The following is a 57263-nucleotide window of genomic DNA, read 5'->3' on the forward strand; positions in this document are numbered from 1 at the left end:
GGCGAACACCGCCGAAAGCGCCAGGATGGCGCCGGCCATGTAGGCGCGGATGAGCGCGTCGCGGGTGGCCATGTAGATCTTGGATTCGCCGGCGTCCACCATCTTGGTGACGAATTCGGCAGGGACAATGTAGGACATGATGGCTTCCTGTTTCTGGAGGGAGGGGCAATTGCGGGGCAAGGCAGGGGCGTCAGCGGATTTCCACCGCGTCGGCGTTGAGCCGCGCGCGCCATGCGCGCAGCCGCTGGTCGGGGTACTGCACGCAGCTTCCGTCCGCCAGGCGGAAGTGCTGCTTGTAGAGCGGCGAGGCAACCACGAGTTCGCCGCCCAGGTGGCCGACGATGCCGCGGCCGATGACGTTGGCGCCGGACCGGGGGTCGCGGTTCTCGATGGCGTACACGCCGCCGTCCTCGGCCTGCGGCACGTAGAACAGCGCGATCTGCACGCCCTCGACCAGCGCGACCACGCCGGAATGGGGCACCAGGTCCTGGCGGCGGCAGACGGGCCGCCAGGCTTGCGGTTCATGGGCTGGGACGTCCATCAGGAGATCTCCTCGGCTATGGGAATGACGCGGGCGGGGGCGGGCCGGGGCTGGCCGCGCTCCTGCACGAACTGGATATCGGGGTCCGGGCGGCTGTCGTTCACGAAGGTGCGGAAGCGCTTGAGCTTTTCCGGATCGTTCAGGGCGTTGGCCCATTCGCATTCGTAGCGGTCCACCACTAGCTGCATCTGGGCCTCGAGTTCGGCGCACAGGCCCAGGCTGTCTTCCAGCACCACCTGCTTCAGGTAGTCCAGGCCGCCTTCCAGCGATTCGCGCCACACGGAGGTGCGCTGCAGCTTGTCCGCGGTGCGGATGTAGAACATCAGCACGCGGTCGATGACGCGGATGAGCATGGCGTCGTCCAGGTCGGTGGCGAAGAGTTCGGCGTGGCGCGGGCGCATGCCGCCGTTGCCGCAGACGTAGAGGTTCCAGCCGTTCTCGGTGGCGATCACGCCGATGTCCTTGCTCTGCGCTTCGGCGCATTCGCGCGTGCAGCCCGAGACGGCGAACTTCAGCTTGTGCGGCGAGCGCAGGCCCTTGTAGCGGTGTTCGATGTCCAGCGCCATCCGCACGCTGTCCTGCACGCCGTAGCGGCACCAGGTGCTGCCCACGCAGGACTTCACGGTGCGGGTGGACTTGCCGTAGGCGTGGCCGGTCTCGAATCCCGCGGCGATCAGCTCGCTCCAGATGTCGGGCAGTTCGTGCAGTTGCGCGCCGAACAGGTCGATGCGCTGGCCGCCGGTGATCTTGGTGTACAGCCCGTACTTCTTCGCGACGGCGCCGATGGCGATCAGCCCGTCGGGCGTGATCTCGCCGGCCGGAATGCGCGGCACCACCGAATAGGTGCCGTTCTTCTGCATGTTGGCCATGAAGGTGTCGTTGGTGTCTTGCAGCGGCACCAGGCGGGGGTCCTGGATGGGGCGGTTCCAGCAGGACGCGAGGATGGAGCCGACGGCGGGCTTGCAGATGTCGCAGCCCAGTTGGCCGCGCCCATGGCTGGCCAGCAATTGTTCGAAGGTTTCGATGCCGCCCACGCGCACGATCGCGTAGAGTTCCTGGCGGGTGTAGGCGAAGTGTTCGCACAGGCTCTTGTCCACGGCGACGCCGCGCGCCGCCAGTTCATGCTCCACCACCTGCTTGAGCAGGCCGGCGCAGCCGCCGCAGCCCGTGGCGGCCTTGGTGCAGCCTTTGATGGCGGCCAGGTCCGCGCAGCCGCCGTCGATGGCGTCGCAGATGGCGCCCTTGCTTACGTTGTGGCAGGAACAGACGGTGGCCGAGGCGGGCAGCGCGTCCACGCCGAGCAGCGGGGCGGCCTGCCCCTGGGGCAGGATCAGGCCGGCCGGGTCGGCGGGCGGCGCGATGCCGTTCTGCACGTATTGCAGCAGCGTGTCGTAATAGCTGTTGTCGCCGACCAGGACGGCGCCCAGCACGCGCTTGCCGTCGGCCGACACCACCAGGCGGCGGTAGCCGGCGCCGGCTTCGTCGATGTAGCGGTAGCTGCGCGCGCCGGGCGTCGCGCCATGGGCGTCGCCGATCGAGCCCACGTCCACGCCCAGCAGCTTGAGCTTGGTGGACATGTCGGCGCCGGCGAAGGGCTGCGCGGTTTCGCCGCAAAGCGCGGCTGCCACGGTGCGCGCCATCTGGTAGCCGGGCGCCACCAGGCCGAACACGCTGCCGTTCCAGGCCGCGCATTCGCCGATGGCGTAGATGTGTTCGTCGCTGCTGCGGCAGAAATCGTCGATGGCCACGCCGCCGCGTTCGGCCAGCGTCAGCCCGGCCTTGCGCGCCAGCGCCACCTGCGGACGGATGCCGGCCGAGAACACGATCAGGTCGGTTTCCAGCGGCGCGCCTTCGGCGAAGCGCATGCGGTAGCGGTATTGCGTGCCGGGCCGGATGTCCTGGGTGGCGCGCGAGAGGTGCACGCCCACGCCCAGCGATTCGATGCGCGCCCGCAGCGCGGCGCCGCCTTGTTCGTCCAGTTGCACCGGCATCAGGCGCGGCGCGAATTCCACCACGTGCGCCTCCAGGTCCAGCGACTTCAGCGCGTTGGCCGCCTCCAGCCCCAGCAGTCCGCCGCCCACGACCACGCCGCGCCGCGCGCCGTGGGCGGCCTCGCGGATCAGGTCCAGGTCGTCGAGCGTGCGGTACACCAGGCGCGACGCGCCTTCGGCGCCCGCGATCGGCGGCACGAAAGGATAGGAGCCCGTGGCCAGGACCAGCTTGTCGTAGGCCTGGCGGCCCTGCGCGGTGACGATCTCGCGATGGCGCCGGTCGATTTCCAGGACGGCCGTGCCCAGGTGCAGGATCACGCCTTCGGTCTCGTAGAGCGCCGCGTCGCCCAGCGCCATCGAGTCGGCGTCGCGTCCGTTCAGGTATTCGGACAGGTGCACGCGGTCATAGGCGCGGCGGCTTTCTTCGCCGAAGACGTGGATGCGGTAGCGCGCCAGCGCGCCGCGGGCGATCAACTGCTCGACGCAATGGTGGCCCACCATGCCGTTGCCGATGACAACGAGGGTCTGCAGGGAATCGGATGTGGCCGATACGTTCATGGGATATCCCCGGGCTTGGATATTCAGGTTTCGGAAGACGAAAGGCGCCCTGGACCTTGCGGTCGGGGCGCCTTTGCCGGTGTTGCTCAAGTTGTCTTGCCGGCCTTGCGGCCCGCATGCCAGACATCAAGCAAAGTCCGTGCCAGGAATTCCGCATGCGGCCGCCAGGGGCCGGAATGCCGGGACATGCCAGGGAGCGGGGGAGGGAACGGCCGCGCGGGCGGGCCGCGAGGCGGGCGGGGCCGCAAAGGCCGCTGCGTCAAGCCGGTGCATAGTCCTGTGCGCGCTGCACCCGTTTGGCGCGGCGCAGCAAACCCGCGCGGCGCGGGCTGCTAGCCGAACGCCGCCCGCACGGCGGAGAAGGCCGCGGCCACCAGCGGGTCGTCCCGCCGGGAGGCCTGGGTAATGAAGGAAAGTTCCGCCTGGATCGACAGCTCTTTCACCAGCAGCAGGCCGCTGGCCTGGGATTCGCGCAGGGCGATGGAGTCGCGCGCGAGCGACAGGCCGACGCCGGAACGCACCAGGTCCAGCATCGACGATTCCTGGTCCACCTCCGCCACCGCGTTGGGCGCGATGCCCAGGGCGTCGAAGCGGGCCGACAGCAGCCGGTGGTGCACGGAATCCGGCGGCGTCCAGATCCAGGGCAGCGCCGCGATCTCGGCCCAGCCCCGGCCGGCCACTTGCGCGCCCCAGCCCTTGGGGGCCACGACGCAATACGCGAACGAGGCCAGCGGCAGCGCCTCCAGCCCGGCCGGGCCGCCGGTGTCGCCCTGCGGCCCCAGGAAGAAACCCACGTCCAGTTCGCCCGAGCGTATCTGCCGGCCGACCGATCCCGACATGCCGTGGCGCAGGGTGGGGCGGATCTTCGGATAGTGCTCCACCATGTATTGCAGGGTGGCGCCCAGGCGCAGGAACTCCGGGTCGAGGATGGTGCCGATGCGCAGCTCGCCCTGGACGGTATCGCGCAGGGCGCCGATGGCGCGCTGGAAATCGTCCAGCGCGTCCAGGATCCGCTGCGCCGACGGCAGCAGCGCCCGGCCGTCGGCATTGGGCGCCAGGCCCTGGGCGGTGCGCGAGAACAGCGTCAGGTCCAGCGATTCCTGGAAGCTCTTCAGTTGCAGGCTCAGCGCGGGCTGGGTCAGGTGGAGATGCTCGGCCGCGCGCGTCAGGTTGCCTTCGCGGGCCACGGCGGCAAAGGTGCGGATGTGCTTCAGGTCCATGGGCGGGTCCGGGAATCGATCGACTCAATACCGCAAAGCCTATCAGGGCGCGGCGGAAATTCTTCACGCGGGCCTTGCGTGTTTCTTTTTTGTCCCGTAGAGTGGGACCGAATCTCGAAATTCGGGATTAATAAAAAAAGATGGGTGGCCATCGCGGCGCGGGACAACTACGTGCCCGGATGGTTCTCAATCTGCACATCAGGAGACAAATGATGTATCGAAGCATCTTTACGCTCGTTGTGTCGTCAGTGATGGCCGGCGCCGGTATGGCGTATGCCGGCAATGCCTCGGCCGCGGGCTATCCCGACAAACCCATCAAGATCGTCATTCCCTATTCCGCGGGCGGGGGCACCGACCAGTTCATGCGCATCGTGTCCGAGCGCGCGTCCCGGCTTTTCGGCCAGCCCATCACTATCCTCAACAAGCCGGGCGGCAGCACGGTGATCGGCGTCAACGCGGTCATCGGCGCCGCGCCCGACGGCTACACGCTGCTGGTGTCCACCAACACCAGCTACACCCTGATCCCCTACGTCATGTCGCCGCAGCCCTATGCGCCGGAGAAGTCGCTGGACTATGTGGCCACGCTGGGGCAGACGGCCATGGTGCTGACCGCGAACAAGGCCATGCCGTCCGATCTCAAGACGGTGCTGGACGAGGCCAGGAAGAGCCCTGGCCGCTACACCTACGCCACCTATGGCATGGGGTCGTCCACCCACCTGGCCGGCGAAGTGTTCATGAACGACACCGGCGTGGAGTTCCGCCACATTCCGTACAAGGGCGTGGAGGCGGTCACCGCGCTGGCGGGCAATCAGGTGGATTTGATGATCGACGGCGTCAATGCCGCGGGCACCATGCTCGACGCCGGCAAGACCAAGGCGCTGGTCGTCCTGCAGCGGCAGCGTTCGCAGTTCCTGCCCGATACGCCGACCCTGGCCGAGGCCGGCTATCCGCAGGCGGCGGAGAACATCATTTCCTATGTCATGGCCGCGCCCAAGGGCACGCCGGCGCCCATTATCGACAAATTGCAGCGGGGCTTCGCCGAAGCCCTGCGCGACCCCGCCGTGCTGGAGCAGATCAAGGCCATGCGCACGGAGGCGGCATTCAAGGGACCGGAGGAAACGCGCGAGTTCGTGGCCGGACAGTCGGCGATGTTCAAGGACATCGTGGAAAAAAAGCACATCAAGTTCTGAGCGGATGAACGCAATGAGTTATCACGAAGATGAAGTGCGGGTGCCGGGCGCGACCTGGTGGGATGTCATTGCGGGGCATGCGCGCCAGCATCCGGCCCGCGTCGCGCTGGCGCACGGCGATGCATCGATCACCTACGGGGAACTGACGGGCCGGGTCGAACGCTGCGCCGCGGGCCTGAGCGCGCGGGGCGTCGTTGCGGGCGATTGCGTGGCGATGCTGGCCCCGCCCACGCCAGAAGCGATGGTGTCGTTCCTGGCCGCGGCCCGGCTGGGCGCCTTGTGGGTGGGCCTGAACCCGCGCTACCAGCCGCGCGAAGTGGCGTATGTGATCGGGCATGCCCGCCCCAGACTGGTGATCTCGATCGCTTCGTTCGAGGAACGGCGCTACGCCGACGATTTGCGCGATGCGCTCGACAGCCTGGAGCCCGGCGCGGCGCGCCCGGCGCTGGTGTTCTACCAGGGCGATACGCCGGGCGACGGCAGCCTGGAGCGCGCCCTGGCAGGCGCCGAAGGCGTCCCGCCGGCATGCCCGGCGCCGTATGGCGACCCGGCCCAGCCCAGCATGCTGGTCTACACCTCGGGCACCACGGGCAAGCCCAAAGGGGTCTTGCTCAGCCAGACGGCGCTGATCTACCGTTCGACCGTGCAGGCGCGCACCTTCGCCACCGCCAGCCATCCCGTGGTCATCAACTTCGCGCCCATCAACCATATCGGCGGCATGCATTTCCGCGGCCTGTCGCAAATCCTGGCCGGCGGCACCATCGTCTACCAGGAACGCTATCGTCCGGCCGACGTCATGGGCCTGATCGAAAAGCACCGCGTCAATATGCTGATGCTGGGCTCGACCATGCTGCAGATGCTGATCCGCGAACCTTCGTTCGACATGGCCATCATGCGCCGGATGGAGTGGTTCATTTTCTCGGGCGCGGCCATTCCCATGCCCATTCTGCGGCGCGTCCAGGAACACTGCCCGCGGATAGGCTCGACCTACGGCCTGACCGAATCCTGCGGATCGGTCAGCTATATCGTGGCCAGCGACACCCTGGAGGCGGCCGCCTACACCATCGGGCGCGCCATCCCCGATGGCCAACTGCGCGTGGTCGACGAGCACGGCGAGCCGGGCCCGGCGGGCGAGCAGGGCGAACTACAGGTGCGCCGGCGCTACAGCATGAACGGCTACCTGCGCGACGAGGCCGCCACCGCCGAAGCCTTCACGGCCGATGGCTGGCTCAAGACCGGCGACATGGCGGTATGCGACGAGACCGGCAACTTCCGCCTGGTCGGCCGCATCAAGGAAATGTACAAATCCGGCGGCTACAACGTGTACCCGCGCGAAATCGAAGTCGTGCTCGAACAGCATCCCCACGTGTTGATGTCGGCCGTGATCGCGGTCGACGACGAGCTCTACCAGCAAGTGGGCCACGCCCATCTGATCCTCAAGCCCGAGGGCGCCGTGTCCGAGTCCGAGCTGGCGCATTGGTGCCGCGAGCGCATGGCCAACTACAAAGTGCCCAAGCGCTTTTTCATCCGCAGCGCCCTGCCGATGCTCTCCATAGGCAAGGTCGACAAAATCGCCTTGCGACAACAGCCCTGACAGCACCCGCCATGTCGAATCCCCTGAACCGATACCATCGCATCCTGCACGCCGTCTCCGGCCATTCCCTTGGCCTGTCGCTGGCCGACCTGGCCGCGGCTACCGGCCTGCCGCGCAGCACCACCCACCGGCTGGCCACTTCGCTGCGCGAAATCGACTACCTCGGCGTGGACGACGCCACCGGCAATTTCGTGCTGGGCGACGGCCTGGTCCGCCTGATGCGCGCGAGCCTGACGCAGGACAGCAAGCTGGCCCTGTTCAACCCGGCGTTGAACTTCGTGGTGGGGCGGTTGGAGGAAACCGCATTCTGCGCGCGGCTGCTGAACGACGAGGTGGACCTGGTGCAGGCCGTCACGCCCACCCGCAAGGACCAGCTCTATATCTATCCCGGCGTGGGCAGCCGGCCGCTGGACAAGTGTTCGTCGAGCAAGGCCATCCTGGCCTATCTGGATCCGCCGCGCATCCAGGCGCTGCTGGAGCCGCTGGCGCGCAGCACGCCCAGCTTGCGGGTCGCCGATTTGATGGACGAACTCGACCAGGTGCATCGACAGGGGTTCGCCGTCTGCGACGGCGAAATCGACGAAGGTGTCCTGAGCGTCGCCTGCCCCGTCATGGACGGGCAGGCGCGCGGCCTGTACAGCATCGGCGTGGTCGGCCCGGCTGCCCGGCTCAAGTCGCACGATCTGCGCGAGATCGTCTCGGTATTGCATTCGGCCGCGGATCTGGCGGCCGCCGAATTGTTGAACGTCTAGGATGGATGGACATGAAGGAAATCATTTCGGTGGAGAAGGCGGGGCCGGTGGCGACCGTCACGATAGACCGCGGCGCCAAGCGCAATGCCTTGACCCAGGACATGGTGCTGCGCCTGACGGACATCGCGCTGGAATTCCAGCAGGACACCTCGACCGCCTGCGTCGTGCTCAGCGGCAATGGCGCCGAGTTCTCGGCGGGCATCGACCTGGGCGACCCCGCGCGCTGGAAGCAGGACGACAGGACTGCGCTGGAAAAGCGCGCCCTGGCCCTGCGCGGAACCCGCCTGTGCAAAGCGTGGGAAGACATGCCGCAGATCACGATCGCCGCCGTCGAAGGCATGAATGTGGGCGGCGGCATCGCCCTCACGCTGGCGTGCGACTGGCGCGTGATGGGCCGGTCGGCCTATTTGTTCGTGCCGGAAGTGCAGATCGGCATCCCGCTGGGCTGGCAGACCATCCCGCGGCTGGTAAACCTGACCGGGCCGGCGCGCGCGAAGCAGATCGTTCTGCTGGGAGAAAAAATGTCGGCCGACAAGGCGCTGGAATGGGGCGTGGCGGATTTCGTCGTGCCCGACGGCGCGGCCCGCGGCCATGCGCGGGCGCTGGCCGAACGCATCAGCAAAATGCCCGACCTCGCGGTGCGCATGTCCAAGCAAAGCATCAACGCCTACGCCAACGCCCTCAACCACCTGGGCAGCCATATGGACGTGGACCAGGCCATGTTGTGCGGGCAATCCGCCGATGCGGCCGCCGCGCGCGACCGCTACGGCCGATGAGTTTCCATCGCCGCCGCGTGGCGGCGTCGTTTTTTCCAACCGCCTATTCAAAGGACGATTCATGCTGGACTGGAACCAATACCACTCGGAACTGATGACCCGCATCGGCGATATCGCCGCGGCCAGCCCCGACACCGTCAAGGGCTATCAGCAGTTGTCGGCCGCGGGCCAGAAGACCAATCAGCTCGATGCCAAGACCCGCGAGCTGATCGCCCTGGCGGTGGCCGTCACCACCCGCTGCGACGGCTGCATCGCCGTGCATTCCAAGCAGGCGCTGAAGGAAGGCGCCACCAAGGGTGAGATCGCCGAAGCGCTTGGCGTGGCGGTGGCCCTGAACGCCGGCGCCGCCCTGGTTTATTCGGCGCGCGTCATGGACGCCATCGACGGCAAGTAGCCGCGCGCCTATTTCGACACGACAAGGGGAGGAAGGGAATGTCCAGACTTGCACGCTTGCTGTTGGCCGCCGGCTGCGCGCTGGCCGCCGCCGCGCCGGCCAGCGCCGATAACTGGCCGGCCGGGCCCATCACGTTCATCGTGCCGTTTCCGGCCGGCGGCTCCATGGATACGTTTTCACGGCCCATCGCCCGGCAATTGGGCAATGTGCTCGGCGTTCCCGTCGTGGTCTCCAACCGCTCGGGCGCGGGCGGCGGCGTGGGCATCGCCGCGATCGCCCGCTCGGCGCCCGACGGCTACACCATCGGCATGTCCAGCGTCGGCAACATGACGATCAACCCGCACATCTATCCGGACCTTCCTTACGATCCGATCAAGGATTTCACGCCCATCGGGCTGGCCGGCCGTTTCGTCAACGTGCTGGTGGTCAACAGCAAGGTGCCGGCCAGGAACGTGCAGGAGCTGTTGGCGCTTGACCGCGCCAAGCCGGGCACCATTACCTTCGCCTCGGCCGGCAACGGGTCGACCAACCAGCTTTCGGGCGAGGTGCTCAAGCAGTTGACCCAGACCAGGTTCATGCACGTGCCTTACCGCGGCAGCGGCCCGGCCCTGGCCGACGTGGTGGCCGGCAACGTGGATTTCATGTTCGACACCCTCAATACCTCCATGCCGCTGATCGAGTCGGGCGCCTTGCGCGCGCTGGCCGTCACCAGCGCCGAGCGCAGCCCGTTCCTGCCCGACGTGCCCACCATGAACGAAGCCGGCGTGCCCGGCTATGCCAAGTCCGGCGAGGACCTCTGGTGGGCGGTCATCGCGCCCAAGGGCGTGCCGCCGGCCGTTCGCGACAAACTCAGCGCCGGGCTCGCCAAGGCGCTGGCGTCTCCGGAGCTGCAAGCCCAGGTGCGTGCCCAGCGGGTCGAAACCCTGACCAGCACCTCCGATGAACTGCAAACCATACTGCGCGACGACTACGAACGTTGGGGACGTATCGTCAAAGAGGCCGGCATCAAGCTGGATTAGCCGCTGCGCATGCCTGCCGCCCCCGAACCGGGGGCCTTTTTTTGGTTCATCGAGCATTACCGCGGGGAAGGTGGCGCGGCAGCGTCGTCCGTTGACCATTATTAAGGTTGCTTATAAACGGTTTTTCAACAATTCATTGGACAGTTCCGTCCCGCTGCGCCAGAGTCACGGCAGATGCCCGGCGCGCGCCCACCCGCCGCAGCCGGGTCGGCTCACCCCGCCGGCGGACGCATTGCCCCGGCAAGCAGATAAGAAGAGCTTATGGAGACATACGACTACATCATCGTGGGCGCGGGGTCGGCCGGCTGCGTGCTGGCCAACCGGTTGAGCCAGGATCCGTCCGTGCAGGTGCTGTTGCTGGAGGCCGGCGGGCGCGACAACTACCACTGGATCCACATTCCGGTGGGATATCTGCATTGCATCGGCAATCCGCGCACGGACTGGATGTACCGCACCGCCGCCGAGCCGGGGCTGGGCGGCCGCTCGCTGATCTATCCGCGCGGGCGCGTGCTGGGGGGCTGCTCGTCGATCAACGGCATGATCTACATGCGCGGCCAGCGCGAGGACTACGAGGCCTGGGCCGCGCTGTCGGGCGATCCGGCCTGGGGCTGGGACCAGGTGCTGCCGGTCTTCAAGCGCAGCGAGGACCATCACCGCGGCGCCGACGCCCATCACGGCGCGGGCGGCGAATGGCGGGTGGAGCCGCAGCGCCTGCGCTGGGACATCCTGGAAGCCTTCGCCGCCGCGGCCGAACAGGAAGGCATCCCGCGCGTGCAGGACTTCAACCGCGGCGACAATTTCGGCAGCGGCTACTTCGAAGTGAACCAGCGCCGCGGCTGGCGCTGGAACACGTCCAAGGCGTTCCTGCGCCCGGTGCGCAAACGCCCGAACCTGCGCGTGGAAACCGGCGTGCTGGCCGAGCAACTGGTGTTCGAAGGCAAGCGCTGCGTCGGCGTGCAGTTGCGCCGCGGCGGGGCGGCGGCCACGGTGCGCGCGCGCCGCGAGGTGGTGCTGGCGGCGGGAGCGGTGAATACGCCGCAACTGCTGGAGCTTTCCGGCGTGGGCGAGCCGGCGCGCCTGCGCGAAAGCGGCATCGAACTGCGCCACGCCCTGCCCGGCGTGGGCGAGAACCTGCAGGACCATCTGCAACTGCGGATCATCCTCAAGGTGGACGGCGTCAAGACGCTGAACCGCATCGCTTCCACGTGGTGGGGCAGGGCGGGCATCGGCCTGGAATACCTGGTCAACCGCAGCGGCCCGATGAGCATGGCGCCGTCGCAACTGGGCGCGTTCGCCAAATCGGATCCCGGCCAGGCGCGCGCCAACGTGGAATTCCACGTCCAGCCCCTGTCGCTGGGCGCCTTCGGCGAGCCCCTGCACGGCTTCGACGCCTTCACCGCCAGCGTGTGCAACCTGCGGCCCACTTCGCGCGGCAGCGTGCACGCGCAGGGCCCGCAAGGCGCGGGCCTGGCGCCCGTCATCACGCCCAACTATCTCAGCACCGAGGAAGACCTGCGCGTGGCGGCGGATTCCATCCGCCTGGTGCGCCGGATCGCCGCGGCGCCCGCGCTGCAGCGCTACCGGCCGCAGGAGTGGCTGCCGGGCCCGGCGTTCCAGACGGAAGCCGAGCTGCGCGAGGCGGCCGGCAAGATCGGCACCACCATCTTCCATCCGGTGGGCACCTGCGCCATGGGGCGCGACGCGGACGGCGGCGCGGTGGTGGACGCGCGGCTGCGCGTGCACGGACTGGAAGGCCTGCGCATCGCCGACGCGTCGGTGATGCCGCTGATTACCTCGGGCAACACCAATTCGCCGACGATCATGATCGCGGAGCGCGCGGCGCAAATGATCCGCGAGGACGCGGCGCAGGCCGATGCCGGAGTCCGTGTCGATGCGAGTGTCGGTGCCAGTGTCGGTGCAGCCAGTGTCTGACACCCTTACGGGATAGTCATCCAGACACGAGACGATCTTCCCGGGTGTCTGACACCAACCGATTTCATAGTTGGTGTCAGACACCCGGAACCACCGCTACAGCCTGACGGGCATTCCATAAGGGTGTCAGACACCTGGCTGCCCGGCTGCCTGGCTGCGACACTAGGCTGCGATGCGCTCAGCGCAGCGACCGGTACGTGTCCTGGCGCTGCGGGTGGGTCAGCATCACCTGCCAGAGCTGGCCCTCGCGCGACCGGAAGAAGCCGGCGCAGCACATCAGATAGTATTTCCACATGCGGTAGAAGCGCGGGCCGTAGCGCGGTTCCAGTTCGGGCCAGGCGCGTTCGAAATTCTCCCACCACGCCATCAGCGTGCGGTCGTAGTCGGCGCCGAAGTTATGCCAGTCTTCGATGATGAAACGGCCTTCCACCGCCGTCGCGATCTCGCGGGCCGAGGGCAGCTTGCCGTTCGGGAAGACGTAGCGGTCGATCCAGGGATCGGTGCTCTGGCTGGTGGACGCGATGCCGATGGTGTGCAGCAGGAACACGCCGCCGGGGGCCATCAGGCGCTGCACGTGGGTGAAGTAAGTGTCGTAGTTCTTGGGGCCCACGTGCTCGAACATCCCCACCGACACCACCTTGTCGAAGCTGCCCTGGAGGTCGCGGTAGTCTTGCAGCAGCAGTTCCACGGGCAGGCCCTTCACGCGTTCCTGCGCCAGCGCGAGCTGTTCCTTGGAGACGGTCACGCCGGTGACCTTGACGCCATAGCGCTCGGCGGCGAACTTGGCCAGCCCGCCCCAGCCGCAGCCGATGTCCAGCAGGGTTTCGCCTTCTTTGAGCTGTAGCTTGCGGCAGATCATGTCCAGCTTGGCCAACTGGGCTTCCTCCAGCGTCCGGGCGTGTTCCCAGTAGGCGCAGGAATAGATCATGCGGCTGTCCAGCATGGCCTCGAACACGTCGTTGCCGGCGTCGTAGTGCTGCTTGCCGACCTCGAACGCGCGGTGCTTGGATTGCAGGTTGAACAGCTTGTGGCGCAGGTGTTCGGCGATCAGCTTGACGCGGGCCAGGCCCAGCGCCGCCGATTCTATGTCGGCGCGCAGCAGGCGGGTGAACAGCTCGTCCAGTTCGTCGCAGTCCCACTCGCCATCCATGTAGGATTCGCCCAGGCCCAGCGACCAGCTCGCGAAGACGCGGTCGTACATGTGCCTGTCGTGCACCTGGATGTCCCAGGGACGCGTGCCGTTGATCTGCACGTCGGCGCGGGCCAGGAGATCCTGCAGCACTTTGGGGGCTACGGGGGGAGGGGTGCCGACGGCGGAATCGTCGGGGGTCAGCGGGGAAACGGGACTGCTTTGCTGCATACGGACTCCATATCAATTTTGGGAAGACTGATCTGGCAATGCTTGGGACTGTCAACTGTGGCGCGAAACCGTGGGCAACTCCAATTTAATGATTGGATCGCGCCGATAGGCAACCGCAATTTCCTGTCCGCCCCGGGGGCGGGGGCGTCGATCCGGATGGGATGATCGTAGCGACGACCGGGCCGATAGTCCAGCCCGCGGCGCGGGCGCCGCGGCCCGCCCGGCTGTCATGCGCGCGCAAGCCCGCCGCGATTACACTACCGGGCCCTAGCGCGCCGCCGTATCGGCGCGCGCAGATTCGTGGAGTGTATCGATGGTGGACGCCAGCCTGGAACCCCGTTTGGAATTCGTCACCTGCGCCAGCCCGGCCGGCCTGCATCGCATGGCCTACTGGGAATGGGGCGATCCCGCCAACGACCGGGTGCTGGTCTGCGTGCACGGGCTGACCCGCAGCGGCCGCGATTTCGATGCGCTGGCCCGCCGCCTGGCCGGGCATTACCGCGTGGTCTGCCCGGACGTGGTGGGCCGGGGCCGTTCGGACTGGCTGGCCAACCCGGCGTTCTACACGGTGCCGCAATACGTATCCGACATGGTGACCCTGATCGCCCGGCTGCGGCCGGCGCGGCTGGCCTGGCTGGGCACGTCCATGGGCGGACTGGTCGGCCTGGCGCTGTCCGGCGCGGCGGTATTCGCCCGCGCCATGCTGGCGATGCGTCCGCACGCCGGCATGCTGCCGCCCGGCGAGGGAGTGCGCCTGGACAGGCTGGTGTTGAACGACGTGGGTCCGCGCCTGGAAACGGGCGCCCTGGCGCGCATCGGCCAGTACGTGGGCGAGGCCGGGGAGTTCGCCTCGTTCGAGGAGGCCGTCGCCACCATGCGGGCCAATTCGGAAACCTTCGGGCCGCACACGGACGCGCAATGGGCCGATCTGGCGCGCTATCTGTATCCCGAGTACGGCGGCAAATGGGTGAAGCACTACGATCTGGCGCTGGCCCAGGCCCTGGCCGCGCAGACGCCCGAAGAACTGGCCGCCGGCGAGCAGATCCTGTGGCGCGCCTATGACACCGTGGACTGCCCGACGCTGATCGTGCGCGGCGAACTGTCCGACCTGCTGACGCGCGCCACCGTCCAGGAAATGCTCGAGCGCAACCCGCGCGCGCGGGCGCACGAGGTGCGGGGCGTAGGCCACGCGCCCACGCTGATCGCCGACGAGCAGGTGGAGCCGGTGGCGGCCTTCCTGCTGAACTAGGGTCTGTCCACCCTGCAAACCAGGGACGGACAGGGCGCTATCCACGCTGGCGGGCCTTCTCTACAATAGGCCCATGAACGCGCGCACCCTGAACATCGACCTGCATTGCCATTCCACCGTCTCGGACGGCGCGCTCGCGCCCCGCGACGTGGCGCAGCGCGCGCACGCCAACGGCGTGGACGTCTGGGCGCTGACCGACCACGACGAAGTGGGCGGGCTGGCGGAAGCCGCCGGCATGGCGCGCGAACTGGGCATGCAATTCGCCACCGGCGTCGAGATTTCCGTGACGTGGGCGGGCCTGACGGTGCACATCGTGGGGCTGCGCTTCGATCCCGAAAATACCGTCCTGGTCGAAGGGCTGCGCAAGACCCGCGCCGGCCGCGCCGAGCGCGCCAAGCGCATCGGCGAACGCCTGGCGGGCATGGGCATGCCAGGCGCCTACGAAGGCGCGCTGCCGTTCGCCGGCAATCCCGAACTGATCAGCCGCACGCACTTCGCGCGCTACCTGGTCGAGGCCGGCTACTGCCCCGACGTGCAGACCGTGTTCAACAAGCATCTGGGCGACGACCGGCCCGGCCACGTGCCCATGCAATGGGCCACGCTGGCGGAAGCGGTGGGCTGGATACGCGGCGCGGGCGGCCTGGCCGTCATCGCGCATCCGGGCCGCTACAAGTACACGCCCTTGCAGTTCGCCGCGCTGTTCGACGAATTCCTGCAACTGGGCGGCGTGGGCATCGAGGTCAACACGGGCAGCCATACCGCCGAGGAAGCCCGCCACTATGCGGACGTGGCGCGCCGCTACGGTTTCCTGGCGTCGCGCGGCTCGGACTTCCATAGCCCGAAGGAAAGCCGGATGGACCTGGGCCGCCTGCCGGCGCTGCCGTCCGACCTTAAACCGGTCTGGCACGACTGGTTCTGACGCGGGCGGCGGCCCCGCCGCCTTGCCCTCCAAGCTATCGACTGTGACCGCGCCCAACCGGCGCAACCGCCATGAACAAAGCCTTTGTTAAAGAGTCCGACCACGAGGACGACGACGATCTGCCGCAGGCCCAGGCGCTTCCGGCCGGCACGAAGAACTACATGACGCCCGGCGGCTACGAACGCCTGCGCGGCGAACTCACGCACCTGATGAACGTGGAGCGGCCCGCCGTCGTGCAGGTAGTGTCCTGGGCCGCGTCCAATGGCGACCGTTCCGAGAACGGCGACTATCTCTACGGCAAGAAGCGCCTGCGCGAGATCGACCGCCGCATGCGCTTCCTGACCAAGCGGCTGGACATCGCGGAAGTCGTCGACCCCGCCGCCCAGCCCAACCGCGACCAGGTCTTCTTCGGCGCCACGGTGCTGTATTCCGACAAGGCCGGCGCGGAACACCGGGTGACCATCGTCGGCGTCGACGAGGCCGAACCCCTGGCAGGCAAGATCAGTTGGATTTCCCCGGTGGCCCGCGCGCTGATCAAGGCGAAGGAAGGCGATACGGTGGTGCTGCGCACGCCGGGCGGGATCGAGGAACTGGATATCCTGGAAGTGAGTTATCCGGGGTAGGGGCTGGTTTTTGTTGGGGGGGTGTCTGACACCCGGGAACGTTGGTGCAAGTTCACGGGGCGTCTCGTACGGGTGTCAGACACATACCATGCCAGGTGTCTGACACCCGTACGAGACACCCTCCCAGGCTGAAGCCGGAGCACCCGGGTGTCAGACACCCCCCAACAAAAAGACACACCCTCCCAACAAAAAAAAACGGACGCCAGCTTTTGGCCGGCGCCCGTTGGCGGGCGGGATCTGGCGTCCCTGCCTCGGTTGGCGGCTTGCGCCGCCGTTTCCCCTGGGGCTTGCTGTGTTCTTGCGCGCTTACTTCTTGCGGTTGGCGATCGACTTCTCGGCCAGGTTCACCAGGTCTTCGCCGATCTGCTTCTTCCACTTGTCGTAGACCGGCTTGGTGACCTTCACGAAGGCGTCATGGTCGGCCGGCGACAGCGAGGTCACGGTGACGCCATGGCCCTCGATCTCTTTCAGCAGGGACGGGTCTTCGGGCGTCACGCCCTTGCGGGCGATCACGATCTGCTGCTTGCCGGCGTCCAGCGCGGCCTGGCGCACGATGTCGCGGTCCTTTTCGGACCAGGAATTCCAGACCTCGCGGTTGACCACGAAGATCAGCGGATCGGCCACGTAGTTCCACAGGGTCAGGTACTTCTGGCCCACGGTGTAGAGCTTGGAACCGGTGTAGATGGACAGGGGGTTCTCCTGGCCGTCCACGGCGCCGCTGGCCAGCGCGGGCTGGGCGTCGGCCCAGCTCATCTGCGTGGGGTTGGCGCCCAGCGCGGTGAAGGTGTCGATGTACAGCGGCGAACCCACCACGCGCAGCTTCAGGCCCTTCATGTCCTCGGGCTTCTTGATTTCATGCTTGGAGTTGCTGAGCTGGCGGTAGCCGTTCTCGCCCCAGGCCAATGGCACCACGCCGGCCTTCTCGATGAGCTTGAACATTTCGCGGCCCACGTCGCCTTGCACCAGCGAATCGATGGCGGCGTAGTCGGGCATCAGGAAGGGCAGGGAGAACAGGTTCAACTGCTTGACCTGCGGCGACCAGTTGATGGTGGAGCCGACGGCCATGTCGATTACGCCCTGGCGGATGGCGGTGAATTCGCGGGTCTGGTCGCCCTGGACCAGCGAGGTGCCGGGGTAGACCTTGATGTTGATGCGGCCTTGCGTGCGTTCGCGCACCAGGTTCGACCAGATTTCGGCGCCCTGGCCCCACGGGAAGGTGGTGCCGACGACGATGGACAGCTTGTACTCGGGCTTGTAGGTCTGCGCGTGGGCGGGCGCCATGCCCACCGCCGCCGCGGCGCACAGGGCGGCGCCGATCAAGTTGCGGAATTTCATGTTGCGTCTCCTCTCTTTGCAAGTCTGTCTGTTGTTGTGTAATGCACACCCGTAATGCCGGCGGGGTCCCGCCCCTTCAATAACCCAGCTTGTGAGGCAGCCACAGCGCCAGTTGCGGGAACGCCAGCACCGCGACCAGCACCAGGAACATCGCGCCCAGCAGCCACACCACCCAGCGCACCGTGGACTCCATGGGCACGCGCGCGATGCGGCACGACACCATCAGGTTCACGGCCAGCGGCGGAGTGAACTGGCCCAGCGCCACCTTCAGGGTGAGGATGACGCCGAACCACACCGGATCCCAGCCGTAGGCGTTGGCGATGGGCATGAGCAGCGGCACGAAGATCAGGAAGATGGAGATGCCGTCCAGGAACATGCCCACGGTCATCAGCAGCAGGATCAAGAGCGCCAGCACGCCATATTCGCCCAGGCCCGAATTGACGATGGCGTGCGTGATGGGGTCGATCACGCTGAGCGTGGACAGCGCCCAGGCGAAGATGCCGGCCAGGGTCACGACCAGCATGATGACGGCGGACAGTTCGGCCGCTTCGCGCAGGATGGTGAACAGGTCGCGCAGCTTGATGGTGCGGTGGATGAACACGCCGACGAACAGGCCGTAGAACACCGCGACCACGGCGGCTTCCGTGGGCGTGAACCAGCCCATGCGCATCCCGCCCAGGATCAGGACCGGCGCGGCCAGGCCCCACGAGGCCTCGCGCAGGCTGGCCCAGAAGGGCGGGCGCGGCAGGTGGGCTTCCAGCGCGCCCATTTTGTGCTTGCGGGCCAGCCACACCGCCGGAACGATGAGCGCGAAGCCGGCCAGGATGCCGGGCACCATGCCGGCGGCGAACAGGGCCGGCACCGAGGCGCCGGGCACCAGCACCGAATAAATGATGAAGGCCACCGAAGGCGGGATCAGGATGTCCGTGGCGGCGCCGGCGGCCACGACGGCGGCCGAGAACGACCCGGGATAGCCCGCGCGCGACATGGCGGTGATCATCACGGCGCCGACCGCGGCCGCGCACGCCGGGCCGGAGCCGGAGATGCCGCCCAGGAACATGGCCACGGCGATCGACACCAGCGGCAGCATGCCCGGGCCGCGGCCGACGATGGCGATCGCGAAGTCCACCAGCCGCTTGGCCACGCCCGACCGGTCGAAGATCGAGCCCACCAGCACGAACATGGGAATCGCCAGCAGCGGGTATTTCGCCAGGCCGGCGTAGAAGTTCTGCGGCACGGTCAGGAGGCCGTACCAGGGGGTGTCCAGGTTGGACAGCACGATGGCCACGGTGCCGCCGATGCCCAGCGCCACGCCGACCGGCACGCCGATCAGCATCAGGACGATGAAGACGGTGAAGAGAATGCCCGCGATCATGGCTGTTCCCCGCGGGCCGCGCCGGCGGAAAGGGGCGCGCGCGCGATGCGGCGGAGGATGCCGGCGGTGCGCAGCGAAATGGCCGCGGCCATGACCGGCAGCCAGATCGAATACCACCAGGTCGGCACGCCGATCGCGGGGGAGGTTTCTTCGTAGATGTATTCGTCGGCCACCAGCTTGACCGACAGTACGGTCAGCAGCACGAAGAACGCCAGCACGCAGCCGTTGGAAATCAGCGCCATGATGCGCTGACGGCGCGGAGAGCCGTTGTCGGCCAGGATTTCGATGCGGATGTGGTGGTTGCGCACGAACGCGACGCTGCCGCCCGCCATGGTCAGGACGATCAGCAGGAACACCGAGATTTCTTCCGTCCACGCGAACGACTGGTCGGTGAAGTAGCGCACCAGCACGTTCAGGAAAGTAATCGTGGCCAGGACCGCCAGCAGGATGACGGCCAGCCAGTCCTCGATGGCCAGCGGCACTTTTACGGCGGGATCTGCTTCTGCGGGGATGATCGGTTCGACGGGCTCGGCGGGGGCTTCGGGGCGGGACATGTGAGGCAACGGCCAGCGCGCGGGTCGGCGCTTTGCTTGTTATTTGTGGGGTCGCTGCATCCTACCGTCGCGCCGCGGGAGCGGAAGCTCGTGTTTTCCCGCGGTGCGGGATGGCTGCAACATGACGCGATGCACCATAAACGTGCCGGATCGTCCGCACACTTTGAGTGCAAAGGCAGAGACCGTAAGGGGAAAGCATGGAATGCTGCGATGCGGCATCGTCGCGTCCATGGTCTGGAATTTTTTTGTAACAATGACCGGAAACGGCCGTTCCCCGCCGGATTGAACGGTGGCCCCGGGAAAACCCCCTAAACGGGTAAAATCACTTTTTGCCCTTTTCTCCCTTATACGGCGCCCGCATCGTGTCCCTAGTTCAGCATCTGCCTGGTTCCTCCGTCCTGTCCTCCTTTCGTCGCGACCGCCTCCTGGCGCAATTGAAGGAAGCCGGCCTGCCGGTGGCCGACATATCCGCCCGCTACGAGCACTTCGTCAGCACCGACGCCGCCCTGACGGCCGACCAGCAGCGCCAACTGACCCAGTTGCTGGACTACGGCACGCCGGCCACGGCCGATGCGCCGGCCAAGAGCCTGTCGCTGCTGGTCATTCCGCGCCTGGGCACGATTTCTCCGTGGGCCAGCAAGGCCACCGACATCGCCCACAACTGCGGGCTGTCGTCGGTCCACCGCATCGAACGCGGCGTGCGCTATGTGATCACGCCCGAACGCGGCCTGCTGGGCGCCAAGTCCTTCGACGACGCCATGCTGGCGCGAGCGGCCGACTGCCTGCACGACCGCATGACCGAAACCGTGGTGGACGCCGGCTTCGACGGCCAGGCGCTGTTCCAGCCGCTGGCGGGCAAGCCGATGCGCACGGTGGGCGTGCAGGCCAACGGCGTCCAGGCCTTGGCCGAGGCGAACGTCTCGCTGGGCCTGGCCCTGTCGGAAGACGAAATCGAATACCTGGCCAAGTCGTTCACCGACCTGGGGCGCGACCCCACCGACGTGGAACTGATGATGTTCGCGCAGGCCAACAGCGAACACTGCCGCCACAAGATCTTCAACGCCCAGTGGGTGATCGACGGCCAGGAACAGCCCAACACGCTGTTCGGCATGATCCGCGCCACGCACAAGGCGCAGCCGGAAGGCACCGTCGTGGCCTACTCGGACAACGCCGCCATCATGGAAGGCGGCCCCGCGCAGCGCTTCCAGGCCGGCGTGCCCGGTGTCACGGGCGAGGGCGCCGACGGCGCCCGCTACATCCGCCGCGACACCGTCGTGCACACGCTGATGAAGGTGGAAACCCACAACCACCCGACCGCGATCGCGCCGTTCCCCGGCGCTTCGACCGGGAACGGCGGCGAAATCCGCGACGAAGGCGCTACCGGCCGCGGCTCCAAGCCCAAGGCGGGCCTGACCGGCTTCACCGTGTCGCACCTGCGTTTCGACGACGCCCCGCAGCCCTGGGAAGCCGACCACCACGGCCTGCCCGAGCGCATCGCCTCGCCGCTGTCCATCATGATCGACGGCCCCATCGGCGGCGCGGCGTTCAACAACGAATTCGGCCGGCCCAACCTGCTAGGCTATTTCCGCTCGTTCGAGCAGACGGCCGGCGGCACGCGCTGGGGCTACCACAAGCCCATCATGATCGCGGGCGGCCTGGGCAGCATCGACGCCGGCCTGACGCACAAAGACGTGATCCCCCCCGGCGCGCTGCTGATCCAGTTGGGCGGCCCGGGCTTCCGTATCGGCATGGGCGGCGGCGCCGCGTCCAGCATCAGCATGGGCAGCAACTCGGCCGAACTGGACTTCGATTCCGTCCAGCGCGGCAACCCCGAGATCGAGCGCCGCGCGCAGGAAGTCATCGACCGCTGCTGGCAGCAGGCCGAGAACAACCCCATCATCGCGATCCACGACGTGGGCGCGGGCGGCCTGTCCAACGCCTTCCCTGAATTGGTCAACGACGCCGGCCGCGGCGCCATCTTCGACCTGAAGCGCGTGCCGCTGGAAGAGTCGGGCCTGTCGCCCGCCGAAATCTGGAGCAACGAATCGCAGGAGCGCTACGTCCTGTCGATCCTGCCCAAGGACCTCGAACGCTTCGACGCCATCGCGCGCCGCGAACGCTGCCCCTACGCGGTGGTGGGCGTGGCCACCGAGGAACGCCAGTTGCGCGTGGTGGATGGCGAAGGCCTGCCCGGCCTGGACACGATCCGCCCGCAGGGCGAAGCCGAAGTGCGCCCGGTGGACGTGCCGATCGACGTGATCCTGGGCAAGCCGCCGCGCATGACGCGCGACGTGAAGCGCCTGCCCGGCGTGTCCGCGCCGCTGGACCTGGCCGGCATCGACCTCACCGAAGCCGCCTACCGCGTGCTGCGCCACCCCACGGTGGCCAACAAGTCCTTCCTCATCACCATCGGCGACCGCACGGTCGGCGGGCTGTCCAGCCGCGACCAGATGGTCGGCCCGTGGCAGGTGCCGGTGGCCGACTGCGCCGTCACGCTGGCCGACTACGAAGGCTTCCGCGGCGAAGCCATGTCCATGGGCGAGCGCACCCCGATCGCCATGCTGGACGCCCCGGCCTCGGGCCGCATGGCCGTGGCCGAGGCCCTGACCAACCTGGCCGCCGCCGACGTGGCGCGCCTGGAAGACATCAAGCTGTCGGCCAACTGGATGGCCGCCTGCGGCGTGGACGGCCAGGACGCGGCGCTGTACGACACCGTGTCCGCCGTCAGCGAACTGTGCCAGGCCACCGGCCTGTCCATCCCGGTCGGCAAGGATTCCCTGTCCATGAAGACGTCCTGGGAACAGGACGGCGAGCAGCGCCAGGTGGTGGCGCCGGTTTCGCTGATCGTCACGGCCTTCGCGCCGGTGGCCGACGTGCGCGCCAGCCTGACCCCGCAATTGCGCACCGACGCCGGCGACAGCGTGCTGATCCTGATCGACCTGGGCCGCGGCCGCCACCGCATGGGCGGCTCGATCCTGGCGCAGGCCTACGGCCAGGTCGGCGAGACCGTGCCCGACATCGACGCCCCGCAGGACCTGCGCGCGTTCTTCGTCACCATCCGCACCCTGGCCGAGGCCGGCACCATCCTGTCCTACCACGACCGCTCCGACGGCGGCCTGTTCGCCACCTTGACCGAAATGGCCTTCGCCGGCCGCACCGGCATCTCGGTGAACCTGGACATGCTGACCTTCGATCCGCAATCGGCGGATTGGGGCGACTACAAGATCCGTCCCGAACAGGTGGCGGTGCAGCGCGAAGAACTGACGCTCAAGGCGCTGTTCTCGGAAGAAGCCGGCGCCGTGATCCAGGTGCCGGCCTCGCAGCGCGACGCCGTCATGCAGGTGCTGCGCGGCGCGGGCCTGTCGGCCCACTCGCACGTCATCGGCGGCCTGAACGGCGCGGACGAAGTCGAGTTCTACCGCGACGGCAAGAAGGTCTGGAGCCAGCCCCGCGCCGAACTCGGCCGCGCCTGGAGCGAAGTGTCCTACCGCATCATGTCGCGCCGCGACAACCCGGCCTGCGCCCAGGCCGAACTCGACGTCTGGAACGACGCCACGGACCCGGGCATGAGCCCGAACGTCGCCTTCGACCCGCAGGAAGACGTTGCCGCGCCCTTCATCAACACGGGCAAGCGCCCGCGCGTGGCGATCCTGCGCGAGCAGGGCTGCAACAGCCAGGTCGAAATGGCCTGGGCGTTCGACACCGCGGGCTTCGAAGCCATCGACGTGCACATGACCGACCTGCTGTCCGGCCGCGTGGACCTGGCGCAGGCGCAGGGCCTGGTGGCCGTGGGCGGCTTCAGCTACGGCGACGTGCTGGGCGCCGGCGAGGGCTGGGCGCGCACCATCCGCTTCAATGGCAAGCTGTCTGACCAGTTCGCCGCGTACTTCGCGCGCCCCGACACCTTCGCGCTGGGCGTGTGCAACGGCTGCCAGATGATGGCCGCGCTGGCGCCGATGATCCCGGGCGCCGAATTCTGGCCGCGCTTCACGCGCAACCAGTCGGAAAAGTACGAAGCGCGCCTGTCCATGCTGGAAGTGGCCAAGTCGCCGTCGATCTTCTTCGCCGGCATGGAAGGCGCCCGAGTGCCGGTCGCCGTGGCCCACGGCGAAGGCTACGCCGACTTCTCGCAGCAGGGCGACGCCGGCCGCGTGCTGGCCGCCGCCCGCTATATCGACAACGCCGGCCGCGCCACCGAAGCCTATCCGTTCAACCCGAACGGCAGCCCCGGCGGCCTGACCTCCGTCACCACGGCCGACGGCCGCTTCACCGTCATGATGCCGCACCCGGAACGCGTGACCCGCAACGTCATGATGTCGTGGGCGCCCGAGAAATGGGGCGCCGCCGACACGGGCGGCGCGTTCAGCCCGTGGATGCGCATTTTCCGCAATGCGCGGGTCTGGTTGAAATAAGTGTGGCGGCGCGCGGCGCCGCCCCTTGCAGAAGCCCCATCGCGAGCGATGGGGTTTTTCTTTTGCCGCCTAGAACCTGTACTTGACCCGTCCGATCACGCTGCGCCGGCTGCCCGGGTAGCAATCCGTGAGGTCGGAGCACGTTGCCAGGTATTCCTTGTCGAAAAGGTTGGTGGCGTTGACGGAAAGGGTCAAGTGCTTGTCCACGGCATACGAGACGCCCGCGTCGATGAGCGTGTGGGCCGCGATCTTCAGCGTATTGTCGTTATCGCCGTAGGTCGAGCCCACGTAGCGCGCGCCCACGCCCAGGCTCAGGCCGGCCAGCGCGGAACGGCGCACCGTGTAGTTCAGCCAGCCGGATGCGGTGTGCTCGGGCACCAGCGCCGGGCGGTTGCCCTGGGTGGCATTGTTGGCGCGGGTGATCTCGGCGTTCACATAAGTATAGGAACCGGTGAAGTCCCAGCCGTCGGCCAGGCTGAACTTGCCCTCGACTTCGACGCCGCGCGACTGGACTTCGCCGGACGCGACCTGGAAGCCGGGGTTGAACAGGTCGTTGGTCAGGACGTTGCTTTTCTTGATGTCGAACACCGCCACCGTGTACAGCGAATCCGAGCCGGGCGGCTGGTACTTGACGCCCGCTTCCCATTGGCGTGCGCGGGACGGCGCGAAGGGGGCGCTGCCGTTGACGGGGGCCGACACGCCGGTATTCGGCAGGAAGGACTGGGCATAGCTGACGTAGGGCGCCACGCCGTTGGGCATGACGTAGTTCAGGCCGGCGCGGCCGCTGAAGCGCGTTCCGTCCTGGTCGGTATCGTCGTTCAGCAGCCGGTTCTCGGTCTTCTGGCTGTACCAGTCGTAGCGCCCGCCCAGCGTTACCACCCAGCGTTCGGCGAACCGGATCTGGTCCTGCAGGTACAGGCCGGTCTGGTGCGTGCGCTCCAGATAGTTCGCCAGCGGCGTCGAGGGCGTGGGAACGTCCACGCCATACACCGGATCGTAGGGGTTCAGGCTGGGCGCGGGGCCCATGGTGCGCGACACGTCCGCGCTGCTGCGGTTGAAGTCCAGGCCGGTCAGCAGCGTGTGGGACAGCGGCCCCGTGCGCAGGTCGAGCTGCACTTGGTTGTCCAGCGCCAGCGCGGTCATGCTTTCGTCGAAGCGGCGCGCCGAGCGCGTCAGCCCGGCCGGGTCCAGGCCCACCACCAGCACGTTGTCCAGCAGGGCGTCGACCCGGCCGTAGCGCAGGTTCTGGCGCACCTGCACGGTGTCGTTGAACCGGTGTTCGAACAGGTAGCCGATGGTCTTCTGCTTCTGGTCGTAGCGGTTGAAGCTGGGATCGCCGTTGCGCAGATCGGTGGGTTTGCCGTTCACCGTGACGGTACCTATGGTGCCGCCGGAGCGGTCATGCAGGAATTCCGTCTGCAGGGTGAAACGCGTGGCGGCCGAGGGCGCCCAGGTCAGGGACGGGGCGGCGAAGAGCCGGTCGTCGGAGATGCGGTCGCCGTTGGGATAGGTGAATTGCGTGTTGGAGTCCCGCGCCACGCCCACCAGGCGGTAGAGCAGGGTGCCGCTTTCGTTCGCGGGCCCCGTCAGGTCCACCGCGGCCTGCTTGCGCTGGAAGCTGCCGTATTCCAGTTCGGTCTCGTACTGCGGCGTGGCCGAAGGCAGCTTGCTGACCCGGTTGATCAGGCCTCCGGCGTCGCCCTGGCCGTAGAGCACCGAAGACGGGCCGCGCAGCACTTCGACGCGCTCGAGCGCGTAGGGCTCGCTGCGGAACAGCGTGTAGCCGGTGGCGGCCTGGCGCAAGCCGTCCTTGTAGTCGCTGGTGGCTTGCGCATTGAAGCCGCGCATCATGACCCAGTCGAAGCCTTTCGGATCCACGCCATAGGTCTCGACCGCCACGCCGGGCACGTAGCGCAGGACCTCCGTCACGCTCTGCGCATTCTGCGCTTCCATCTGCGCGCGCGTCACCACGGAAATGGACTGCGGCGTCTCCAGGATCGACGTGTCCGTCTTGGTGCCGGCGCGCGACTCCTGGGCGACATAGCTGTCGGGCGCGACACCGGCGCCGCTCACGGTGACGGCTTCCAGCGTCGCCACGCCGGCCTGGCCCGCCGGCACGCGGCGCAGGACATAGCCGCCGCCCTGGGACTGGGCCGCCAGGCCGCTGCCGGCCAGGATCGCGGCGAACCCTTCGCGCACCCCATAGGCGCCGCGCAGGCCCTGACTGCTGGCGCCGGCGGTCAGGGAGCCGTCGATCGTGATCATGACTCCGGCCCGCTGCGCATAGGCGTTGAGGACCTGGTCCAGCGTGCCGGCGGGAATGTCGTAGACGATCGGAGCCAGGCTGCGCGAAGCGGACGGCTGCGCGTCGGCGGCCGCGCCGGGAGCGGGCGCGGCCACAGCCAGCGAAGCCAGGGCAAGCGCCACGGCGCGCCGGGTAGCCGTGAGGGGGAAGCGGAATTGCATATCGGAAGTTCTCGTCGGGGTGTGGGAATAGCAGGGTTATTCACGTATCCCGAACGAAATCGAAAAAGTGCTACGGTCGCGGTGAGTTTTTTTCCACTACGATCCAGTAGTCCGTATAGCGCGCGATCCGCAAGGGCAGGGCCGCGGAGAGCGATGCCAGGATGCGGTCCGTATCGCCGAGCGGATAAACGCCCGACACGATCAGGTCGGCCACGTCCGCGTGGCAGCGGATCACGCCGCGGCGGTAGCGTCCGACCTGCTCCAGGAAGTCGGCCAGGCGCATGCGCTCGGCCACCAGTTGATCGTTCAGCCAGGAAGGCTGCTGCCCGCTCACTGTCCGGGCCGGCTCGGCGCCCGCCGTGGTGAACGAGGCCGCCTGGCCCGCGGCCAGCACCATCGGGCAGCCTTGCGACGGCTGGATCTCGACCGCGCCCTCATACACGGCGACCGCTACGTCGCCGCGGCGGCGGTCCACGCTGTAGCGCGTGCCCAGCGCGCGGATACTGCCCAGATCGGTGGTGACGATGAACGGACGGCCTTGCGCCCGCGGGCCGTGGCCGGTCTCGATGTACAGTTCGCCGCGGCGCAGCGCGACGCGCCGCGCGTCGGGGCCGTAATGGATGTCCACGGCGCTGTCGCCGCCGAGCATCAGAAGGGTGCCATCGTCGAGCACTACCTTGCGCCGCTCGCCCACCGCGCTACGGTAGTCGGCCGCATACGCGGACCAGGGCACTTGACGGGCGGCCAGTCCGGCGACGCCGGCGCCCAGCAGGCCGAACCCCATCAGGCGCAGCGCCTGGCGCCGGCCGGCCTTGCGGCCCGAGACGGCCAGGGCGCGGGCCGAGGCCTCGGGCGACACGCCCAGCAGGCGCGTGTCGATGCGCTGCACGTGCTGCCACGCGCGCTCATGGTCGGGGTGGGCCGCAAGCCAGCGCTGCCAGGCCGCGCGCTCGTCGTCGCTGACTTCGCCGGACCACATGACCACCAGCCAGTGCAGGCCCTGCGCCAATGCGGGTTCGGGGATGCCGTGCTCCATCGCGGTCACAGCGCCGCCATGCAGGCCTGCGCGGCGCGCAGCATGTGCTTGCGCACCAGGGCGACCGACACGTCCAGGCGCTGGGCGATCTCGGAATACTTGAGCCCTTCGAAGCGCGACAGGATGAAGACCTGCCGCGCGCGGGCCGGCAGCGCATCCAGCGCGGCGTCCACGGCGACCAGCGTCTCCAGCGCCAGCGCGCGGGCTTCGGCGGACGGCATGTGCGCCTCGGGCAACTGGGCAAGCGCCTCCAGGTAGGCGGCTTCCAGGGAGCGGCGGCGGAACAGGTCGATGACCAGCCCCTTGGCGATCTGGGTCAGGAACGCGCGCGCCTGGCCGGCCTCGGGCAGCCGGCCGGAGCTGAGCAGCCGTTCATAGGTGTCGTGCGAAAGGTCGGCGGCATCGTGCGCGCAGCCGAGCCGGCGCCGCAACCATCCCGCCAGCCATCCATGATGGTCGCGGTAAAGCGCGCTCAAGGCATGTTGCGCCGCAGGCTGGTTCGCCGCCGTCACGATGATGTCTCGCTGATCTTAAAGGTTGATAATGATAATCGTTGTTAATTTGGTTAGACAAGCCGTGAAATCAGGCTTGTCGGAGGGGCGGTATGTAACCCAATGAGATATTTAACTTTTCATTGCATTGCGCCGTAATAGGGTGAAGCTTTACGCAACCCCCCGGAGTGCCCCCCCCATGTTCAAGAATTTAAGTATCCGCGCGGTCTTGACGACCGCTTTAGTCGTTTTCTTCACGCTTTTCCTGGCCACCGGCATCGCGGTCCACCAGCAGCTCACCTCCAACCGCAGTTCCATCGAGGTGTTGATGGACACCAACCTGGTCCGCGCCAACGCCGTGGACGGCGCGGGCGCCGAGCTGTTGCGCGCCCGGCTGGTGCTGCTGGCGGCCCAGACGGCGCTGATGGAAGGCAAGGGCATCGCCAATCTGGCCAGCATGCAGCGCCTGGACGGCTATACCAAGAAGGCCGGCGACCTGATCCAGACGGCGCGCCAGACGCCCGAGACCTCGGCCGAAGGCAAGCCGCTGTTCGATGCCGCGCTGGCGGCCTACGACGTCTACCAGCGCGATGCCATCGTTCCCATGATCGCCGCCATCCGCGCGGGCAATGCCCAGGACGCCGGCTGGCTGAACCTCGAGAAGGTGACGCCGCTGGGCCTGATCTTCACCGCGGCCATCCAGAAGTACGTGGACTACGCCGACGAGGTCGGCCAGCGCGTGGCCCGCGACGCCTCCACCCGCATCAACGGCGCGATCGCCGTGCTGGTCGGCCTGTTGATCGTCGTGGGCGTGCTGGTGGTGGGCTTGTACGCCGTGTTCGCGCGCTCGGTCTTCCGTCCGCTGCACGAGGCCGGCCGCCTGTTCGACCGCATCGCCGCCGGCGACCTGACCAATCGCATCGAGCAGCGCGGCAATAACGAAATCGGCATTCTGTACGGCGCCGTCAAGCGCATGCAGGACAGCCTGGCCCGCACCGTGTCGGCCGTGCGCCTGGGCGTGGAAGAGATCCATACCGGCTCGCGCGAGATCGCCGCGGGCAACATCGACCTGTCTTCCCGCACCGAGCAGCAGGCGGCGTCCCTGGAAGAGACCGCCGCCAGCATGGACGAACTGTCGTCCACCGTGCGCAACAACGCCGAAAGCTCGCGCAGCGCGTCGGAACTGGCGATGGCCGCTTCCGAGGTGGCCACGCGCGGCGGCCGGGCGGTGGGCGACGTGGTCGGCACGATGCGCGGCATCGCCGACAGCTCCAACCGCATCGCGGACATCGTGGGCGTGATCGACGGCATCGCCTTCCAGACCAACATCCTGGCGTTGAACGCGGCGGTGGAAGCGGCGCGGGCGGGCGAGCAGGGCAAGGGCTTCGCGGTCGTGGCCAGCGAAGTGCGCGCCCTGGCGCAGCGCAGCGCCGCCGCCGCCAAGGAAATCAAGGGCTTGATCGACGATTCGGTGCAGAAGGTGTCGATCGGTTCGGACCAGGTGGAGGCCGCCGGCGCCACCATGCAGGAGATCGTTACCTCCGTGCGCCGCGTGACGGACATCATCAACGAGATTTCCAGCGCGTCCGAGGAGCAATCGCAGGGGATCCAGCAGGTGAACCAGGCTGTGTCGCAGATGGACAGCGTGACGCAGCAGAACGCGGCGCTGGTGGAGCAGGCCGCCGCGTCCGCGGCGTCGCTGGAAACCCAGGCCCAGCGCTTGCGCGAGGCGGTGGCGGTGTTCAAGTTGCAGGCGGGCGGCCAGGTGATCGACGCGGAGGCGCCGGTGTTGGGGCGTGGCGGGGCAGCGGCGTTGATCGGGGCTTGATTTGACTTGGGGGTGTCAGACACCCGGGTAGGTTGGCGTCAGCGGGGCGTGCGTTTCGTACGGGTGTCAGACACTTGGACTGGGCAGGGTGTCAGACACTTGGACGGAGCACGTGTCTGTCAGTCCAGATGTCTGACACCCGCAGTCCAGGTGTCTGACACCCGTACGAGATAACCTCCAGGCTGACCCCGACGTCCCGCGGGTGTCTGACACCCCCACCCCCCCAAAAATCAATCAGGGACAAAAGATGCCAGCCCCGGCGCGCAGGCATAAAATAGCGGTTTGCCCATCCCACCCGCACAGGATCCCGCGCCATGAACGCACGCATCCCCGAAGACGCTCTTCCTCCCACCCTCGATCCGAAGGCTCTGCAGGCTTTTGTGGACGACAAGTGGGACAACGAGATCATCCCGGCGCTGACCGACTACATCGCCATCCCCGCCAAGAGCCCGGCCTTCGATGCCGACTGGGAAAAGAACGCGTTCATCGAGCGCGTGGTGCGCGACGCCGCGCAGTGGGTCGAGGCGCAGAAGGTCTCGGGCCTGAAGCTGGAAGTGGTGCGCCTGCCGGGCCGCACGCCCGTCATCTTCTTCGACGCGCCCGCCACCCGCAGCGACAACGGCGATACCGTGCTGCTGTACGGCCACCTGGACAAGCAGCCTGAATTCTCGGGCTGGCGCGCCGGCCTGGGCCCGTGGACGCCCAAGTACGAAGACGGCAAGCTGTACGGCCGCGGCGGCGCGGACGACGGCTATGCCGTGTACGCCTCGTTGACCGCCATCATGGCGCTGGACAAGCAGGGCATCCCGCGCCCGCGCTGCGTGGGCATCGTCGAAACCTGTGAAGAATCCGGCAGTTACGACCTGCTGCCCTACGTGGACACGCTGCGCGACCGCCTGGGCAACGTGGCGCTGGTGGTGTGCCTGGATTCGGGCGCCGGCAACTACGACCAGCTATGGATGACGACCTCGCTGCGCGGCATGGTGGCCGGCACGCTGGAAGTCCAGGTGCTGGACGAAGGCGTGCACTCGGGCGACTCCAGCGGCGTCGTGCCCTCGTCGTTCCGCATCCTGCGCCATCTGCTGGATCGCCTGGAAGACAGCGGCACCGGCCGCCTGCTGCCGCAAAGCCTGCATTGCGACATTCCCGCCGACCGCATCGAACAGGTGCACGCCACCGCGCGCATCCTGGGCGACGAGGTCTGGCGCCGCTTCCCCTGGAGCTGCGGCGCCGAGGGCGGCTTCGTGCTGCCCATGACGACCGAGCCCGAAGAGGCCCTGCTGAACCGCACCTGGCGTCCGACCCTGTCCGTGACCGGCGCCGAAGGCCTGCCGCCGCTGTCCAGCGCTGGCAACGTGCTGCGTCCGCGCACCGCGTTCAAGCTGTCGCTGCGCCTGCCGCCGCTGGTGGACGCCGTGGCCGCGTCGCAGGAAATCAAGGCGCTGCTGGAAGCCGACGCGCCCTATAACGCCAAGGTGATCTTCAAGGCCAACGAAGGCGCGGCCACCGGCTGGAACGCGCCGGCGTCCGAGGCCTGGCTCACGCAGGCGCTGGACGTCGCGTCCCAGCAGTACTACGGCGTCCCTTGCGGCTATATCGGCCAGGGCGGCACGATTCCGCTGATGAGCATCCTGCAGAAGGGCTTCCCCAAGGCCCAGTTCATGGTCTGCGGCGTGCTGGGCCCCAAGTCCAACGCCCACGGTCCCAATGAATTCCTGCACGTGCCCTACGGCAAGAAGTTGACCGCGGCGGTCGCCCAGACCATGGCGGCCATGCCGGGCGCCTGACAGGCGCGCACGCCTCACAGAGCGCGGGCCGTTCGGTCTTGCGCTCTTTCTTTTTTCAGGACTGACCCGATGATTTCCACTTCCGACGCCTACGCCAACGTGGTTGCCGAAACCCGCGATTGGCTGACCAAGGCCGTGATCGGCCTGAACCTCTGTCCGTTCGCCAAGGCGGTTCAGGTCAAGGACCAGATCCGCTTTGCCGTCAGCGACGCCACCGACGCCGAAGGCGTCCTGACCGACCTGCAGGACGAACTGGCGCTGTTGGCCGAAACCGATCCCGGGCAGATCGACACGACCTTGCTGATCCTGCCCGACACGCTGGACGACTTCCTGGAGTTCAATGACTTCGAGGACCTGGCGGACCGCCTGCTCAAGCGCATGCGCCTGGTGGGCGAGCTGCAGGTGGCGACGTTCCACCCGCAGTTCCAGTTCGCGGATACCGAGCCGGACGACATCACCAACTACACGAACCGCTCGCCGTACCCCATCCTGCACCTGTTGCGCGAAGACAGCATCGACCGCGCGGTGGAATCGTTCCCGGACGCCGCCGAGATCTACGAGAAGAACATCGACACGATGCGCCGCCTGGGTATCGAGGGCTGGAAGAAGCTCATGGCCAAGTCCTGATCCGGACAAGGCCGGATCGCATACCAAATACCGTTCTGCGGAATATGGCTCCCAGGGAGTATCGGGATATCCCTAGATAGCCCATCCCTGGTATTGCATACAACATACGTTTTTCCGGGCCATCCGCCGTTCAGCGGAGGGGGCCGCGGGACCTTCCCCTTCCATTGCTTTGGCCCGCCGCCGGTCGAGCGCGCGGGCGTAGTCCTTGCCGGAGAGCCGTATGCGATTTACCCGCCGCCATGCCTTGGGCGCGCTTGCCGCGCTGCCCCTCGTTTCGCGCCCGGCCTGGGCCCAGAACACTTTTCCAACCCGGCCCGTGCGCTTGCTGGTGGGCTTCGCCCCGGGCGGGCTGACCGACATCGCGGCGCGCGCCCTGGCCGAACGCATGGGCAAGACGCTGAAGCAGAGCGTGGTCGTGGAGAACCGCCCCGGCGGCCAGGCCATCATCGCCACCGTGGCGGTGGCGCGCGCCGAGCCGGACGGCTACACGCTGGGCTTCGCGGGCACCAACGGCATGATCCTGAACCCCTTGCTCTACAACAACCTGCCTTACCAGCAGTCGGATTTCAAGCAGTTGGGGTCGATGGGCAAGTCGCCCATGCTGTTGATCGTGAGTCCCACGCTGGGCGTGAAGAACGTGCAGGAATTCATCGCCCTGGCCAAGAAGAAGCCTGGCGACATTACGTGCGCGCACGCGGGGCGCGGCGTCATCAATCACCTGGCCCTGCTGCATTTCCAGTCCAAGACCGGGACGCAGTTCCAGGACGTTCCCTACAAGGGCAGCGGCCCCGCGCTGCTGGACCTCATGGCCGGCACGGTCCAAAGCACCTTCGATTTCCCGACCTCGGCGCTGCCCAACATCAAATCGGGCAAGCTGCAGGTGCTGGCCGTGACGTCCGACAAGCGCCTGTCCAGCCTGCCTGACGTGCCCACCATGAAGGAAGCCGGGGTGGACGGCTTCGAACTCTACACCCGCATGATGATTTCGGGTCCGGCCGCGATGCCGGCCCCGGTGGTCAAGACGCTGGAGAACGCCGTGCGCGAAGGCACGCGCGATCCCGGCCTGGTGCAGCAGTTCGCGGACCAGGGCGTGACCGTGGAGTTCACCTCGTCGGCCGACCTGGACCGGGTCATCGCCGAGGAATCCGCCATGTGGGCCCAGGTCATCAAGGCCAATGGCGTGCCCAGGACCGACCTGAAGAGCTAAGGAGCCGCCGTGACCGAACAGCCCCGCATCGCCATTACCCCCGAGCGCGCCCTGGTCGACGTGGCGCGCGATATCCGCATCGACGGATTCCCCGCCTACGCGTTCATCACCGTGACGGCCAGCATGCGGATGTGCGGCGCGCAATGGCGCTCGCAGGCCGTGTTCGCGGCCGGCCACGACGGCAGCCTGGACCTGTCGCGCGATTGCCCGGTGTCCGGCAGCTACGCCGAGCCGTCGGCCATGGGCATCGTCTGGTCCATGGCCTGCTGCGACATGGACCGCGTGGTGTTCCCGCCCGATCGCACGGAAGCGCTGGTCATCGACATCGAGGCCAGCGACGGCCGCCATACCGCCACCGCGCGCCTGGTGCAGGAATTCCTGGCCGAAGGCGTGACCCACCGCGCCGTGCGCGAGCAGGTCGGCGGCATGACCGTGTCCGGCGAACTCTACACGCCCGCCGGCCCCGGTCCGCATCCGCTGGTGATCTACATGAACGGATCGTCCGGCGGCGTCAACGCGCCGCGCGCGGCGCTCTTCGCGGCCCGCGGCTACCAGTGCCTGGCGCTGGCCATCTTCAACTACGACGGCCGGCCCAAGTACCTGAACGACATGCCGCTGGAATACTTCGAGCAGGCCCTGCGCTGGGCCCGCGCCGAGCTGGCGCCGCGCGATGGCTTCGTGGCGCTGTCCGGCATCAGCCGGGGAGGCGAGACCTCGCTGCTGGTGGCGGCGCATTATCCCGAGCTGGTCAGTGCCGTGGTCGCCTACGTGCCGTCGCCGGTCATGCACGGCGTCGTCAGCGCCGGCGCGCCCGGCACCGGCCGCGACGCCCAGGTCTGGACCAAGGCCGGCGAACCACTGCCGCACCTGTGGCAGGACAACGCCAGCGCCGACTGGGACGCCGCCTACGCCTCCGATCCGCCGTACCGCCAGACCCATGCCTTCCTCAGCGCCACCCGCGACAGCGCCGCCTTCGAGCGCGCCCGCATCCCGGTCGAACGCTATCCCGGCCCCATCATGCTGGTCAGCGCGTCCGACGACGGCTTCTGGCCCAGCACGGCGTACTCCGAGATCGTCGTGCGGCAGCGCATGGCGCACGGCCTGCCGACGTTCCACCACGTCTGCATGGGGGCGGGGCACCACGTGCACTATCCCTATCTGCCCGCCACCCTGATCAGCAAACCGCACGCCATGTCGGGCTTGCTGCTGGACGCGGGCGGAACGCCGGCCGCGAATGCGGCGGGCAACGAGGGGTCCTATCTGGCGGTGCTGGATTTCCTGGGCCGGACGGCCGGCGGAGATCGGCGGGGATAGGCTTGCGGGGAAAAGATCGCCGGCTTTCGAGCCGGTTTTTTTTTGGCCGCGCGAAATGGGAGCCGCGCTGCGTTCCAGGCAAAACCTAGGGTTTCTACTTATGTCCACTGACATTGCGCGGGCATAGAATTTCGCCTGTTCCATTAAAAGGAATGTGATTCCGTTAAACGGAATCTTGGAAATAATAGAAAGCGCCGCGGCGATCCTGCACGCGGCGCGCCGGATGAGGCAGCAATGCAAAGATCGACCTTCCTGACGAACGATGGCGCGCAACTCAGCTATGCAAGCTGGCCTGCGCGGCAAGCGGACGCGCAACCGGTGGTCATGCTGCATTCCCTGTTCTTCGGCGCGGACATGTTCGACGCGGTGGTGCCTCGCCTGGGCGGCGACTACGCCGTGCTGGCGGTCGACCACCGCGGGCAGGGCGCAAGCAGCGCGGGCGCGCAGCCGGCGTCCATGCTGCGCCTGGCCCAGGACACCATCGCCCTGATCGAGGCGCGCGTCGGCGGGCCGGCGCACGTGGTGGGCAGTTCCATGGGCGGCTATGTGGCCCTGCAGATGGCGGCATTGCGGCCGGACTTGCTGCGCACGCTGACGCTGTCCTGCTGCACCGCGCATGCCGAGCGGCAGCCCGAGCGCTTCGATGCCCTGGAAGCGGCCTTGCGCGAGCAGGGGCCGGCCAGGCTGGTCGACACCTTGATGGCCACCATGTTCAGCGAACACTTCATGCAGCAGGGCGACGCGCAGGCGCGGGCCCGGTGGCGCGCGCATTTCGCGGCCCTGCCGCGCAGCGTGGCCGATGCGGTGCATGGCGTGTTTTCCCGGCCCGGCTATGAGCCGCTGCTGCCCGGGCTGGACATGCCGGTACTGTTGTGCAGCGGCCAGGGCGACCGGGCCAAGCGGCCCGAGGACATGCAGTACATCGCCGACCGGGTCGCAGGCAGCCGCCATGTGACCTTCGAGCGGGCCGGCCATACGCCGCCCGTCGAAGACCCGGCCCGTTTCGCCGCCGAGCTGCTGCGCTTCTGGCGCGCAAGCGCCCGCGTCCCCGGCGAAGGCGCCGCGCGGCCTCTCGCGCCCAACTCCTGATATTCCGAAAGCAGAAGGATCTACAAGCATGCAAGCTGAAAACATCGGCCAGACAGGCGGCGCGGGCTTTACCGCCGACGCGCTGCCGTTCAAGGACATGGCCGCAACGGGCGAACCGGATTTCGAAGTGCGCGATGGCGTCGTGATGCTGCGCGGCAGCCGGTCGCGCTCGTCGGGCAGCCTGGCGTTTCCGCGCCGCGAGGTCTGCATTGAAACAGGGGCGCGCGACATGGAGCCGGTGAGCTTCGGCCCCCTGGGCACGCTGTATTCGTATTCGACCGTGCACGTGTCCTCGAGCCGCCAGGTGCCGTACACCATCGGCTATGTCGACCTGGAAAACGGCGTGCGCGTCCTGGCCGCCGTCCACGCCCAGGCCGAGGAACTGCGCTGCGACCTGCCCGTAGAACTGCGTACCGACGGCGAAAGCTGGTTCGTCGCGCCCGTCGCCGCCCGATAAGGAAGAAACCATGAGCGAAGCATTCATCGTAGGCGCGGCCATGATCCCGATGGGCAAATACCGGGAGTCGAGCTATTCAGGCCTGGCGCTGCCCGCCGTGCTCAATGCGCTGCGCGACGCGGGCGTGGCGCCCGGCGAAGTGGACGCCGTCGTGTGCGGGCACGCGTTCGGCGGCATGTTGACCGGCCAGCGCATCGTCAAGGAATTGGGCATCAGTTCGGTGCCGGTCAGCAACGTGGACAACGCCTGCTCGGGCGGGGCCACGGCCCTGCACCTGGCGTACAAAGACATCGCCGCGGGCCGCCACGACGTGATTCTCGTGATCGGCGTGGACAAGCTCACGCAGTTCGGCGGCGGCACGCTGCCGCTGGTGGCCGAAGATCCGGAAGTGCGCCAGGGCATGGTGATGCCGGCGATGTACGCCATGCGCGCGCGCCGCTATCTGCACGAACGCGGGGTGGGCCCGGAGGTGCTGGCCGAAGTCAGCGTGAAGGCGCGCCGCCATGGCGCCCGCAATCCCTATGCCCAGTTCCGCAGCGCCGTCACGGCCGAAGAGGTGCTGAACTCGCGTCCCATCTGCGATCCGCTGACGCTGATGCAATGCTGCCCCACGGGCGATGGCGCGGCCGCCGTGCTGCTGGTGTCGGACGCCGTGCGCCGTCGCCTGGGACGCCCGGCGGTGCGCATTGCCGCGTCGATCCTGCATTCGGGTTCGGTGACGCTGGGCTACCGCGACATGCTGCGTCCCGAGATCACTTTCGATTCGGCGCGCGACGCCTACGAAATGGCAGGCATCGGTCCGAAGGATGTCGATGTGATCGAACTGCACGACGCCTTCACCATTGCCGAGCTGGTGTACTACGAAGCGCTGGGCCTGTGCCAGCCGGGCGAGTCGGCGGGCTACCTGCTTGACGGCAAGAGCACCTACGGCGGCGAAGTGGTCGTCAATCCCAGCGGCGGGCTGCTGTCCAAGGGACATCCGGTGGGCGCCAGCGGTGTCGCTCAGGCGGTGGAAATGTACTGGCAATTGACGGGCCAGGCAGGCGCGCGCCAGGTCGAAAACGCCCGCGTGGGGCTGAGCCACGTGACGGGCGGCGGCATCGCCGGCCTGGATCATGGCGCATGCACCGTGCATCTGTTCGAGCAGGTCGCCCAATGAAGCGCGCTGGCGCGGTGCCGGATCAGGCGGCCCCGGAGGCCGCGTCGTCCACCGGGACGGTCAGCCGGGCCTTGCGCCTGTTGACCGTGCTGGCCGACGCGGGCTCCAGCGTAACGGTCAAGCAGATCGCCGAGCAGATGGGCGTGGCGCCGTCCACGGCGCATCGCTTGCTCCAGTTGCTCAAGCAGGACGGTTTCGTCGAGGCCTCGGCCGTCGGCCACCAATACTCCATCGGCCCGCAGTTCTATCGCGTGGCGGCCCGGGTGCTGGATTCCGTGTCCACGCCGGCGCTGGCGCAGCCTTTCATCCAGGCCATCGCCAACGCCTTCGACGAGACCGTTCTGTTCGGCCTGTATGTGCCCACCGAGCGCGCGCTGAGTTTTGCCGCGCGCGCCGACGGCCAGCAAAAGCTCAAGTACCAGATCGACCTGCATCGGCCGCTGTCCCTGGTGTGGGGCGCTTCCGGCAAGGCGGTGCTGGCGTACCTGCCGCCCGGGGAGATCGAGGCGATCCTTTCCGAAGAAGGGGCGTCCCCCGGCACGGGCGCGACGCCGCCCGCGCTTTCGGTCCTGCAGGACGAGCTCGCGCAAGTGCGCGCGCGGGGCTACGCGGTCAGCGAAAGCGAAAAGCTGCCTGACGCGCGCGGCATCGCGGCGCCGGTGTTCGGTCCGGGCGGGGTGATCGGGTGCATTTGTCTGACCTCTCCGAAAAGCAGGATGCCGCACGCCAGCATCGAAGCGATCGGACGTGAAATCGTATCGCGCGCGCAAGCGTTGTCGCGCGATCTGGGAAGTTCCAACGTATGAAAGAAGCAAACAAGGTTGCCGAGCCGTTGGCCGGCTACCGGATTCTGGACCTCACGACGTTTCTGTCGGGCCCGTTCTGCACGCAGATCCTGGCCGACCTGGGCGCGGAGGTCGTCAAGGTGGAAGCGCCAGACGGCGATTCCAGCCGCGCCATCCCGCCGCACTTCGTGGACGAGGACAGCGCGTACTACCTGGGCATCAACCGCAACAAGCGCAGCATCGCCGTCGACATGAAGCAGGCGGAAGGCCTGGCCCTGGTCAAGCGCATGATCGCGCGCGCCGACGTGGTGGTGGAGAACTACCGCCCGGGCGTCGCCCAGCGCATTGGCCTGGATATCGACGCGCTGCGCGCCCAGCACCCAAAGTTGATCTGGGCCTCGGTCAGCGGATTCGGGCAGACCGGCCCGTGGCGCGACCGGCCCGCCTACGACATGATCGTGCAGGCCCTGTCCGGCGTGATGAGCCTGACCGGCGAACCGGGCCGCCCGGCCGTGCGCCTGGGCATCCCGGCGGGCGACATGGTGGCCGGCATGTATTGCGCCATCGCCATCAACGCGGCCCTGGCCGACCGCGAACGCGAAGGGCAGGGACGCGCCATCGATGTCTCCATGCTCGACTGCCAGCTTGCCATGCTGTCCTACCAGAGTACCTACGCGCTGGTGGCCGGCGTCGTGCCGCAGCCGCAGGGCGCGCGCCACGACTCGATCCCGACGTATCGCTCCTTCGTGGGCGGCGACGGCCGCGAGCTGGTGGTGACGGCCAATACGGAACGCATGTGGCGCGGACTGTGCCAGGCGCTGGAATGCCCCGAGCTGGCGGAAGACCCCAGTTTTGCCAGCGGCGCGGCGCGCCTGGAGAACCGGCTGGCGCTGTGGCCCTTGCTCGAGGCCGCTTTCCTCAAGCGCGCCGCGGCCGACTGGATCGAACCGCTCAATGCCTGCGGCGTGCCGGTGGCGCTGATCAAGACCGTGCCCGAGGCGCTGGAAGACGCGCGGCAGTCCGGGCGCGGCATGGTGCTGCCGCTGGCTTCGGAGCAGCACGAGATCGAAGTGGTGGGCAACCCGATCAAATTCACGGGTTCCGGCTGCGTGGAGGCGACGTATCCGCCGCGCCTGGGCGCCGATGCCGAGGCCGTGCTGTCGGCGTGGCTGGACTTGCCGGCCGACGCGGTCGGCGCCTTGCGCGCGCGCCAGGTGCTGGCGGGCAGGGTGGGCGCGGCGCAATGAACGCGCAAACTGCCGTACCAGTCCTGAACCGGGGCGAGGGGCCCGCGGCCGCCGCATTCGCGCCGGACCGTTGGCACGAATGCGGCGATGCCAGCGCCGGCACGGCGCTGATGCTGCATTCGCTGGGCCTGGACGGGCGCGCCTTCGCCGCGCTCTGGCGCGCCCTGCCCAAAGGGTGGCGGCTCATTTCCTATGACCAGCTCGGGCACGGCGCGGCGGCGGGGGCCACGGACTTCACCTTCGCCGATTGCGTGGCCGACGCCTTGCGGGCATTGGACCTCGCGCCAGGCCCGGTGCATGTCCTGGGGCACTCGATGGGCGGCGCGGTCGCCGCCTGCGCGGCGGCAAGCGCGCCGGGCAAGGTGGCTTCCCTGACGCTGGTGGCGACGCCGACGACAGGCATGCCGGTATTCGTCGAGCGGGGCCAGGCCGCGCTCGACGGCGGTATGGACGCGGTAGTGGCGCCGACGCTGGCGCGCTGGTTCGGGCCGGACGGATCGGCCGGCAACGCCGATGCCATCGCCTACGCCCGTTCTGCCTTGCACGCCATGGCGCCCGCGGGATTCGCCGCGGCGTGGCGGGCGCTGGCGTCGTTCGGCGGATACGCGGATCTGGCGGCGGCCCTGCCTCCGACCCTGTGCGTGGCTGGCGCGCTGGATCTGTCCACGCCGCCGCCGGCGCTCCAGGCCATCTGCGATGCGCTGCGGGCTGGCCAAGGCCTGCCGGGCGCGGGCGAGGCCGCAAGGGTTGAAACGATAGCCGGACACGGACATATGTTGCCGCTGACGGCGCCCGAGGCGCTGGCGCGGCTGCTGGCGGCGCATTGGAGCCGTTGCGGCGGGAACGAGGCGCCGCGCTGAGCCGGCGCCGCCAGGAACGAGAAACAGAGAATCGCTATGACAGAAAACTTGAATGCCGCCCGCGGCCCGGAAATGGAAGGCCTGGTGGCCGTGGTGACCGGCGGCGCCGCGGGCATCGGGCAGGCCGTGGTGCAGGTGCTGCTTGAGCGGGGCTGCGTTGTCGCTTCGGTGGACATGACGGCCGAGGGCGTGCCCGCGGGCGCGCAGGCGCTGATCGCCGATGTGCGCGATCAGCAGGCGCTGAATGCGGCGGTGCACGCTTTTGGAGAACAGCAAGGCCGGATCGATATCCTGGTCAACAACGCCGGGGTGAGCTTCGTGGGCACCATCGAGGACGGGTCCGACGCCGATTGGCACCGCATCCTGGACATCAATGTCATGGGCCAGATGCGTTCGACCCGCGCCGCGCTGCCCTACCTGCGCCGCGCGCCAGCCGCCTGCATCGTGAATATGTCGTCCTGCACCGCGGTCAATGGCCTGCCGCAGCGCGCCCTGTACTCGGCCAGCAAAGGCGCCATCCAGTCGATGACCCTGGCGATGGCGGCGGATTTCGTCAGCGAAGGCATACGCGTCAATGCCATAGCGCCGGGCACGGTCGATACCCCGTTCATGTCGCAGTTGGCCGCCCAGGCGCCCGACCCGGCGGCCAAGCGCGCGCAGTTCGAGGCGCGCCAGCCCACCGGCAGGATGGTGGATCCGCGTGAAGTGGCGGAGGCGGTGGTGTACCTTGCGCGCCCGTCGGCGCGTTCCACGACCGGCACGATCCTGAATCTGGACGGCGGCATGACCGCCTTGCGCATGCCGCGCTGAGGCGCGCGCCGCGCACCGAATTTTCTATCAAACATCGCACAGTCAAGTAAGGAAACCTCATGGAATTCAACAACAAAGTCGTCGTCATCACCGGCGCGGGCCAGGGCATCGGGCGCGCTTACGCGCACGAGTTCTCGAAAGAGGGCGCCGCCGTCGTCGTCGCCGACCTGAACATCGCGGCCGCGCAGAACGTGGAAGCGGAAATCAAGGCGGCCGGCGGACGGGCGCTGGCCGTGCAGGTGGACGTGGCGGACAAGGCCAGCGCCGATGCGCTGGTGGCGCAGACGCTGGCCGCCTTCGGCAGCGTGGACGTGCTGATCAACAACGCCGCCATTTTCTCGACGCTGAAGATGAAGCCGTTCGAGGAAATCGACGGCGATGAATGGGACCGCGTGATGGCGGTGAACGCCCGCGGCGTCTTTTTCTGCGCCCAGGCCGTGGCCAAGCCCATGCGCGCCAAGGGCTACGGCAAGATCATCAACATCTCTTCCAGCGTGGTGGTGACCGGCCGGGCGAACTACGCGCACTACGTGGCCTCCAAGGGCGCGGTGGTGGCGCTGACGCGCGCCCTGGCCACGGAACTGGGCGACGACGGCATCAACGTCAACGCGATCAGCCCCCACGGCATCGTCACGGAAGTGCCGCGCGACACCATCAAGCCCGAACAATGGGACGCGATCCTGTCCGCGCAGGCGCTCAAGCGCAAGGGCGACGTCAGCGACATGATCGGCGCCACGATGTTCCTGGCTTCCGACGCGAGCAAGTACATCACCGGCCAGACGCTCAACGTGGACGCCGGCCTGCGGTTCAACTGACCGGCGCGTCATCCCGGATTCCCGCAAAGGAGACAACAATGACCAACGCATTCCAAGCAAGCTTCGCCCGCGAAGGCGGCCGCCGCCACCGTATCGCGGTGATAGACGGCCCGAACATGTCCAACCTGGGCGCGCGCAGCAAGAAGGTATACGGCAAGATCGGCTCGCTGGATGAACTGAAGGCGTATGTCGCCGATTTCGGTAAGCAACTGGGCGTGGAAGTGGAGAGCTTTTCCTCCAACCACCAGGGCGACATTCTCGAATTCATCCATGCCTCGGCCGACCGGGTCGACGGCTACATCATCAACCCGGCCGGCCTGACGACGGTCGGCGAGGGCGTGCGCCATGCGCTCGAGGATACCGGCCGCCCCGTGATGGAAGTCCATTTTTCCAACATCTCCGCGTCCGCGGGCGCCGCCCGCGGCCTGGGCGGAGGCAGCATCAATTCCAGCTTTACGCACACGGCCACCGGCCTGTGCATGGGAATGCGGCAGTACAGCTACATCGGCGCGCTGGTGGCGCTGACCCTGAGCCTGGACGATGCGGATTTTCTGGGCGCGCAGGCCGAGTCCTGAGCCGAAGCAACCGGTCCGGCGCCGCCTGGGGCCAGCGCCGGTACACATCAATGACGCTTCCCACGGTCCCGCGGCCCTATCGCCCGCGGGCCGGAGAAGGAAGAACTAGGAGACACTCTCATGCAGACCTTTACCCGTCGTCAGATCATCGCCGGTGCCGCGGCATTGGCCGGTTCGGCCCTGCTGCCGCGCTATGCGCGCGCGGCTGAATTCATATTCAAGATCGCCAGCGACACGCCGGCCTCGCACCCGTGCAACGTGCGCACGCTGGAAGCGGCGGAACGCATCAAGGAAGAGACCGGCGGGCGCGTCGAGATCCGCCTGTTCCCGAACAACCAGTTGGGCGCCGGCCCCGACATGCTGGGCCAGTTGCGCTCGGGCGCGCTGGAGTTCTTTATGTATTCCACCCAGCTCGTCGCGCCGCTGGTCGCGCATTGCGCGTTGCCGGGCGTGGGGTTTGCGTTCAAGGACACGAACACGGCGCTGAGCGCCATGGACGGTGAGTTGGGCGGCTACCTGCGCAAGCAGATCGAGAAGTCCGGCCTGATCACCATGCCCAAGGTATGGACCAGCGGCTACCGCCAGGTCACCAGCAGCGAAAAGCCGATCCTGACGCCGGGCGACTTCGACGGCTTCAAGATCCGGGTGCCGGCCAGCCCGATGTGGGTGTCGTTGTTCAAGGGCTTTGGCGCCAGCCCCACCGCCATCAACTTCTCCGAGCTGTACACGTCGTTGCAGACGAAGGTGGTCAACGGGCAGGAAAACCCGCTGGTCATCATCGAAACCAACCGCCTGTTCGAGGTGCAGCAATACTGCGCCCTGACCAACCATATGTGGGACGCGTACTGGGTGCTGGGCAACCGCCGCGCCTGGGGCCGCCTGCCGGCGGACTTGCAGGCGGTCGTTTCCAAGCACTTCGACCAATCGGCGCTGGACCAGCGCGCCGACATGGCCAAGCAGGAACTGAGCCTGCGCGACAGCCTGGGCGCCAAGGGCCTGAAGTTCAACGACATCGAAATCGACGCGTTCCGCCAGAAGCTGGCGGCTTCGGGGTACTACGCCGACTGGAAGCAGAAGTTCGGTCCCGAGGCTTGGAGCATCCTGGAAAAGTACGCGGGAGCGCTGAGCTGAAATGAGCGCCCCTATGCATATCCAACCGCCGGGTCAGGCGGCTGACACCGCCGGACGACGGTTCCTGGGATGGGTGGACCGGGCGATCGGCGCATTGGTTGAAATCCCGGTCGCATTGCTGGTCATCGCGGAAATCGCCGTCCTGTTCGCGGGCGTGGTGTCGCGCTATGTCCTGCATCATCCGTTGGTCTGGTCGGACGAACTGGCGTCTATCCTGTTCCTCTGGTTGGCCATGCTCGGGGCCGTGGTGGCGTTCCGCCGCGGCGAGCACATGCGCATGACCGCCCTGGTCAATGCCGCCACGCCCGGCTGGCGCGCGCTGTTCGACGTGGTGGCGATCGCCGCTTCGCTGGCGTTCCTGGTGCTGATCGTCGCTCCTTCGTACGAGTATGCGGTCGAGGAGTCGTTCATCACGACGTCCGCGCTGGAAATCATGAACTCCTGGCGCGCGGCGGCGCTTCCGGTCGGGGTGGTGCTGATGGCGGTGGTGGCCGTGCTGCGCCTCCTGACCCATGGCAATGTGCGCATGGTGCTCGCGGCCGTCGCGGGCGTGACGGCCTTGTGCGTCGTCATGTACCTGCTGCAGCCGATGCTCATGGGCCTGGGCAACATCAACCTGCTTATCTTCTTCGTGGGCGTGGTCGGGCTGACCGTGCTGATGGGCGTGCCCATCGCGTTCTGCTTCGGCCTGGCCACCTTCGGCTACCTGGCGCTCACGACCACCATGCCCTTGATGGTGGTCGTGGGGCGCATGGACGAGGGGATGTCGCACCTGATCCTGCTTGCCGTTCCCTTGTTCGTGTTCCTGGGCCTGCTGATCGAGATGACGGGCATGGCCCGGGCCATGGTCGGTTTCCTGGCCAGCTTGCTGGGGCACGTCCGGGGCGGCTTGTCGTACGTGCTGATCGGGGCGATGTACCTGGTGTCGGGCATCTCGGGGTCGAAAGCGGCCGACATGGCGGCCATCGCGCCGGTGCTGTTTCCGGAAATGGAAAAGCGCGGGGCGAACCGGGGCGACCTGGTCGCGCTGCTGTCGGCCACGGGCGCGCAGACGGAAACGGTGCCGCCCAGCCTGGTGCTGATCACGATCGGCTCGGTGACCGGCGTGTCGATCGCGGCGCTCTTCACCGGCGGGCTGATGCCGGCCGTGGTGCTGGGCGCGATGCTGTGCCTGGTCGTCTGGTGGCGCCATCGTGGCGAAGACCTCTCGAACATCGAGCGCGCGACCGGCCGCCACATCCTGCGCACCCTGGTGATCGCCTTGCCGGCCATCGCCTTGCCCTTCGTGATCCGCGCCGCGGTGATCGAAGGTGTGGCCACGGCGACCGAAGTGTCGACCATCGGCATTGTCTATTCAGTGCTGGCCGGCATCTTCATCTACCGCCAGTTCGAATGGCGGCGCCTGAAAAAGATGCTGGTGGACACCGCGTCGCTCTCCGGGGCGATCCTGCTGATCATCGGCGCGGCCACGGGCATGGCCTGGGCCCTGACGCAATCGGGCTTCTCGCAGAGCCTGGCCGCGTTCATGGCCGACCTGCCCGGCGGACGAGGGATGTTCCTGGCCGTTTCGATCCTGGCGTTCATTGTGCTGGGCAGCCTGCTCGAAGGCATTCCCGCCATCGTGCTGTTCGGGCCCTTGATGTTCCCGATCGCGCAGACCATGGGCGTCAACGAAATCCACTACGCCATGGTGGTCGTTCTTTCGATGGGCCTGGGCCTGTTCGCGCCGCCGTTCGGCGTGGGCTATTACTCCGCGTGCGCGATCAGCCGGATCACGCCCGACGAAGGCATGCGGCACATCTGGGGCTACATGGGCGCGCTGCTGCTGGGGTTGATCGTGGTGGCGGTGTTCCCCTGGTTCTCGATCGGCTTTCTCTGAAAGCAATCGCGCAGCTCGGTCGAGGCGGGGCGGGCGCTGGCGGCCGAGCTGGGGTCGGCCGCCCACGTGCAGGCTGATCTGGCCAATGACGCGGACCGGGTGAAGCTGGTCCGCGAGGCGATCGCGGTGTGGGGGCGGCTCGACGTCCTGGTCAACAACGCCGGGATCAGCCGCGTCATCCCGCATGCGGATCTGGCCGCGGCCACGCCGGACGTCTGGCAGCAATTGCATGAAGTCAACGTCGTTGCCCCTTTCCGCCTGGTGGCGCAGGCGCAATCCGCGCTGCGCGATGCCGCGGCGCGCGGCAGGCCCGGCTGCGTCGTCAACGTCAGTTCGCACGCTGGCGTCCGGCCCAAGGGCGCATCCATTCCTTACGCCGCGACCAAGGCGGCGTTGAACCACGTTACCCGCCTGCTTGCGCTTTCCCTGGCCCCGGACATCCGCGTGAACGCCGTCGCGCCGGGCTTGGTCGATACGCCGCTTACGGCGGACTGGACGCAGGCGCAGCAGCTTTGGAAAGAGCGCTCGCCGATGCGCCGGGCGGCCAGTCCCGAGGATATCGCCCAGGCCGTTTCATTGCTGGTGGGTTCTGACTACCTGACCGGGGAAATCCTGCTATCGGATGGGGGGCTGAACCTGACGTAGCAAGCCCGCCGTCCCATTCGGCAGCCTTGCCGTCACGCCCGGCACGCCAAGGCGGATGTTGCGGGAGTACTGGGAGGCGTCCCGGGTCGCGCGGGCCCGTTCGGTGTAGTTGCCGGCGCGCCGGTACGCCTGGGGGCTGTCCGCGCCTTGAAGCGCGCCCAGGCTGTAGAGATATTCCGGCAGGTAGCCCGACAACAGCAGCCGGTAGTCCATCGGCAGCCCGGGCACGACCTGGTCGGCCAGGCGGTACACGATGGTGGCGCAGTTGGCCGTCAGCGAATTGTAGAAGCGGGGCTTGCGCACCAGCCGGTTGGCCGTGGCCACGTACGACAGCAGCAGTTCGCGGGCCGCGCCTTCGGGCATGCGCACCCGGTACAGGTAGCCGTCCTCGCCGCGCACGTTGGTGCGCACGCGCAGGCTGTCTTCCTCGGTAGAGGCCAGCACCGCCAGTTCGTATTGCCGGAAGAATCCGCCGATCTCCGAGAACGTGTCGTTCAGCTTGCGGCGGATCTCGACCGAGAACATCAGGTACTGCCCGTCGTCGAAGCCGAACGACACCATGGCGTGGGCGATCGCGGGCCGGCCCCAATAGGACAGCGCCAGGTCCACCGAAGCCAGGCGCGACAGGTCGTAGACGCGGGTCTCCCAGCGTTCTCCGTAGTCGGTGCGCGAGCGCCAGTCGAAGTTGCGGACGTTGTGCAGGGTGACGATGCCGCCATCCACCGAACCGTGGGTCTGGCGGGCGACCTCGGGCATCCACTGGCGTTCGTTGGACGGGCGCACGCTCAGCCGCCACCAGGCCAGCAAGGCCAGCAGCAGGACGCCGAACAGTCCGGCAAGGAGGAAACTGCCGCGCGCCAGGCCGGCCAGCGCCGCGGCCGCCAGCGCCAGCCAGGCCGCGGGCGGGACGGCGCGCGCGCGCCGTCCCAGCGGGGGCTGGAACCAGAAGGCGAGTGCGCCCCAGCCCGCCCCGGCCAGCACGGCCAATCCGATCGCGGCCTGGAGGATCATGGCGCTGCCGCGGCCATCACCGGGCTTCCGCTTGCGAGGATTCGCCGCGCGCGTTGCGGGCGGCGGCCTCGCGGTCCTGGCTGCGCCAGCCGGCGCGCAACTGGGAAATCTGGCGGACGGCCGCCTGCGACATCTTCCACCAGCCGAAGGGGCGCGGGTCGGCCAGCATGCTGAGCGCGCGCGCATAGTCCAGCGTCAGGCCCGGGGTCCAGGCCATGGTCAGGGCGCGCTTGCGGATCTGCGCCGCCACCCAGAGTTCCGGCGTCAGCAGCAGGCGCAGCAGCACCCGCCATCCGGCCCCGGGGCCGTGCAGGCGGCCCACTACGCCGTCCAGCGCCGCTTCCAGGCCGTTGGACACGGAACTGGAGCAGTTGCGGTGGGTGAGGTTGTAGGTCGTGTTTTGGCGGTAGCCGTCCCAGAATGCCTGTAGTTTGGCCGCGTCGTAATTGCGGATGCGCACCTGCATCGTGGACGGGCACCAGGCCCGGGACTCGGTCGGGTAATCGGGCTGGAACACGCCGGGCACGTTGTTGTCGGCCGTGGCGCGCAACAGCGTGCCGAACTGTTCGGGGGAATGGTCGATCTCCTGCGCCGGATACAGGCTGATGTACACGCCCTCGGGCGATTCCATCGCGGCGTGGCCGGTGGACACCACGCCGTTGACGTCGACGGCCGCGATGTAGCGGTCCACCACCGGATAATTGCGCGTCTCCGTCTTGGCCGAACCGGATGGCGTCCAGACGTGGACCGTCAGCGCGCGCTCGGATGCCAGCGGCGGCCCGTCGAATACCGTTTGCGCCGAGGCGCCGGCTCGGGTCGGCATGAAGTCCGGATGCGGGTTGGCGTCCAGGGCGGGGTTGGAGTCCAGGCGGCGGACGCGGTGCGCCAGCGCCAGCAGCTTCAACCCCGAGAACGCCAGGAACAGTCCCAGGCAGTACGGCACGGTGCCCACGTAATGGGTGGGGTAGGGCTGGAAAAAGAAGATCGCCAGCAGTATCTCGGCCACGCCGGATGCGAACACGTAGCGCCAGCGTTCATAGCGCACGACATACGCGGCGGAGCATTGCATCAGCCCGTCGACCAGGAACAGCAGGCCGAAAATCATGGACAGCACGAAGTGCCCGTGGTGGTGGCCGGCCAGGACCAGGACGCCCGCGGCCAGCACCATGATCCCTTTGGCATAGCGCAGCACCCGCTGTCCTCCCACTCCCGACTTGGCGATGGCCAGCGTCGCCAGGCCCTCGATCACGAAGAGCGCGGCGAAGAAGTTCAGCGGGAAATAAATGGCGTTGTCCAGCGCGTCGACGAAAACCGCGATGCCGGCGACCAGGAACAGCCAGCCGGCGACCGCCAGGGCGCGGGCGCGCTTGCGCAGATAGTCGACGCCAAGCAGCAATAAGACCAGATGACCCATTGTTCTCGGGGCTCCTTTCGCGTATCCGGGGAGGGGATGCGGTGGATTTTCCTGCTTGCGGCTGCCGCGTCATGGCGGGGACCCGCTCGGTCGAAAATAAGGGCCGGGACAACTCCCGTCAATGGGATATCCTGCCCATCGCGTTAAGGAATGTTTCGCCGCACCGCGGGCCGGCCCTCAGGGGCGCGCGGCGCCCGCCGCGTCCACGTACAGCGCGTAGAGGCATTGGCCGGCCGCCATGAAGAGCCGGTTGCGCCGGGCGCCGCCGAAGCACAGGTTGGCGCAGCGGTCGGGCAGGGCGATGCGGCCTATCGGCACGCCGTCCGGCGCGAACACCATCACCCCGTTCAGCCCCGGGCCCGGCCCCCAGCCGGCCCAGACATTGCCGTCCGTGTCGCAGCGCATGCCGTCGGGTATGCCCTGTTCGCCCGCGTCCACGAAAGTGCGCGCCTGCGCCAGCGTCCGGCCGTCCCGGACTTCGTAGACCCGGATGCGGTTGGGCTGGCAGCCGTTTTCGGCGATGTACAGTAGGCTTTCGTCGGGCGAAAAGCACAGCCCGTTCGGATTCAGGATGTCCGAGGCGACCACCTCCAGTCGGCCGGTGCCCGGGTCGAGCCGGTACACGTGGGTCGGCAGTTCGGGCTCCGACTTGTATCCCTCGTAATTGTTGAGAATGCCGAAGACGGGATCCGTGAACCAGATCGAATGGTCGCTTTTCACGACGATGTCGTTGGGCGAGTTCAGCCGCCGTCCCTCGTACCGGTCGGCCAGCACCGTCAAGGTTCCGTCGTATTCCGTGCGCACCACCCGGCGCCCGCCGTGTTCGCAGGTCAACAGGCGGCCGTGGCGGTCCCGCGTGTTGCCGTTGGCGTGGCCCGAGTGGCCGCGGTAGACGGACACGGCGCCGCTTTCCTCGTCCCATCGCATGATGCGGTTGTTCGGGATGTCGCTCCACAGCAGATATCTGCCGTCACCGAACCAGACAGGCCCTTCCCCGTAGCGGGCGCCCGTCGCCAGGCGCTCGACCGCCGCGTTGCCGATGCGGTATTTCAGGAAACGGGGATCGAGCACCTCGATGGCCGGATCCGGATAGCTCTCGCTGGGCTGCCACATGGAGACCTCCTCCCGTTTCGCGCAACGGAGCGTGCGGGTCTGGAAAGTATAGGCCCGCGCCGGCCGGCCGGACTATTCCTCGCTGGTCCATTCGACCTGCACGCCGAGGCTGCGCAGGTTTTCGACGAAGCGCGGGTGCGCGCGGCGGATCGGGGTGGCGTTGCGGATTTCCGAGCGGCCGTCGATGCTGCTGGCGATCATGAAGAGCGCGATCGCGACCCGGATGATGTAGGGGCTTTCCACCACCGCCGGCGTCAGCGGCGTGCCGCCGAAGGTGATGACCCGGTGGGGGTCCGACGAGAACACGTGCGCGCCGAACTTCGACAGTTCTCCGGTCCAGCCCAGCGCGCCGTCGTAGACCTTGTTCCAGAACATGGCGTTGCCCTGCGCGCACACGCCCAGCGCGATGAAGATCGGCAGCAGGTCCACCGGGAAGTACGGCCACGGCGCCGCCTCGACCTTGGTCAGCACGTTGCTGGTGAAGGGCGTCTGCACCTTCAGCGGCCCCTGTCGCAGCGCGCGGGACCAGCCGTTTTCGTGCACGATCTGCACGCCGAACTTGGCGAACGTGCGGTCGATCAGCGGAAAGTTGCCCGGGGTGCTGTTGCGCACCACCACGTCGCCGCCCGTGATCGCGCCCAGCGCGAGAAAGGTGGTGATTTCGTGGAAGTCTTCTTCGAAAGTGAATTCGCCGCCCCGCAGCCGGGCGCCGCCGCGCACCGTCAGGCGCGAGGTGCCGATGCCGTCGATATCGGCGCCCATCATCGCCATGAAGCGGCAGAACTCCTGCACGTGCGGTTCGGAGGCAGCGTTGGTCAGGGTGGATTCACCCTGCGCGGCGGCGGCGCACAGCACGAAGTTCTCGGTCGTGGTCACCGAGGCGTAGTCCAGCCAGTGGTGGGTCGGCTTCAACGGGCCGCTGCTGCGCACCAGCAGCGAACCGCTGGCGCGCTCCACCTCGCCGCCGAACGAGCGGAAGATGTCCACGTGCGGGTCGATCTCGCGCACGCCCAGCGTGCAGCCCTTGACGTTGTCTTCCAGCCGCGCCACGCCGAAGCGGGCCAGCAGCGGCGGCACCAGCATGATCGACGAGCGCATTTCCTCGGGCAGCCGGTGTTCCGCGGCGTCGAACGCCGTGTCGCGGTGGTGCAGGTCCAGCGTGCGCGTGGCCTCGTCCAGCCGGACGTCGCTGCCCAGGGTGCGGAAGATGTCCAGGATCTTGCGGACGTCGGTGATGTCCGGCACGCCATGCAGGCGCAGCGGCTGGTCGGTCAGCAGAGTGGCGCACAGCACGGGCAGCACCGCGTTCTTGTTGGCCGAAGGAATGACGCGGCCGCGCAGGGGCGTGCCGCCGTGGACGATGAGGTTGGACATGAAGAAGGACGCTGCGGTTGGAAAGCGGTGGCGGGAATTGTAGCGTCGGCTTGCCGCCCCAAATTCCGGAGGAATTGCCAATCGTGTCAGAGGGCGAGCTTTTGCGACGTGCGCGGCCGGCCAGCGCGGGCGGGCTGGGGAATACACCTGGCGTGCTGCTGGTCGACGTGAGGACCTCGCCGTCGTCCAGATACAGGGACTTGCGGTCCAGCCTGACCTGTGGAAAGCGTCTCGCGAAATCGCCACCCCAGGACAGGTGAAAAGGCTGATGCCCTCGAAGGCGACGATGGCGATGGCATGCATGGGGGCGCCAGGTCACGCCGCGGGGACGGCCAGCCGCTGTTTGAGCAATTGGAACAGCGGCTTTGCGGCCGGGGAGAGGGTGTGTCCTTCGCGCACGAAGACCTCGATGATGCGTTCGACGCGTGGTTTGACCAATGGTATTAGCTTCAGCCCGCTGGCGCCCAGGCCCGAACACGCGCCCCGAGGCAGCACGGCAATTCCCGCGCCGCCCGCCGCCAGGCCCACCGCAGTAGCCAGGTGCTGTACCTCATAGGCGTGCCGGATATCGAAAGCATGCTGCTTTGCCACCATTTCGATCTGCACGCGCAGCCCGCTCAGCGCGCCTATGCCGATCAGGCTCTGGTTGCTCAGTTCGCTCCATGACACCGTTTTGCGGCGCGCGAAAGCATGCTGGACGGGGCAAGCCAGAACCATGGGGTCGGCAAAGAGAGGATGGCGGATCAGGCCGTCCGTATCCTTGGGCAATACGGATATCCCGAACTCCGCGTCGCCGCGTTGCACGGCCTCGCGGATCTCGGTGGCCGAACGGTCCAGGATCTGGAGCCGGTTGCGCGGGAAGGCGCGCCCATATTCCGCGATCACCTGCGACAGCAGGTTGGCGGTGATTGTGGGCAGGCAGCCGAAAACGACCTGCCCATAGCCATGCATGGTGCTGTCCTTCAATTCTTGCATGGCGGCCGAGAGCTCCCGCACCAGCCTGCGGGCGCGGGGCAGGAAGAGGGTTCCCGGTTGGGTGAGCTGCAGGCTGCGCGTGCTGCGCGCGATCAACATGCCGCCAACGGCGGCTTCGAGCTTGGACAGGCGCCGGCTGAGCGCGGTCTGCGAGATATGGAGGTATTCGGCGGCGCGCGTAAAGCTGCCCAGGTCCGCGATGGCGACAAAAGCCTCAAGCCCCAGGATGTCGAAATTGTGCACAGGAGCCTCTTGCTAAATTTATGTATGAAATGCATAAAAAGGCGAATCGAATGCATTTTACTCAGGCAGTAGCGCTGCCTACACTCCTTTTCCATTCCAACGATGAAATGGGTCAGGAGACAACATGAGCCAATACTTCAATGCCGACATGCGCCGCCTTCGCAGAGCCTGCGCGGGCATCCTGTTCTTCGCCGCGTCGGCGGCCTGGGCCGGCCAGTACCCGGCCAATCCGGTGCGCATGATCGTTCCTTACCCGCCCGGCGGTCCGACGGATATCGCCGCACGCTTGGCGGCCGACGAACTGGGCCGCTCGCTGGGCGTATCGGTGGTGGTCGAGAACAAATCCGGCGCGGGGGGAATGGTCGGGGCCGACATGGTCGCGCGGGCTCGGCCGGACGGCGCGACGCTGCTGGTCAATGCTTCGGCCCACGTTATCTATCCCGCGATCTTCAAGCAGGTGAGCTTCGACGTCATCGACAGTTTTACCCCCGTGACGCAACTGGTTCAGGTGCCCTTGGCCCTGCTGGTGCCCGTTTCCCTGCCGGTGAACAATGTGCCCGAGCTGATCCAGTACATCAAGGACCATCCCGGCAAAGTGGCGTTCGCCTCGGCCGGCAATGGCGGCGCTCCGCATCTGGCCGCCGAGCTGTTCAAGAAGGAGGCGGGCGTGGACATCCTGCACGTGCCCTACAAGGGAAGCGCGCCGGCCCTGACCGACTTGATGGGCGGGCAGGTGCAAATGATGTTCGACTCCATGACGTCATCGCTTGCCTACGTCAAGGCCGGGAAACTCAAGGCGCTTGCCGTGACGACGCCCGAGCGGTCTTCCATGCTGCCAGACGTGCCGACGATGAAAGAGGCCGGGTTGCCGTCATATGCGCTGACGAATTGGTACGGCCTGTGGGCGCCAAAGGGTATGCCGGCCCCGCTGGTCAAGCAGATCGAACAGGCTCTGAACGCCAAGTTCCATACGCCCGAGATCAGGGAAAAACTCAACGCGATAGGGGCTGAACCGGTCATCAGCTCGCCGGAGGACTTCGCCCGGTTCGTGGTGACGGAAAAGGAGCGCTGGGGCCGCATCGCGCAGGACTCGGGTGCCACGCTGAACTAAACATAGAGAGAGGAAGGAAGACAATGCAAAGCAGTACGCAACAGGGCCCGCGCCTGGCGGTGGTGACCGGCGCGGCCCAGGGCATCGGCAAGGCTATTGCCAGCCAGTTGATCGAGGATGGTTTCGATGTTCTGATCGCCGACCTGCGCGGCGCGGCGGAGGCGGCGCGCTCCTTGGGCAGCAAGGCGCATGGGTGCGACGTCGATGTCAGCGATCCGGCGCAGGTCCAGTCCATGGTCGATCTGGCACTCTCCATTCACGGCCGCATCGATGGCCTGGTGAACAACGCCGGCATCTATACCTCCTTGAAGAAAAAGCCGTTCGAGGAGATCAGCCCGGAAGAGTGGCGGCGCGTGTTCGAGGTCAATGTAGAGGGCGTATGGCATTGCTGCCGTCTGGTGTCGCCGGCGATGCGCAAGGCAGGAACAGGGGCCATCGTCAACATTGCCTCGGCCTCCGTTGCCAAGGGCAACCCCCTGCTGTTGCAGTACGTGGCCAGCAAGGGCGCGGTGCTTGCCATGACCCGCGTGCTGGCGCGCGAACTGGGCGAGTCCGGCATCCGGGTCAACACTGTTTCTCCGGGCTTCACATTGAGCGACGGTGTCATGAGCGAGGCGGCGCAGCGCGAGGCCCAGCGCGCCGGCGCGCGCGAGGCGCGGGCCTTGCACCGCGACCTGCAGCCCGGCGATGTGGCGGGCGCCGTTTCCTACCTGCTGAGTCCCCGCGCGGGAATGATGACCGGGCAGAACATCACGGTCGACGGCGGCATGACGATGAACTGAGAGGCGAGACAAAGATGAAGCAGCAATACCAACACTTTATTCATGGCCAGTGGCGGGCGCCATCCGACGGCCGGTATTTCGACAAGACCGATCCCGCAACCGAAGAAAATCTGACTTCGGTGGCCCGGGGCTCCGCGGCCGATATCGACGCGGCCGTGCGCGACTCGCAGGCGGCGTTCCCGTCCTGGAGGGCGCTGGGCGTGACTCGCCGTGCCGAAATCATGCGGCAAGTGGCGGCCGCGATTCGCGCGGAGACAGAGTCGCTGGCGGCGCTGCAGGCGCGCGAGACCGGCAAGGCCCTGGCGCGCTCGCGCAATGACGTCGTCGTTACAGCCCGCTACTTCGACTACTACGCGGACCTGGCACATTCCTTGGGTGGGGAAACGCTGGTCGGCGATCCCGGTTCGCACACCTATACCGTGCGCGAACCCTACGGCGTCTGCGGCAATATCGTGCCTTGGAATTCGCCGTTGCAGCAGGCGTCGCGCGGCATTGCCCCCGCCTTGATCGCGGGCAACACGACCGTGGTCAAGCCCTCGGAGGAGACGCCGTTCTCCTGCCTGGAACTGGCGCGTATCGCCAGCGAGGCCGGCCTGCCTCCGGGCGTGTTGAACGTGGTGCCGGGTTTCGGGGCCGAGGCCGGCGCGGCGCTGGTGGCGCATCCGCTGGTGCGCAAGGTGACGTTTACCGGTTCGGTGCGCGGCGGCAGGCAGGTCGGCGCCATGGCGGCGGAGCGCATCATTCCCCTGAGCCTGGAACTAGGCGGAAAGTCGGCCAATGTGGTGTTCGACGATGCCGATCTGGAGGCCGCGATTCCCGCCGCCTATGGCGCCATCATGGGCAACGCCGGACAGATCTGCTCGGCAGGATCCCGTTTGCTGGTCCAGCGCGGCATCCATGACCGCTTCGTCGCCGGACTGGCGGACTTGGCCGCTCAGGAGAAGGTCGGCGATACGCGCTACGGCGCCACGATGGGGCCCCTGACCACGCGCGACCAGTACGGGCGCGTCCTGTCTTATCTGGATATCGCGCGCGACGAGGGCGCCCGTATCGCCTGCGGCGGTGGCCGGCCGGAAGGCGCCGGCCCCAAGGGGTGGTTCATTGCGCCCACTGTGCTGATCGAGGTGAGGCCGGATATGCGCGTGGCGCGCGAAGAGATATTCGGGCCGGTGCTCAGCGTGATTGCCTTTGACGACGAAGCCGAGGCGGTCGAGATCGCCAACGGTACCGAATACGGGCTCGCGGCGGCCGTCTGGACGCGCGACGTCAACCGAGCGCTGCGCATGGCAGGCGCGCTCGAAGCCGGCCAGGTCTATGTAAACAACTACCATGGCGGCGGCGTCGACGCGCCTTTCGGCGGCTTCAAGAATTCGGGCTATGGGCGCGAGAAGGGGGCCGAAGCCCTGCATCACTACACCCAGATCAAGACTGTCGTCATGCGGGTGTCGTCATGACCGACCTGAGCGCCTTGCAGGCCTGGATCGGTAGGCGAGAGACTCGGCAAGCCGATGTGCCGGCCGTGCTGGCCGCGCGCATGGCCGCGCTGCTCGATTGCGATACCGACACCCGTACCGGACAGATCTTGCCAGCCCACTGGTATCCGATGCTGTTCGGCGAAACCGTCCCGCAGCGGCAGATCGGCGCGGACGGGCATCCGGTCAAGGGAGATTTCCTGCCGCCCGTGCCGCTGCCGCGCCGTATGTTCGCCGGCCGCCGCGTGCAGTTCTTGCGGCCCTTGCGCATCGGCGACGCCGTCGGAAAATCGTCGGAGGTCATTGCCATCACACCCAAGACCGGCCGTTCCGGGCAGATGTGCTTTGTCACGGTGCGCCACGAAATCAGCGGTCCGGAGGGAGTGGCTGTCATCGAAGAGCAGGACATCGTCTACCGCGAAGCACCGGACGCGGCAAGTCAGCCTGCCGCCGGGCGCCCCGCGCCGCCGCCAGAGCGGGCCCTGGCCCCGGTGATTACGCTGTCGCCGGATCCAGTCATGTTGTTCCGCTACTCGGCTATCACGTTCAATGCTCACCGCATCCATTACGACCGCGACTATGCCACGGGCACCGAGCATTACCCGGGCCTGGTGGTCAACGGCGGGCTGACGCTGCTGCTGCTCTGGGACTATGCCGCGCGGCTAGGATGGCGACTGGACGCTTCGGCCTCGCGCAACTGTAAGCCGCTCTTCGCCGGTCGGGCGATCAGCCTGCATGCCGTCAGCCGCGGCGCACAGCGCTGGTTGCTGGCGCGCGACGACAGTGGCGAGATCGCCGTCGAGGTCCAGGTAACGGAGGTGCCGGCATGAGCGGTGGCTGTCTGGAGGGCGTGCGGATCGTCGATCTGACATCGGTGGTTGTGGGTCCGCTGGCCACGCAGATCCTTGCTGATCACGGTGCGGATGTCATCAAAGTGGAAGGGCCGGCGGGCGACATCGGGCGCTATTTGGCGGGAAAGGGCCGCAATCCTGGGATGTCTCCCAAGTACCTGCACCTGAACCGCAACAAGCGCGCCATCTGCCTGGACCTGAAACGGCCGGCCGGGCATGCGGCGCTTGGAAAACTGATCGAGAGCGCCGACGTGCTGCTGTGGAATGTGCGGCCGGCTTCCATGAGTCGCCTCGGCCTCGATTACGACACGGTTCGCCGCATCAAACCCGACATCATCTACTGCGGGATGTTCGGCTTTGGCCAGCAAGGCCGTTACCGTGACATGCCAGCGTACGACTCCATCATCCAGGGCGTCAGCGGCGTGGCCGATCTGAACCGCAGAATGACGGGCGCGCCGGCCTATGTGCCTTATGTCCTGGCCGACAGAACGGCGGGCCTGATCGCTGTTCAACTGATCGCCATGGCGCTTTATCACAAGGCGCGCACCGGGGAAGGGCAGCGAATCGAGGTTCCGATGTACGAAAATATGGTGACCCAGGTGATGACCGAGCATATGTACCAACGCAGCTTCGTGCCGCCGCTGGGCGAGACGGGCGATCCGCGGGTGCTGGACTCGGATAACAGGCCCATCCGCACGCTGGACGGATACATCTGCATCTCGGCCAACACGGACGGACAGGCTCACGCGCTGTTCGATGCGATTGGCATGCCAGAGTTGAAATCGGACCCGCGTTTCCGGTCGGTGGCGGCGCGCTTCAAGCATGTGCGCGAGTATTTCCGGATACGCGGCGAGGCCATTGCGCGCCGGTCTACCACCGAATGGATGGAGATTTTCCGCGTGGCCGACGTGCCTG

General features: G+C 67.5%; 48 protein-coding genes and 1 pseudogene (2 of these 49 running past the window's edge). 33 read left to right on the plus strand and 16 right to left on the minus strand.

Translation table 11 applies throughout. From position 1 onward, the window contains the following. The 4 genes from AVE30378_RS17630 to AVE30378_RS17645 form a co-directional block, all read right to left on the minus strand. Positions 1-138 carry the 5' end (the start) of a formate/nitrite transporter family protein gene (locus AVE30378_RS17630; RefSeq protein ID WP_129242168.1) on the minus strand. The gene continues 675 nt to the left of window position 1, outside the view, so the window shows 138 of its 813 coding nt (coding positions 1-138); its start codon is at positions 136-138; its stop codon lies beyond the left edge, outside the window. A gap of 52 nt (positions 139-190) precedes the next feature. Continuing rightward, complete coding sequence (gene nirD, locus AVE30378_RS17635) at positions 191-541, minus strand: nitrite reductase small subunit NirD (RefSeq protein ID WP_129242169.1); 351 nt, start codon at positions 539-541, stop codon at positions 191-193. Then, positions 541-3090, minus strand: coding sequence for a nitrite reductase large subunit NirB (gene nirB / locus AVE30378_RS17640; protein WP_129242170.1), 2550 nt, complete (start codon positions 3088-3090; stop codon positions 541-543). Before nirB ends, nirD begins: the two co-directional genes overlap by 1 nt. Before the next feature lie 332 nt (positions 3091-3422). After that, a complete protein-coding gene (locus AVE30378_RS17645) occupies positions 3423-4310 on the minus strand; it encodes a LysR family transcriptional regulator (protein WP_129242171.1) in 888 nt (295 codons plus the stop codon). Between the two features lie 209 nt (positions 4311-4519). On the opposite strand from AVE30378_RS17645, the gene AVE30378_RS17650 reads away from it, so the two are divergent. The 7 genes from AVE30378_RS17650 to AVE30378_RS17680 all read left to right on the plus strand — a co-directional run bounded on the left by AVE30378_RS17650 (position 4520) and on the right by AVE30378_RS17680 (position 11967). Beyond that, the gene (locus tag AVE30378_RS17650; protein ID WP_244235084.1) at positions 4520-5500 is read left to right on the plus strand and encodes a Bug family tripartite tricarboxylate transporter substrate binding protein; all 981 of its coding nucleotides are present in this window, start codon (positions 4520-4522) and stop codon (positions 5498-5500) included. Positions 5501-5513: 13 nt separating this feature from the next. Beyond that, complete coding sequence (locus tag AVE30378_RS17655; RefSeq protein WP_129242172.1) at positions 5514-7094, plus strand: class I adenylate-forming enzyme family protein; 1581 nt, start codon at positions 5514-5516, stop codon at positions 7092-7094. Positions 7095-7105: 11 nt separating this feature from the next. Further along, positions 7106-7846, plus strand: coding sequence for an IclR family transcriptional regulator (locus tag AVE30378_RS17660; RefSeq protein WP_129242173.1), 741 nt, complete (start codon positions 7106-7108; stop codon positions 7844-7846). Positions 7847-7857: 11 nt separating this feature from the next. Further along, on the plus strand, positions 7858-8622 hold the full coding sequence (locus AVE30378_RS17665) for an enoyl-CoA hydratase/isomerase family protein (protein ID WP_129242174.1): 765 nt from the start codon (positions 7858-7860) through the stop codon (positions 8620-8622). A gap of 61 nt (positions 8623-8683) precedes the next feature. Then, the gene (locus tag AVE30378_RS17670) at positions 8684-9016 is read left to right on the plus strand and encodes a carboxymuconolactone decarboxylase family protein (protein WP_129242175.1); all 333 of its coding nucleotides are present in this window, start codon (positions 8684-8686) and stop codon (positions 9014-9016) included. 38 nt (positions 9017-9054) lie between these two features. Beyond that, the gene (locus tag AVE30378_RS17675) at positions 9055-10035 is read left to right on the plus strand and encodes a Bug family tripartite tricarboxylate transporter substrate binding protein (protein WP_129242176.1); all 981 of its coding nucleotides are present in this window, start codon (positions 9055-9057) and stop codon (positions 10033-10035) included. Positions 10036-10296: 261 nt separating this feature from the next. Continuing rightward, positions 10297-11967 carry a GMC family oxidoreductase gene (locus tag AVE30378_RS17680; protein ID WP_129242177.1) on the plus strand — a complete coding sequence of 557 codons (1671 nt, stop codon included), beginning with the start codon at positions 10297-10299 and terminating at the stop codon, positions 11965-11967. Positions 11968-12145: 178 nt separating this feature from the next. On the opposite strand, the gene cfa is transcribed toward AVE30378_RS17680, so the two are convergent. Further along, the gene (gene cfa, locus AVE30378_RS17685) at positions 12146-13327 is read right to left on the minus strand and encodes a cyclopropane fatty acyl phospholipid synthase (RefSeq protein ID WP_129242178.1); all 1182 of its coding nucleotides are present in this window, start codon (positions 13325-13327) and stop codon (positions 12146-12148) included. Positions 13328-13640: 313 nt separating this feature from the next. Here cfa and AVE30378_RS17690 point away from each other — a divergent pair, with 313 nt between their 5' ends. The 3 genes from AVE30378_RS17690 to greB all read left to right on the plus strand — a co-directional run bounded on the left by AVE30378_RS17690 (position 13641) and on the right by greB (position 16118). After that, complete coding sequence (locus tag AVE30378_RS17690; RefSeq protein ID WP_129242179.1) at positions 13641-14576, plus strand: alpha/beta fold hydrolase; 936 nt, start codon at positions 13641-13643, stop codon at positions 14574-14576. A gap of 73 nt (positions 14577-14649) precedes the next feature. Beyond that, entirely contained in the window at positions 14650-15495 is an 846-nt protein-coding gene (locus tag AVE30378_RS17695) for a 3',5'-nucleoside bisphosphate phosphatase (RefSeq protein WP_129242180.1), read from the plus strand. Positions 15496-15566: 71 nt separating this feature from the next. Further along, positions 15567-16118, plus strand: a complete 552-nt coding sequence (gene greB / locus AVE30378_RS17700; RefSeq protein WP_129242181.1) for a transcription elongation factor GreB — start codon at positions 15567-15569, stop codon at positions 16116-16118. 306 nt (positions 16119-16424) lie between these two features. On the opposite strand, the gene AVE30378_RS17705 is transcribed toward greB, so the two are convergent. The 3 genes from AVE30378_RS17705 to AVE30378_RS17715 form a co-directional block, all read right to left on the minus strand. Next, entirely contained in the window at positions 16425-17453 is a 1029-nt protein-coding gene (locus tag AVE30378_RS17705; RefSeq protein WP_129242182.1) for a DctP family TRAP transporter solute-binding subunit, read from the minus strand. A 76-nt stretch (positions 17454-17529) separates the two neighbouring features. Then, positions 17530-18828 carry a TRAP transporter large permease gene (locus AVE30378_RS17710; protein WP_129242183.1) on the minus strand — a complete coding sequence of 433 codons (1299 nt, stop codon included), beginning with the start codon at positions 18826-18828 and terminating at the stop codon, positions 17530-17532. Further along, positions 18825-19382, minus strand: coding sequence for a TRAP transporter small permease (locus AVE30378_RS17715; protein ID WP_129242184.1), 558 nt, complete (start codon positions 19380-19382; stop codon positions 18825-18827). The genes AVE30378_RS17710 and AVE30378_RS17715 overlap by 4 nt, the downstream gene beginning before the upstream one ends. A gap of 362 nt (positions 19383-19744) precedes the next feature. Here AVE30378_RS17715 and purL point away from each other — a divergent pair, with 362 nt between their 5' ends. Then, complete coding sequence (gene purL / locus AVE30378_RS17720) at positions 19745-23794, plus strand: phosphoribosylformylglycinamidine synthase (protein WP_129242185.1); 4050 nt, start codon at positions 19745-19747, stop codon at positions 23792-23794. 69 nt (positions 23795-23863) lie between these two features. On the opposite strand, the gene AVE30378_RS17725 is transcribed toward purL, so the two are convergent. The 3 genes from AVE30378_RS17725 to AVE30378_RS17735 form a co-directional block, all read right to left on the minus strand. Further along, positions 23864-26260, minus strand: a complete 2397-nt coding sequence (locus AVE30378_RS17725; RefSeq protein ID WP_129242186.1) for a TonB-dependent siderophore receptor — start codon at positions 26258-26260, stop codon at positions 23864-23866. A 70-nt stretch (positions 26261-26330) separates the two neighbouring features. Next, positions 26331-27296, minus strand: a complete 966-nt coding sequence (locus AVE30378_RS17730) for a FecR domain-containing protein (RefSeq protein ID WP_244235090.1) — start codon at positions 27294-27296, stop codon at positions 26331-26333. 5 nt (positions 27297-27301) lie between these two features. Further along, a complete protein-coding gene (locus AVE30378_RS17735; RefSeq protein ID WP_244235085.1) occupies positions 27302-27772 on the minus strand; it encodes a sigma-70 family RNA polymerase sigma factor in 471 nt (156 codons plus the stop codon). Between the two features lie 214 nt (positions 27773-27986). Between AVE30378_RS17735 and AVE30378_RS17740 the strand changes: the two genes are divergently transcribed. The 17 genes and pseudogenes from AVE30378_RS17740 to AVE30378_RS17820 all read left to right on the plus strand — a co-directional run. Beyond that, positions 27987-29615 carry a methyl-accepting chemotaxis protein gene (locus AVE30378_RS17740; protein ID WP_129242189.1) on the plus strand — a complete coding sequence of 543 codons (1629 nt, stop codon included), beginning with the start codon at positions 27987-27989 and terminating at the stop codon, positions 29613-29615. Between the two features lie 314 nt (positions 29616-29929). Then, positions 29930-31402: a M20 family metallopeptidase gene (locus AVE30378_RS17745; protein WP_129242190.1), complete on the plus strand. Its 1473-nt coding sequence runs from the start codon at positions 29930-29932 to the stop codon at positions 31400-31402. Positions 31403-31471: 69 nt separating this feature from the next. After that, positions 31472-32029 carry a DUF1415 domain-containing protein gene (locus AVE30378_RS17750; protein ID WP_129242191.1) on the plus strand — a complete coding sequence of 186 codons (558 nt, stop codon included), beginning with the start codon at positions 31472-31474 and terminating at the stop codon, positions 32027-32029. 220 nt (positions 32030-32249) lie between these two features. Next, positions 32250-33236 (plus strand): Bug family tripartite tricarboxylate transporter substrate binding protein, encoded by a 987-nt coding sequence (locus AVE30378_RS17755; RefSeq protein WP_129242192.1) that lies wholly within the window; start codon positions 32250-32252, stop codon positions 33234-33236. A 9-nt stretch (positions 33237-33245) separates the two neighbouring features. After that, positions 33246-34550: an acyl-CoA thioester hydrolase/BAAT C-terminal domain-containing protein gene (locus AVE30378_RS17760; RefSeq protein WP_129242193.1), complete on the plus strand. Its 1305-nt coding sequence runs from the start codon at positions 33246-33248 to the stop codon at positions 34548-34550. A gap of 234 nt (positions 34551-34784) precedes the next feature. Beyond that, complete coding sequence (locus AVE30378_RS17765; RefSeq protein WP_129242194.1) at positions 34785-35639, plus strand: alpha/beta fold hydrolase; 855 nt, start codon at positions 34785-34787, stop codon at positions 35637-35639. A gap of 28 nt (positions 35640-35667) precedes the next feature. Beyond that, complete coding sequence (locus AVE30378_RS17770) at positions 35668-36096, plus strand: Zn-ribbon domain-containing OB-fold protein (RefSeq protein ID WP_129242195.1); 429 nt, start codon at positions 35668-35670, stop codon at positions 36094-36096. 10 nt (positions 36097-36106) lie between these two features. Further along, positions 36107-37255: a thiolase family protein gene (locus AVE30378_RS17775; protein WP_129242196.1), complete on the plus strand. Its 1149-nt coding sequence runs from the start codon at positions 36107-36109 to the stop codon at positions 37253-37255. After that, positions 37252-38061 carry an IclR family transcriptional regulator gene (locus AVE30378_RS17780; RefSeq protein ID WP_165360223.1) on the plus strand — a complete coding sequence of 270 codons (810 nt, stop codon included), beginning with the start codon at positions 37252-37254 and terminating at the stop codon, positions 38059-38061. Before AVE30378_RS17775 ends, AVE30378_RS17780 begins: the two co-directional genes overlap by 4 nt. Then, on the plus strand, positions 38058-39287 hold the full coding sequence (locus AVE30378_RS17785; protein ID WP_129242198.1) for a CaiB/BaiF CoA transferase family protein: 1230 nt from the start codon (positions 38058-38060) through the stop codon (positions 39285-39287). The genes AVE30378_RS17780 and AVE30378_RS17785 overlap by 4 nt, the downstream gene beginning before the upstream one ends. After that, positions 39284-40147: an alpha/beta fold hydrolase gene (locus AVE30378_RS17790; RefSeq protein ID WP_129242199.1), complete on the plus strand. Its 864-nt coding sequence runs from the start codon at positions 39284-39286 to the stop codon at positions 40145-40147. The genes AVE30378_RS17785 and AVE30378_RS17790 overlap by 4 nt, the downstream gene beginning before the upstream one ends. A gap of 36 nt (positions 40148-40183) precedes the next feature. Next, positions 40184-40957: an SDR family NAD(P)-dependent oxidoreductase gene (locus AVE30378_RS17795; RefSeq protein WP_129242200.1), complete on the plus strand. Its 774-nt coding sequence runs from the start codon at positions 40184-40186 to the stop codon at positions 40955-40957. Between the two features lie 59 nt (positions 40958-41016). After that, entirely contained in the window at positions 41017-41772 is a 756-nt protein-coding gene (locus AVE30378_RS17800; RefSeq protein ID WP_129242201.1) for an SDR family NAD(P)-dependent oxidoreductase, read from the plus strand. A gap of 38 nt (positions 41773-41810) precedes the next feature. Then, a complete protein-coding gene (locus tag AVE30378_RS17805) occupies positions 41811-42347 on the plus strand; it encodes a type II 3-dehydroquinate dehydratase (protein ID WP_129242202.1) in 537 nt (178 codons plus the stop codon). Positions 42348-42467: 120 nt separating this feature from the next. Continuing rightward, positions 42468-43478 carry a TRAP transporter substrate-binding protein gene (locus tag AVE30378_RS17810; protein WP_129242203.1) on the plus strand — a complete coding sequence of 337 codons (1011 nt, stop codon included), beginning with the start codon at positions 42468-42470 and terminating at the stop codon, positions 43476-43478. Positions 43479-43491: 13 nt separating this feature from the next. Next, entirely contained in the window at positions 43492-45357 is a 1866-nt protein-coding gene (locus AVE30378_RS17815) for a TRAP transporter large permease (protein WP_208742407.1), read from the plus strand. A 6-nt stretch (positions 45358-45363) separates the two neighbouring features. Continuing rightward, a pseudogene (locus AVE30378_RS17820) lies at positions 45364-46002 on the plus strand (SDR family NAD(P)-dependent oxidoreductase); the annotation flags it as partial. On the opposite strand, the gene AVE30378_RS17825 reads toward AVE30378_RS17820, so the two are convergent. From AVE30378_RS17825 to AVE30378_RS17845, 5 genes are all read right to left on the minus strand, one after another. Next, positions 45973-47013 carry an Lnb N-terminal periplasmic domain-containing protein gene (locus AVE30378_RS17825; RefSeq protein WP_129242206.1) on the minus strand — a complete coding sequence of 347 codons (1041 nt, stop codon included), beginning with the start codon at positions 47011-47013 and terminating at the stop codon, positions 45973-45975. The pseudogene AVE30378_RS17820 and the gene AVE30378_RS17825 overlap by 30 nt on opposite strands. 16 nt (positions 47014-47029) lie before the next feature. Further along, a complete protein-coding gene (locus tag AVE30378_RS17830) occupies positions 47030-48427 on the minus strand; it encodes an HdeD family acid-resistance protein (RefSeq protein WP_129242207.1) in 1398 nt (465 codons plus the stop codon). A 177-nt stretch (positions 48428-48604) separates the two neighbouring features. Beyond that, complete coding sequence (locus tag AVE30378_RS17835; RefSeq protein WP_129242208.1) at positions 48605-49540, minus strand: SMP-30/gluconolactonase/LRE family protein; 936 nt, start codon at positions 49538-49540, stop codon at positions 48605-48607. A gap of 72 nt (positions 49541-49612) precedes the next feature. Beyond that, a complete protein-coding gene (locus AVE30378_RS17840; RefSeq protein WP_129242209.1) occupies positions 49613-50914 on the minus strand; it encodes a UDP-N-acetylglucosamine 1-carboxyvinyltransferase in 1302 nt (433 codons plus the stop codon). A gap of 315 nt (positions 50915-51229) precedes the next feature. Continuing rightward, positions 51230-52132 (minus strand): LysR family transcriptional regulator, encoded by a 903-nt coding sequence (locus AVE30378_RS17845; protein ID WP_129242210.1) that lies wholly within the window; start codon positions 52130-52132, stop codon positions 51230-51232. A gap of 124 nt (positions 52133-52256) precedes the next feature. Here AVE30378_RS17845 and AVE30378_RS17850 point away from each other — a divergent pair, with 124 nt between their 5' ends. The 5 genes in view from AVE30378_RS17850 to AVE30378_RS17870 are tightly spaced (at most 23 nt apart) and all read left to right on the plus strand, a layout consistent with a single transcriptional unit that may run on beyond the window. Then, positions 52257-53243: a Bug family tripartite tricarboxylate transporter substrate binding protein gene (locus AVE30378_RS17850; RefSeq protein ID WP_244235086.1), complete on the plus strand. Its 987-nt coding sequence runs from the start codon at positions 52257-52259 to the stop codon at positions 53241-53243. A 23-nt stretch (positions 53244-53266) separates the two neighbouring features. After that, positions 53267-54025, plus strand: a complete 759-nt coding sequence (locus tag AVE30378_RS17855) for an SDR family NAD(P)-dependent oxidoreductase (RefSeq protein ID WP_129242211.1) — start codon at positions 53267-53269, stop codon at positions 54023-54025. A gap of 14 nt (positions 54026-54039) precedes the next feature. Next, a complete protein-coding gene (locus AVE30378_RS17860) occupies positions 54040-55479 on the plus strand; it encodes an aldehyde dehydrogenase family protein (protein WP_129242212.1) in 1440 nt (479 codons plus the stop codon). Then, complete coding sequence (locus AVE30378_RS17865; protein WP_129242213.1) at positions 55476-56327, plus strand: HTD2 family dehydratase; 852 nt, start codon at positions 55476-55478, stop codon at positions 56325-56327. Before AVE30378_RS17860 ends, AVE30378_RS17865 begins: the two co-directional genes overlap by 4 nt. Beyond that, positions 56324-57263 carry the 5' portion of a CaiB/BaiF CoA transferase family protein gene (locus AVE30378_RS17870; RefSeq protein ID WP_129242214.1) on the plus strand. Its footprint extends 278 nt past the window's final position, so only the first 940 of its 1218 coding nucleotides appear in the window; its start codon is at positions 56324-56326; its stop codon lies off the right edge, out of view. Before AVE30378_RS17865 ends, AVE30378_RS17870 begins: the two co-directional genes overlap by 4 nt.

It is taken from the genome of Achromobacter veterisilvae (genome assembly GCF_900496975.1).
GTDB classification, from domain to species: domain Bacteria; phylum Pseudomonadota; class Gammaproteobacteria; order Burkholderiales; family Burkholderiaceae_B; genus Achromobacter; species Achromobacter veterisilvae.

Bases quoted from the DNA above. Each gene is read 5' to 3' on its own strand.
- nirD (WP_129242169.1), bottom strand. From the start codon at position 541: ATGGACGTCCCAGCCCATGAACCGCAAGCCTGGCGGCCCGTCTGCCGC.
- nirB (WP_129242170.1), bottom strand. From the start codon at position 3,090: ATGAACGTATCGGCCACATCCGATTCCCTGCAGACCCTCGTTGTCATC.
- AVE30378_RS17645 (WP_129242171.1), bottom strand. From the start codon at position 4,310: ATGGACCTGAAGCACATCCGCACCTTTGCCGCCGTGGCCCGCGAAGGC.
- AVE30378_RS17650 (WP_244235084.1), top strand. From the start codon at position 4,520: ATGATGTATCGAAGCATCTTTACGCTCGTTGTGTCGTCAGTGATGGCC.
- AVE30378_RS17655 (WP_129242172.1), top strand. From the start codon at position 5,514: ATGAGTTATCACGAAGATGAAGTGCGGGTGCCGGGCGCGACCTGGTGG.
- AVE30378_RS17660 (WP_129242173.1), top strand. From the start codon at position 7,106: ATGTCGAATCCCCTGAACCGATACCATCGCATCCTGCACGCCGTCTCC.
- AVE30378_RS17665 (WP_129242174.1), top strand. From the start codon at position 7,858: ATGAAGGAAATCATTTCGGTGGAGAAGGCGGGGCCGGTGGCGACCGTC.
- AVE30378_RS17670 (WP_129242175.1), top strand. From the start codon at position 8,684: ATGCTGGACTGGAACCAATACCACTCGGAACTGATGACCCGCATCGGC.
- AVE30378_RS17675 (WP_129242176.1), top strand. From the start codon at position 9,055: ATGTCCAGACTTGCACGCTTGCTGTTGGCCGCCGGCTGCGCGCTGGCC.
- AVE30378_RS17680 (WP_129242177.1), top strand. From the start codon at position 10,297: ATGGAGACATACGACTACATCATCGTGGGCGCGGGGTCGGCCGGCTGC.
- cfa (WP_129242178.1), bottom strand. From the start codon at position 13,327: ATGCAGCAAAGCAGTCCCGTTTCCCCGCTGACCCCCGACGATTCCGCC.
- AVE30378_RS17690 (WP_129242179.1), top strand. From the start codon at position 13,641: ATGGTGGACGCCAGCCTGGAACCCCGTTTGGAATTCGTCACCTGCGCC.
- AVE30378_RS17695 (WP_129242180.1), top strand. From the start codon at position 14,650: ATGAACGCGCGCACCCTGAACATCGACCTGCATTGCCATTCCACCGTC.
- greB (WP_129242181.1), top strand. From the start codon at position 15,567: ATGAACAAAGCCTTTGTTAAAGAGTCCGACCACGAGGACGACGACGAT.
- AVE30378_RS17705 (WP_129242182.1), bottom strand. From the start codon at position 17,453: ATGAAATTCCGCAACTTGATCGGCGCCGCCCTGTGCGCCGCGGCGGCG.
- AVE30378_RS17710 (WP_129242183.1), bottom strand. From the start codon at position 18,828: ATGATCGCGGGCATTCTCTTCACCGTCTTCATCGTCCTGATGCTGATC.
- AVE30378_RS17715 (WP_129242184.1), bottom strand. From the start codon at position 19,382: ATGTCCCGCCCCGAAGCCCCCGCCGAGCCCGTCGAACCGATCATCCCC.
- AVE30378_RS17725 (WP_129242186.1), bottom strand. From the start codon at position 26,260: ATGCAATTCCGCTTCCCCCTCACGGCTACCCGGCGCGCCGTGGCGCTT.
- AVE30378_RS17730 (WP_244235090.1), bottom strand. From the start codon at position 27,296: ATGGAGCACGGCATCCCCGAACCCGCATTGGCGCAGGGCCTGCACTGG.
- AVE30378_RS17740 (WP_129242189.1), top strand. From the start codon at position 27,987: ATGTTCAAGAATTTAAGTATCCGCGCGGTCTTGACGACCGCTTTAGTC.
- AVE30378_RS17745 (WP_129242190.1), top strand. From the start codon at position 29,930: ATGAACGCACGCATCCCCGAAGACGCTCTTCCTCCCACCCTCGATCCG.
- AVE30378_RS17750 (WP_129242191.1), top strand. From the start codon at position 31,472: ATGATTTCCACTTCCGACGCCTACGCCAACGTGGTTGCCGAAACCCGC.
- AVE30378_RS17755 (WP_129242192.1), top strand. From the start codon at position 32,250: ATGCGATTTACCCGCCGCCATGCCTTGGGCGCGCTTGCCGCGCTGCCC.
- AVE30378_RS17765 (WP_129242194.1), top strand. From the start codon at position 34,785: ATGCAAAGATCGACCTTCCTGACGAACGATGGCGCGCAACTCAGCTAT.
- AVE30378_RS17770 (WP_129242195.1), top strand. From the start codon at position 35,668: ATGCAAGCTGAAAACATCGGCCAGACAGGCGGCGCGGGCTTTACCGCC.
- AVE30378_RS17775 (WP_129242196.1), top strand. From the start codon at position 36,107: ATGAGCGAAGCATTCATCGTAGGCGCGGCCATGATCCCGATGGGCAAA.
- AVE30378_RS17780 (WP_165360223.1), top strand. From the start codon at position 37,252: ATGAAGCGCGCTGGCGCGGTGCCGGATCAGGCGGCCCCGGAGGCCGCG.
- AVE30378_RS17785 (WP_129242198.1), top strand. From the start codon at position 38,058: ATGAAAGAAGCAAACAAGGTTGCCGAGCCGTTGGCCGGCTACCGGATT.
- AVE30378_RS17790 (WP_129242199.1), top strand. From the start codon at position 39,284: ATGAACGCGCAAACTGCCGTACCAGTCCTGAACCGGGGCGAGGGGCCC.
- AVE30378_RS17795 (WP_129242200.1), top strand. From the start codon at position 40,184: ATGACAGAAAACTTGAATGCCGCCCGCGGCCCGGAAATGGAAGGCCTG.
- AVE30378_RS17800 (WP_129242201.1), top strand. From the start codon at position 41,017: ATGGAATTCAACAACAAAGTCGTCGTCATCACCGGCGCGGGCCAGGGC.
- AVE30378_RS17805 (WP_129242202.1), top strand. From the start codon at position 41,811: ATGACCAACGCATTCCAAGCAAGCTTCGCCCGCGAAGGCGGCCGCCGC.
- AVE30378_RS17810 (WP_129242203.1), top strand. From the start codon at position 42,468: ATGCAGACCTTTACCCGTCGTCAGATCATCGCCGGTGCCGCGGCATTG.
- AVE30378_RS17815 (WP_208742407.1), top strand. From the start codon at position 43,492: ATGCATATCCAACCGCCGGGTCAGGCGGCTGACACCGCCGGACGACGG.
- AVE30378_RS17825 (WP_129242206.1), bottom strand. From the start codon at position 47,013: ATGATCCTCCAGGCCGCGATCGGATTGGCCGTGCTGGCCGGGGCGGGC.
- AVE30378_RS17830 (WP_129242207.1), bottom strand. From the start codon at position 48,427: ATGGGTCATCTGGTCTTATTGCTGCTTGGCGTCGACTATCTGCGCAAG.
- AVE30378_RS17835 (WP_129242208.1), bottom strand. From the start codon at position 49,540: ATGTGGCAGCCCAGCGAGAGCTATCCGGATCCGGCCATCGAGGTGCTC.
- AVE30378_RS17840 (WP_129242209.1), bottom strand. From the start codon at position 50,914: ATGTCCAACCTCATCGTCCACGGCGGCACGCCCCTGCGCGGCCGCGTC.
- AVE30378_RS17850 (WP_244235086.1), top strand. From the start codon at position 52,257: ATGAGCCAATACTTCAATGCCGACATGCGCCGCCTTCGCAGAGCCTGC.
- AVE30378_RS17855 (WP_129242211.1), top strand. From the start codon at position 53,267: ATGCAAAGCAGTACGCAACAGGGCCCGCGCCTGGCGGTGGTGACCGGC.
- AVE30378_RS17860 (WP_129242212.1), top strand. From the start codon at position 54,040: ATGAAGCAGCAATACCAACACTTTATTCATGGCCAGTGGCGGGCGCCA.
- AVE30378_RS17865 (WP_129242213.1), top strand. From the start codon at position 55,476: ATGACCGACCTGAGCGCCTTGCAGGCCTGGATCGGTAGGCGAGAGACT.